Source organism: Pseudoduganella sp. GW821-FHT05F09, from assembly GCF_059419605.1.
Window position 1 is genome coordinate 284,383 of the sequence record NZ_JBWKSD010000002.1, and the last position, 54,546, is coordinate 338,928.

The 54,546-nt window shown below is 65.6% G+C and carries 55 protein-coding genes (2 of these 55 cut by a window edge); 22 read left to right on the forward strand and 33 right to left on the reverse strand.

Features of this window, described 5'->3' with window-relative positions; all coding sequences use genetic code 11:
• From bufB to AC07S4_RS06480, 9 genes are all read right to left on the reverse strand, one after another.
• Positions 1 to 1,119 carry the 5' portion of an MNIO family bufferin maturase gene (gene bufB / locus AC07S4_RS06440; protein ID WP_494985849.1) on the reverse strand. 552 nt of this gene lie to the left of the window's left edge, so 1,119 of the gene's 1,671 nt are visible here — the first part of the coding sequence; its start codon is at positions 1,117 to 1,119; its stop codon lies beyond the left edge, outside the window.
• A gap of 27 nt (positions 1,120 to 1,146) precedes the next feature.
• A complete protein-coding gene (locus AC07S4_RS06445) occupies positions 1,147 to 1,416 on the reverse strand; it encodes a BufA1 family periplasmic bufferin-type metallophore (RefSeq protein ID WP_494985850.1) in 270 nt (89 codons plus the stop codon).
• 174 nt (positions 1,417 to 1,590) lie between these two features.
• The gene (locus AC07S4_RS06450; RefSeq protein WP_228895362.1) at positions 1,591 to 1,773 is read right to left on the reverse strand and encodes a hypothetical protein; all 183 of its coding nucleotides are present in this window, start codon (positions 1,771 to 1,773) and stop codon (positions 1,591 to 1,593) included.
• Positions 1,774 to 1,915: 142 nt separating this feature from the next.
• On the reverse strand, positions 1,916 to 2,116 hold the full coding sequence (locus tag AC07S4_RS06455) for a YjfB family protein (RefSeq protein WP_161072435.1): 201 nt from the start codon (positions 2,114 to 2,116) through the stop codon (positions 1,916 to 1,918).
• Between the two features lie 52 nt (positions 2,117 to 2,168).
• The gene (gene mobB, locus AC07S4_RS06460; RefSeq protein WP_494985851.1) at positions 2,169 to 2,714 is read right to left on the reverse strand and encodes a molybdopterin-guanine dinucleotide biosynthesis protein B; all 546 of its coding nucleotides are present in this window, start codon (positions 2,712 to 2,714) and stop codon (positions 2,169 to 2,171) included.
• A gap of 11 nt (positions 2,715 to 2,725) precedes the next feature.
• Complete coding sequence (locus AC07S4_RS06465; protein WP_494985852.1) at positions 2,726 to 3,514, reverse strand: general secretion pathway protein GspB; 789 nt, start codon at positions 3,512 to 3,514, stop codon at positions 2,726 to 2,728.
• Between the two features lies 1 nt (position 3,515).
• On the reverse strand, positions 3,516 to 5,168 hold the full coding sequence (locus tag AC07S4_RS06470) for an ExeA family protein (protein WP_494985853.1): 1,653 nt from the start codon (positions 5,166 to 5,168) through the stop codon (positions 3,516 to 3,518).
• 40 nt (positions 5,169 to 5,208) lie between these two features.
• A complete protein-coding gene (locus tag AC07S4_RS06475) occupies positions 5,209 to 5,700 on the reverse strand; it encodes a hypothetical protein (protein WP_494985854.1) in 492 nt (163 codons plus the stop codon).
• 2 nt (positions 5,701 to 5,702) lie between these two features.
• Positions 5,703 to 5,888 (reverse strand): hypothetical protein, encoded by a 186-nt coding sequence (locus AC07S4_RS06480; RefSeq protein ID WP_161072440.1) that lies wholly within the window; start codon positions 5,886 to 5,888, stop codon positions 5,703 to 5,705.
• Positions 5,889 to 6,159: 271 nt separating this feature from the next.
• Here AC07S4_RS06480 and AC07S4_RS06485 point away from each other — a divergent pair, with 271 nt between their 5' ends.
• The 14 genes from AC07S4_RS06485 to AC07S4_RS06550 all read left to right on the forward strand — a co-directional run bounded on the left by AC07S4_RS06485 (position 6,160) and on the right by AC07S4_RS06550 (position 21,884).
• Positions 6,160 to 6,441 carry a hypothetical protein gene (locus AC07S4_RS06485; protein ID WP_494985855.1) on the forward strand — a complete coding sequence of 94 codons (282 nt, stop codon included), beginning with the start codon at positions 6,160 to 6,162 and terminating at the stop codon, positions 6,439 to 6,441.
• A gap of 178 nt (positions 6,442 to 6,619) precedes the next feature.
• Positions 6,620 to 7,987, forward strand: a complete 1,368-nt coding sequence (locus tag AC07S4_RS06490) for a GIN domain-containing protein (protein ID WP_494985856.1) — start codon at positions 6,620 to 6,622, stop codon at positions 7,985 to 7,987.
• A gap of 280 nt (positions 7,988 to 8,267) precedes the next feature.
• Positions 8,268 to 9,152 (forward strand): glucosamine kinase nucleotide-binding domain-containing protein, encoded by an 885-nt coding sequence (locus AC07S4_RS06495; protein WP_494985857.1) that lies wholly within the window; start codon positions 8,268 to 8,270, stop codon positions 9,150 to 9,152.
• A gap of 14 nt (positions 9,153 to 9,166) precedes the next feature.
• Positions 9,167 to 9,901, forward strand: coding sequence for a GntR family transcriptional regulator (locus AC07S4_RS06500; protein ID WP_161072444.1), 735 nt, complete (start codon positions 9,167 to 9,169; stop codon positions 9,899 to 9,901).
• A complete protein-coding gene (gene nagA, locus AC07S4_RS06505) occupies positions 9,898 to 11,013 on the forward strand; it encodes an N-acetylglucosamine-6-phosphate deacetylase (RefSeq protein ID WP_161072445.1) in 1,116 nt (371 codons plus the stop codon). Before AC07S4_RS06500 ends, nagA begins: the two co-directional genes overlap by 4 nt.
• A complete protein-coding gene (locus AC07S4_RS06510; RefSeq protein WP_494985858.1) occupies positions 11,003 to 12,016 on the forward strand; it encodes an SIS domain-containing protein in 1,014 nt (337 codons plus the stop codon). Before nagA ends, AC07S4_RS06510 begins: the two co-directional genes overlap by 11 nt.
• A gap of 91 nt (positions 12,017 to 12,107) precedes the next feature.
• Entirely contained in the window at positions 12,108 to 13,514 is a 1,407-nt protein-coding gene (locus AC07S4_RS06515) for an ABC transporter substrate-binding protein (RefSeq protein ID WP_494985859.1), read from the forward strand.
• Positions 13,508 to 14,377 carry a carbohydrate ABC transporter permease gene (locus AC07S4_RS06520; protein WP_494985860.1) on the forward strand — a complete coding sequence of 290 codons (870 nt, stop codon included), beginning with the start codon at positions 13,508 to 13,510 and terminating at the stop codon, positions 14,375 to 14,377. Before AC07S4_RS06515 ends, AC07S4_RS06520 begins: the two co-directional genes overlap by 7 nt.
• Positions 14,374 to 15,183, forward strand: a complete 810-nt coding sequence (locus tag AC07S4_RS06525; RefSeq protein ID WP_494985861.1) for a carbohydrate ABC transporter permease — start codon at positions 14,374 to 14,376, stop codon at positions 15,181 to 15,183. Before AC07S4_RS06520 ends, AC07S4_RS06525 begins: the two co-directional genes overlap by 4 nt.
• Positions 15,180 to 16,667, forward strand: a complete 1,488-nt coding sequence (gene nagZ, locus AC07S4_RS06530; RefSeq protein WP_494985862.1) for a beta-N-acetylhexosaminidase — start codon at positions 15,180 to 15,182, stop codon at positions 16,665 to 16,667. Before AC07S4_RS06525 ends, nagZ begins: the two co-directional genes overlap by 4 nt.
• A gap of 77 nt (positions 16,668 to 16,744) precedes the next feature.
• Positions 16,745 to 18,052: an MFS transporter gene (locus tag AC07S4_RS06535; RefSeq protein ID WP_494985863.1), complete on the forward strand. Its 1,308-nt coding sequence runs from the start codon at positions 16,745 to 16,747 to the stop codon at positions 18,050 to 18,052.
• Positions 18,053 to 18,056: 4 nt separating this feature from the next.
• Positions 18,057 to 19,187, forward strand: a complete 1,131-nt coding sequence (locus tag AC07S4_RS06540; RefSeq protein ID WP_494985864.1) for an ABC transporter ATP-binding protein — start codon at positions 18,057 to 18,059, stop codon at positions 19,185 to 19,187.
• A gap of 94 nt (positions 19,188 to 19,281) precedes the next feature.
• Complete coding sequence (locus AC07S4_RS06545) at positions 19,282 to 20,589, forward strand: tetratricopeptide repeat protein (RefSeq protein ID WP_494985865.1); 1,308 nt, start codon at positions 19,282 to 19,284, stop codon at positions 20,587 to 20,589.
• A gap of 74 nt (positions 20,590 to 20,663) precedes the next feature.
• Positions 20,664 to 21,884, forward strand: coding sequence for a hypothetical protein (locus tag AC07S4_RS06550; protein ID WP_494985866.1), 1,221 nt, complete (start codon positions 20,664 to 20,666; stop codon positions 21,882 to 21,884).
• Between the two features lies 1 nt (position 21,885).
• Here AC07S4_RS06550 and AC07S4_RS06555 read toward each other — a convergent pair whose 3' ends face one another.
• The 3 genes from AC07S4_RS06555 to AC07S4_RS06565 form a co-directional block, all read right to left on the reverse strand.
• A complete protein-coding gene (locus AC07S4_RS06555; RefSeq protein ID WP_494985867.1) occupies positions 21,886 to 23,001 on the reverse strand; it encodes an acyltransferase family protein in 1,116 nt (371 codons plus the stop codon).
• Complete coding sequence (locus AC07S4_RS06560) at positions 22,998 to 23,987, reverse strand: glycoside hydrolase family 18 protein (protein WP_494985868.1); 990 nt, start codon at positions 23,985 to 23,987, stop codon at positions 22,998 to 23,000. The genes AC07S4_RS06555 and AC07S4_RS06560 overlap by 4 nt, the downstream gene beginning before the upstream one ends.
• A 74-nt stretch (positions 23,988 to 24,061) precedes the next feature.
• A complete protein-coding gene (locus AC07S4_RS06565) occupies positions 24,062 to 26,707 on the reverse strand; it encodes a TonB-dependent receptor (protein ID WP_494985869.1) in 2,646 nt (881 codons plus the stop codon).
• A 344-nt stretch (positions 26,708 to 27,051) separates the two neighbouring features.
• Here AC07S4_RS06565 and AC07S4_RS06570 point away from each other — a divergent pair, with 344 nt between their 5' ends.
• A complete protein-coding gene (locus tag AC07S4_RS06570) occupies positions 27,052 to 27,792 on the forward strand; it encodes a GntR family transcriptional regulator (protein WP_494985870.1) in 741 nt (246 codons plus the stop codon).
• A 9-nt stretch (positions 27,793 to 27,801) separates the two neighbouring features.
• Here the strand turns inward: AC07S4_RS06570 and AC07S4_RS06575 are convergent, their stop codons facing one another.
• From AC07S4_RS06575 to rpsP, 8 genes are all read right to left on the reverse strand, one after another.
• Entirely contained in the window at positions 27,802 to 30,516 is a 2,715-nt protein-coding gene (locus AC07S4_RS06575; protein WP_494985871.1) for a M16 family metallopeptidase, read from the reverse strand.
• Positions 30,517 to 30,561: 45 nt separating this feature from the next.
• The gene (locus tag AC07S4_RS06580; protein ID WP_056403193.1) at positions 30,562 to 30,900 is read right to left on the reverse strand and encodes a DUF3579 domain-containing protein; all 339 of its coding nucleotides are present in this window, start codon (positions 30,898 to 30,900) and stop codon (positions 30,562 to 30,564) included.
• Between the two features lie 173 nt (positions 30,901 to 31,073).
• A complete protein-coding gene (locus tag AC07S4_RS06585; protein WP_494985872.1) occupies positions 31,074 to 32,033 on the reverse strand; it encodes a CobD/CbiB family protein in 960 nt (319 codons plus the stop codon).
• 84 nt (positions 32,034 to 32,117) lie between these two features.
• Positions 32,118 to 32,777 (reverse strand): CoA pyrophosphatase, encoded by a 660-nt coding sequence (locus tag AC07S4_RS06590; RefSeq protein WP_494985873.1) that lies wholly within the window; start codon positions 32,775 to 32,777, stop codon positions 32,118 to 32,120.
• A gap of 85 nt (positions 32,778 to 32,862) precedes the next feature.
• Positions 32,863 to 33,249: a 50S ribosomal protein L19 gene (gene rplS, locus AC07S4_RS06595; RefSeq protein ID WP_056403202.1), complete on the reverse strand. Its 387-nt coding sequence runs from the start codon at positions 33,247 to 33,249 to the stop codon at positions 32,863 to 32,865.
• An 89-nt stretch (positions 33,250 to 33,338) separates the two neighbouring features.
• The gene (gene trmD, locus AC07S4_RS06600; RefSeq protein WP_494985874.1) at positions 33,339 to 34,100 is read right to left on the reverse strand and encodes a tRNA (guanosine(37)-N1)-methyltransferase TrmD; all 762 of its coding nucleotides are present in this window, start codon (positions 34,098 to 34,100) and stop codon (positions 33,339 to 33,341) included.
• Positions 34,101 to 34,127: 27 nt separating this feature from the next.
• The gene (rimM, locus tag AC07S4_RS06605) at positions 34,128 to 34,667 is read right to left on the reverse strand and encodes a ribosome maturation factor RimM (RefSeq protein ID WP_494985875.1); all 540 of its coding nucleotides are present in this window, start codon (positions 34,665 to 34,667) and stop codon (positions 34,128 to 34,130) included.
• A gap of 39 nt (positions 34,668 to 34,706) precedes the next feature.
• A complete protein-coding gene (rpsP, locus tag AC07S4_RS06610; RefSeq protein WP_494985876.1) occupies positions 34,707 to 34,955 on the reverse strand; it encodes a 30S ribosomal protein S16 in 249 nt (82 codons plus the stop codon).
• 216 nt (positions 34,956 to 35,171) lie between these two features.
• Here rpsP and AC07S4_RS06615 point away from each other — a divergent pair, with 216 nt between their 5' ends.
• The 4 genes from AC07S4_RS06615 (at position 35,172) to AC07S4_RS06630 (ending at position 38,423) form a co-directional block, all read left to right on the forward strand.
• Entirely contained in the window at positions 35,172 to 35,588 is a 417-nt protein-coding gene (locus AC07S4_RS06615; protein WP_494985877.1) for an NINE protein, read from the forward strand.
• 24 nt (positions 35,589 to 35,612) lie between these two features.
• Positions 35,613 to 36,458 (forward strand): TIGR02285 family protein, encoded by an 846-nt coding sequence (locus tag AC07S4_RS06620; protein ID WP_494985878.1) that lies wholly within the window; start codon positions 35,613 to 35,615, stop codon positions 36,456 to 36,458.
• Positions 36,455 to 37,768: a GGDEF domain-containing protein gene (locus AC07S4_RS06625; protein WP_494985879.1), complete on the forward strand. Its 1,314-nt coding sequence runs from the start codon at positions 36,455 to 36,457 to the stop codon at positions 37,766 to 37,768. Before AC07S4_RS06620 ends, AC07S4_RS06625 begins: the two co-directional genes overlap by 4 nt.
• A 61-nt stretch (positions 37,769 to 37,829) precedes the next feature.
• Entirely contained in the window at positions 37,830 to 38,423 is a 594-nt protein-coding gene (locus tag AC07S4_RS06630) for an outer membrane lipoprotein (RefSeq protein ID WP_494985880.1), read from the forward strand.
• Positions 38,424 to 38,446: 23 nt separating this feature from the next.
• On the opposite strand, the gene AC07S4_RS06635 is transcribed toward AC07S4_RS06630, so the two are convergent.
• The 8 genes from AC07S4_RS06635 to alaS all read right to left on the reverse strand — a co-directional run bounded on the left by AC07S4_RS06635 (position 38,447) and on the right by alaS (position 46,594).
• Positions 38,447 to 39,067 carry a LysE family translocator gene (locus tag AC07S4_RS06635; protein WP_494985881.1) on the reverse strand — a complete coding sequence of 207 codons (621 nt, stop codon included), beginning with the start codon at positions 39,065 to 39,067 and terminating at the stop codon, positions 38,447 to 38,449.
• A gap of 52 nt (positions 39,068 to 39,119) precedes the next feature.
• Entirely contained in the window at positions 39,120 to 39,395 is a 276-nt protein-coding gene (locus AC07S4_RS06640; protein WP_494985882.1) for a hypothetical protein, read from the reverse strand.
• A 32-nt stretch (positions 39,396 to 39,427) separates the two neighbouring features.
• Positions 39,428 to 39,769, reverse strand: a complete 342-nt coding sequence (locus AC07S4_RS06645; RefSeq protein WP_494985883.1) for an Rpn family recombination-promoting nuclease/putative transposase — start codon at positions 39,767 to 39,769, stop codon at positions 39,428 to 39,430.
• 19 nt (positions 39,770 to 39,788) lie between these two features.
• On the reverse strand, positions 39,789 to 41,579 hold the full coding sequence (locus AC07S4_RS06650) for an acyl-CoA dehydrogenase (protein WP_494985884.1): 1,791 nt from the start codon (positions 41,577 to 41,579) through the stop codon (positions 39,789 to 39,791).
• A gap of 74 nt (positions 41,580 to 41,653) precedes the next feature.
• A complete protein-coding gene (locus tag AC07S4_RS06655; RefSeq protein ID WP_494985885.1) occupies positions 41,654 to 42,586 on the reverse strand; it encodes an electron transfer flavoprotein subunit alpha/FixB family protein in 933 nt (310 codons plus the stop codon).
• A 12-nt stretch (positions 42,587 to 42,598) separates the two neighbouring features.
• A complete protein-coding gene (locus AC07S4_RS06660) occupies positions 42,599 to 43,348 on the reverse strand; it encodes an electron transfer flavoprotein subunit beta/FixA family protein (protein WP_494985886.1) in 750 nt (249 codons plus the stop codon).
• A 205-nt stretch (positions 43,349 to 43,553) separates the two neighbouring features.
• Complete coding sequence (locus AC07S4_RS06665) at positions 43,554 to 43,781, reverse strand: sulfurtransferase TusA family protein (protein WP_056403241.1); 228 nt, start codon at positions 43,779 to 43,781, stop codon at positions 43,554 to 43,556.
• Positions 43,782 to 43,981: 200 nt separating this feature from the next.
• Positions 43,982 to 46,594, reverse strand: coding sequence for an alanine--tRNA ligase (alaS, locus tag AC07S4_RS06670; RefSeq protein WP_494985887.1), 2,613 nt, complete (start codon positions 46,592 to 46,594; stop codon positions 43,982 to 43,984).
• A gap of 234 nt (positions 46,595 to 46,828) precedes the next feature.
• Here alaS and AC07S4_RS06675 point away from each other — a divergent pair, with 234 nt between their 5' ends.
• On the forward strand, positions 46,829 to 48,511 hold the full coding sequence (locus AC07S4_RS06675) for a methyl-accepting chemotaxis protein (RefSeq protein ID WP_494985888.1): 1,683 nt from the start codon (positions 46,829 to 46,831) through the stop codon (positions 48,509 to 48,511).
• A 10-nt stretch (positions 48,512 to 48,521) separates the two neighbouring features.
• Here the strand turns inward: AC07S4_RS06675 and AC07S4_RS06680 are convergent, their stop codons facing one another.
• The 3 genes from AC07S4_RS06680 to ugpQ form a co-directional block, all read right to left on the reverse strand.
• Entirely contained in the window at positions 48,522 to 48,974 is a 453-nt protein-coding gene (locus tag AC07S4_RS06680; RefSeq protein WP_494985889.1) for a hypothetical protein, read from the reverse strand.
• Between the two features lie 87 nt (positions 48,975 to 49,061).
• On the reverse strand, positions 49,062 to 49,703 hold the full coding sequence (locus AC07S4_RS06685) for a helix-turn-helix transcriptional regulator (RefSeq protein ID WP_494985890.1): 642 nt from the start codon (positions 49,701 to 49,703) through the stop codon (positions 49,062 to 49,064).
• A gap of 102 nt (positions 49,704 to 49,805) precedes the next feature.
• Positions 49,806 to 50,552, reverse strand: a complete 747-nt coding sequence (gene ugpQ, locus AC07S4_RS06690; protein ID WP_494985891.1) for a glycerophosphodiester phosphodiesterase — start codon at positions 50,550 to 50,552, stop codon at positions 49,806 to 49,808.
• Positions 50,553 to 50,666: 114 nt separating this feature from the next.
• On the opposite strand from ugpQ, the gene AC07S4_RS06695 reads away from it, so the two are divergent.
• A complete protein-coding gene (locus AC07S4_RS06695; protein WP_494985892.1) occupies positions 50,667 to 51,896 on the forward strand; it encodes a CaiB/BaiF CoA transferase family protein in 1,230 nt (409 codons plus the stop codon).
• Positions 51,897 to 51,910: 14 nt separating this feature from the next.
• Here AC07S4_RS06695 and AC07S4_RS06700 read toward each other — a convergent pair whose 3' ends face one another.
• Both AC07S4_RS06700 and AC07S4_RS06705 read right to left on the reverse strand, forming a co-directional pair.
• The gene (locus tag AC07S4_RS06700) at positions 51,911 to 52,237 is read right to left on the reverse strand and encodes a hypothetical protein (protein WP_161072477.1); all 327 of its coding nucleotides are present in this window, start codon (positions 52,235 to 52,237) and stop codon (positions 51,911 to 51,913) included.
• A 126-nt stretch (positions 52,238 to 52,363) separates the two neighbouring features.
• Complete coding sequence (locus AC07S4_RS06705) at positions 52,364 to 53,611, reverse strand: MFS transporter (RefSeq protein ID WP_494985893.1); 1,248 nt, start codon at positions 53,609 to 53,611, stop codon at positions 52,364 to 52,366.
• A 68-nt stretch (positions 53,612 to 53,679) separates the two neighbouring features.
• On the opposite strand from AC07S4_RS06705, the gene AC07S4_RS06710 reads away from it, so the two are divergent.
• Positions 53,680 to 54,546: the 5' portion of a LysR substrate-binding domain-containing protein gene (locus AC07S4_RS06710; protein ID WP_494985894.1), read on the forward strand. The gene runs 30 nt beyond the window's last position; 867 of the gene's 897 nt are visible here — the first part of the coding sequence; the start codon lies at positions 53,680 to 53,682; its stop codon lies beyond the right edge, outside the window.

Genomic DNA, 54,546 nt, shown 5'->3' on the forward strand with positions numbered 1-54,546 from the left:
GTCAAAAAATTCCTCGCCCACCAGTTGCGCGATGACCGGGTAGGCGCTGGCTAAAGTCTTGCGCCAGGTGACGGTAAGGTTGCCCCGGTACAGGGCGTAGCAATGCTGCTTGCCCTCGCCCTGGAAAGCGGCCAGCGCAGGGGCGGACTCGGCGATGTCGAGCAGGCCGGCGGCGAAGGCTTGCTGGGAGGCGGCCAGCGCATCGGCGCCGCCGGGCGTGCTCGCCGGCGCGGTTTTTTGCGGCGCCGCCAGGCTGGCGCCGGCACTGGCACTGGCGCCCCGCCCTGCCGCCACGCGTCCGGCGATGGCGGCCGCCTTGTCCGCCTCGGCCAGCAGCACCTCCAGCGCGGGAATATCGGTATCCCATTCGATCAGCGTGGGCAGCGGGCCGAAGCGGAGCAGGGCCGCTTCGTACAAGGCCCAGACGGGCGCGGCGACTTCGGCGCCGTGGTGGTCGATCACCGCGTCCGGTGTCGCCAGGTGGCCGGCCAGGTGGAACTCGCCCACCGTTCCCGGCGCAATCGCGGCGATGGCGGCCAGCGCGTCTTCGCCGTGGTTGCATTGGTTCACATACAGATTATTGATGTCCAGCAGCAGCCCGCAGCCGGTGCGCTGCGCCAGCGCGGCCAGGAACTCCGCCTCGCTCATGGCGTCGTCGCGGAAGCGCACATAGGTGGACACGTTTTCCAGCAATATCGTGCGTTGCAGCTTGTCCTGTACGCGCTGCACGCGCTCGCTGAGCAAATCCAGCGCGGCGGCGTTCAGCGCCAGCGGCAGCAGGTCGTTCAAATGCCGCCCGAACACCGCGCCCCAGCTCAAATGCTCGGACACCAGCGCGGGCTGCACCGCCCGCACCAGCGCCCGCACACGTTCCAGATGCTGCTCGGAAAAGCCGCGCGCCGAACCCAGCCCCAGTCCCACGCCATGCAGGCTGAGCGGATAGTCGCGCCGCAATTCCTGCAGCACATGCCAGTCCCATCCGCCCTGGTCGAGATAGTTCTCGGTGTGGACTTCGAGCCAGCCGGCGCGCGGCCGCTGCTCCAGGAACTGGCGGTAATGCGGCGCCCTCAGGCCGACGCCGGCGCCCAGGGCATGGGCCGGATGGGCGCTGTGCGGCATGGCGAGGGCTCCGTGGTCCGCAGGCGATTACTTGGCTGGCGCGGTGGTCTTGCCGCCGGCTTTTTCGCAAGTGCCCTTGGCCACATATTTCCACTCGGTCGGCGCGTTGTCGGCCTTGGCTTGTCCGGCGCAGGAATGCGAGCCATTGGACGAGGCGCAATCATTCTGGCCGGCTTTCACCACGCCAAAGCATTTTTCCTTGTCGCCTGCGGGCTCCATGGCGGCCGAGGCGGTAATGGTGGCGGCGCTGCAGACGGTGGCCAGGGCTGCGGCGATCAGGGCTTGACGCTTGTTCATGTGTATCTCCTTGGGTAGGTTATTGTTTCCAGTGCGCAGAAATCTGCGGCTGAAGCATAGTCGCGCACTGTGCCAGCATCCTTACACATTTTTTTAAATTTACAAAAGAAAAAGCCCGGAGTCACCGAGGCAGTGAATCCGGGCTAGCTGGTGCGCGCAGGGCGCGTGTGGACATCAGGCGGCTGGCGCTGCCTTTTTGGCCTTTTTGTGTGCGGCTTTCTTGTGCGTAGCCTTCTTGTGCACGGCTTTCTTGTGCATTGGAGCGGCAGCAGGTTCAGCAGCGGCGACAGGCGCCTGTGCAAAAGCGGTGCCCATGGCGAAGGTGGCGGCGATAGCAGCGGCGATCAGTTTTTTCATTTGGTGTTCCCTCGATGTTGTCCGTAAGAATTCCTACGTAGGGCATTAACGCCGGACATTGCGAATCTGTTGACGCGCTGGGAGAGATTGTTAAACTTTTTTTGAGGCGGAGAAGGCGGCGCGTACAAGCGCCGCCGGCGCATTACGCGGTGGTGTTGATGGTGTTGCCAAGATTCGAAGGCAGATTCGATGCCTTGGGTACGGGCGGGATCGCTTCAATCAGCGCCTGCGCGCTCGAGGCCTGGATGTCCTGGGCTTTTTTCTGCACGGCCACAGCCACGTCCTGCTTGGTGCCGGTATCGGCGATGCTGGTTGCCAGCCGGGCAATTCCTGTAACGTCCATGACTTCCTCCACTATGGGGTATCCCCTGTTTACGGACGTTTTTTTGCAAGCTTTAGGCCGCCGGCGAAATAATTTTTATGCGCTGCGCCAGCCAGGCCAGGATGGCCGGCGGATGGTTCAGGTCCAGCCAGGCCAGGCCGTCGCGCAGCCCGGCGGGCGCGGGCTGGTCGGAGGCGACCGCCACGATGTTCGGGTCGGCCGGATACAGGGGCGCGCGGCCCGTGTCCGGGCGGTAGACTTCCAGCTTGTCGAAAGGATAGGACTTGAAGCCTTCGACCAGGGTCAGGTCGGCCGGCGCCAGGCGCGCCAGCTGCTCGTCCAGCGTCGGTTCGGGCGCGCCGCGCAGCTCCTGGATAATGGCGAAACGGAACGGCGAGGCCACCATCACTTCGGCCGCGCCGGCCATGCGCAGGCGGGCGGAATCCTTGCGCGGCGGCTCGAGCTCCAGGTCATGGTGGCTATGCTTGATGACGTTGACGCGCAGGCCTTGCGCCGCCAGTTGCGCCACCAGCAACTCCAGCAGCGTGGTCTTGCCGCTGCCCGAAGTGCCGACGATGCCGACAACATTGCCGGGAAGCGGTGGATGTTCTGGATGCATCAGGGAGTCTTTCAATATGGCACGCGGTAGCGGTAGCCTTTGAAGGTGAAGATGGCGGCTTTGGGCAGCAGTTTCTCGAGCACCAGGCCGGGAGCCACCTCCTCGCCTTCGTGGCGCAGGATTTTGTCGATCAGCACCAGGCGGTCGGCAGGGTTGCGCGAGTACATATAGCCGCCCATGGTGATCTGGGGAATGCTGCGCTGTATCGGTTCGGGCAAGTCGCGCAGCAGCTGGACGGGCTCCTCGGGGACTTCGGCGGCGGCACGGGCCGGCGGCGCGGAAGCCTGGACCAGCGTGGGCGCCGAAGGCGGCGCTGGCACAGGCGCGGCCTTCAGCGCAGGCGCCGGGGCAATGGCTGCTTGCGCCGGAGCGGCAGCGGGCGGCGCAGACGGCACGGCGGAAGGCGACGGCATCGCGGCAGCCGGCGCGGCGGCGCGCGACGGCATGGCGGCAGGCGAAACGGGGGGCAATACGGGGGGCGCTGCGGCGGGCACATCCAGCGCGGCGGGTGCGGCTGGCGCGGCTGTCTGCGCAACAGATGCAGGGGACGCCGCCACGGGAGCGGTGGCGGCCACCTGCGCAGCAGTGGTCAGAACGGCAGGCGCCGGCTGCTGGCGCCAAAGGAGCACGGCGGCGCCTGCGATCACGGCGGTACCGGCCGCCAGGGCCAGCGGCTTCCAGCGCGCGCCGTCCGCGCTGCGCGGAGCGGCCGCGTCCAGCGTAGGCGCATGGATGGTCGGCGTGGCGCCCAGCTGGCGTTCCGCCTGCGCCTTCTTGAGCGCTTCCAGAATGTACGACATATTATTTCCCCGCCACGGCAACGCCGGGCTTTGCTGGCGCCAGCAGGCGCGGTTCATTCACGCCGCCGAGCTGATTCAGCCTGATGAAAGTTTTCGGTCCCGCCACGCCGTCGGCCTTGAGGTTCTGGCTTAGCTGGAACTCGCGCAACAGGCGCTGGGTCTCCGCGTCCATGGGCCGGTTCTCCTGGGGCGGCTTGGCGCCGCTCAGGGACGCCAGCCGCTTGGCCAGCCAGTCCACGTCCGGCCCGTGATCGCCCGCCGACACCTCGTCGCGCCAGCCGCGCGGCGCGCGCCACAGCGTGATGAAGCTGCCGTCGAAACGGCTGGCCAGCGCTGCCAGCGGCACGGTTTCGCGCCTGCCGCCGATGTCCAGCGTGGCGCCCTGCCCGTCCATCGCCGTCAGCGTCGCGAAGCGCGGCGTGGTGGGATCGTCGATCAGCTTCAGCACCACCGGGCGGTCCAGCAGGCGCACATCATCCAGGCCGCCTTTGCCGAACAGGCAGCGCAAATTCTGCTTCGCCGCCGCCGGACAAAACTCCCCGGCTGGAACTGCCTGCCCCCACAGGGCCGCCATCTGCCGCAAGGCCAAGTCCGACGTTGCCGCAGCCCCCACGGCGGCGCCTGTCTCCGGCATTTTGGCGCTTGCCGCCGCCGGCGCGGTGGCGCCGCCATGCGCTGCGACGCTGGCCTCCGGAATTTTCGCGGTGCCAGCCCCCGCGATGGGCGCGGAATGGGGCATCAGCTGCCAGGCGGCGGTGGCGGTGAGGACGGCGCCGGCAAGGACGCCCGCGGCGATGGGCAGCCATAGCGGACGCGCCGGCGCTGCGCCCGTTTCAGTGGCAAAGACTTCCGCCGCAGCACGCCGCAGGATCTTGCGCGTGACTTGCTGCGCGTTTTCCACGTAGGCGCCCAGCATGGCGCGGTCGCACAGCAGGTTGATGCGGCGCGGAACACCCTTGGTCAGCTGGTGGATCTGCTGCATCAGCCCGCCGGGGAACGGCGCCACGCCCGACGCGCCCGCCACCGCCAGCCGGTGCCCAATATAGCTGCCGGTTTCCTCCACCGACAGCGAGCCCAGGTGGTAGCGCGCGATCACGCGCTGCGCCAGCTGCTCCAGTTCCGGCCGCGCCAGCATGGAGCGCAGCTCGGGCTGGCCGATCAGGATGATTTGCAGCAGCTTGCGCTCGCTGGTCTCGAGGTTGGTCAGCAGGCGCAGCTGCTCGAGCACGTCGGCCGACAGGTTCTGCGCCTCGTCGATAATCAGCACATTGTTGCGGCCTTGCGCGTGGCTGGCCAGCAGATGCTGGTTGATCGCGTCCACATAGCCCTTCACGCTCACCGCCCCCGCGCCCTGCGGCGCCAGTGTGATGCGGAACTCGTCGCAGACCGACAGCAGCAGCTCCTCCACGGTCAGCTTGGGATTGAAGATATAGCCCAGCTGGCAATTCTCGGGAATCTGCTCCATGAAGCAGCGGCACACCGTGGTTTTGCCGGCGCCGATTTCGCCGGTCAGCAGCACGAAGCCGCCGCCGCTGCCCACGCCGTACAGCAAATGCGCCAGCGCTTCGCGGTGGCGTTCGCTCATGTACAGATAGCGCGGGTCGGGCGCGATGGAAAACGGCGATTGTTTCAGATTGAAAAATTGCGTGTACATGTAGTCCCTGGATGAGCACCACCGCAGCGCGGGCCCGCCGTCAGCGCAAGGCGGGCGGCAGCGGCTTGAACTTGGCGCAGTATATCTTCGCCCTGCGGTCGGCATACACGATGCGGCTGCCGGGCTTGGCCTCCCGCACCGGGTAGCGCGAACTGTCAATTTTCGCATACCGCAGCCCATCCTGGGCAATGATGGCTTCCTCCAGCTTTTCCGGCGTGCTTTCAGCCACCGCGCCGACGAAAACCATGGGCCAGCTGTCGTCGCTGACGATCACTTCCACGATCTCGGTGCCCCAAAGCCGGGCGTCCTGGGTGCGGAACCACCAGGCGCCGCCTTCGCGCTTGTAGGGCGGCCCGAAGAACTTGACCATGTAGTCATAGTAAAAGCGGTTGCTGGTTTCGTCGCGGCACAGCAGGCCGCTGCCGATGACCGTGCCAAAGGTGGTGGGCGGCGCGGCCTGCGCGGCTGGGACAGCCAGCAGCAGACTCAACGCCAGTGCGCGCAGTGCGGACGGTGGGGTGCGGGACGGCATTGCTAGATTTTGGACATCCAGGCGCGGTTGGCGCTGATCTTGGCTTTGGCAGCGGCCGGCAGCGCGTCGTAGCAGCCCGGATATTGCTTGAGCGCGCTTTCGCGCACTTCCTTCTGCAAACCGTTAATCAGGAAAACATAGAGGATGCCGCCTTCACTGGTTTTCTTGGTCCCTATGTATTTGATCATGTTATTTCTCCTTCCCGGCTTGGCATTCGCTCGGCCGGCGTCGCTCTGCAGCCATTATGACAGCTATGAGCGTGGCCATCAGCAATTGAGTGGCTATGCCGCTACACAACTTTACGGACTGAAACGGCAAAAGCTGTAGGGTGGCGATTATTGCCCATTGCAAAATTGTGCATTGCGATTATGCGTCTTTTTCTGCGCAATCCCGCTGTATACACTGGCAAGTATCGATGAGGAAACACCCCATCACCCCACTTCCACAAGGAGCAAGACCATGAAATCGCTGAAACTGATCGCCGCCCTGACCGTTCTGGCCACTTCCTCGGCATTCGCATCCGACGCAGCAAAAGCCGACGCCGCCGCTGAAACCGCCGCCCGCCCGGCGCCCGTGCTGATGGCCAGCGCCGCCACCCCGGCCGCCGCCGCCGCCGTGCCTGCCGCGCTGGCGAAAAAGGATGCCGGCCGTTCGCGCGCCGAAGTCCAGCGCGAAGCCGCCGAAGCGATGCGCACCTATGAAAACACGCTGTCCAAGGACCTGAGCTTCTACACCAAATAAGCCGTCCCGGACCCGCCAGGTGGCCCGCTTGCGGGCCGCTTGCATTTCAGCGCCGCTATTTTGCAGTTGATCCCGCGAATTTGCGCTTTCGTCCCTTTCCGCCCACCGTCCAGCGCTTTTTATCTTATTGTTCACACACTTCCCCGCCCCTCCGGGCAACCACCACAGTGAAAACAATATGAATAAGCTGATCAAACAAACAGCCCTGCTTAGCGCCCTCGCCGTGGGCGGCGCCATCGCCCTGCCCGGCCATGCGGACACGCCCGCCGCCAACGCCCACGTGACCGAGGCGCGCCCCGTGGCCGCGTTTACGGCGATCGACCTGGCCGGCCCGTACAACGTGGAAATCAAGGACGACGGCGGCCGCGCGGTGGAAGTGCGCGGCACCCGCAAGCAGCTGGACGGCCTGGAAACCGTGGTGGAGAACGGCACGCTGATCGTGCGCCCAGTCAAGCGCAACGGCTTCTCCTTCCACTTTGGCAAAAGCATGGAGCCAGCCACCGTGCGCATCAGCGCGGCCGGCCTGAAAAGCCTGACCGCCTCCGGCAGCGGCGACGTGCGCGCCGACCAGCTCAAAGGCGCGCAGTTCGCGCTGACCGCCAGCGGCTCCGGCGACGTGGACGCCAGTGGCGCGGTCGGCAGCCTGGTGGTGCGCTCCGGCGGCAGTGGCGACCTGGACATGCGCCACCTGAAAACCGGCAGCATGAAACTGCAGATGAGCGGCTCCGGCGACGTGCAGGCCGGCGCCATCAGCCTGGACCTGAACGCCGAGCTGAGCGGCTCCGGCGACCTGGAAGCGCAGGAACTGCACACCAACACCGTCAACGCGCTGATGCACAGCTCCGGCAGCGTCACGCTGGGCGGCAGCAGCAAGGAAATCCGCGCCGAAATCTCCGGCTCGGGCGACCTGGAAGCGTGTGGCCTGTCGGTGGAAAACGCCAGCGCCATGCTGCGCAGCTCCGGCAACGCCTGCATCGCCGGCAATATCAAGAAATTCGACGCCGAAGTGCACGGCTCCGGCGACCTGAGCGCGCGCGGCTTGGCCAGCAACAATGTGCGGGTGATCCTGGACAGCTCGGGCAATGTGGAACTGTCCGGCAGCAGCAACACGCTGAGCGCGGAAGTGAACGGCTCCGGCGACCTGGACGCCAAGGGCCTGGTGGTGGCGCGCGCCGTCACCCGCAACCGCGGCCCCGGCAATATCTACCTGAAAAAAGTCAGCGACACGCTGGACGCGGAAGTGCGCGGCTCCGGCGAACTGAAAACCACTACCGAATGCCGCGACGTGAAAGTGACCATGAGCGGCCCCGGCCAGGTCCACCTGGACGGCAACACGGCCAACCTGAACGCCCGCCTGACCGGCTCCGGCAACCTGCAGGCGCGCGGCCTGGTGGCCAAGCAGGCCGACGTGGTGGTGCGCGGCCCGGGCAGCGCCTGGGTCAACGTGCAGGGCAAACTGAACGCCGAAGGCAAGCCGTCCAGCGCGGACGGCTCCCGCATGGTGATGATAGACCGCAGCGGGGTACGGCCCAGCCGCGACAATTAACGGTGGTGGCGGGCCTGCGGGTCCGCCCAGCCAGCTTTACCAGAACGCCCGGCCCAGAGCCGGGCGTTCTGCATTTGACCGCCGAAATTGGCATTATTCAAGACCACACTCCCCGCCCGCGCAACAAAATAACTCTGCGTTATAAAACAATAACTTAGGCCGCAATTGTCGCCTTGGAAAGCAAGTCCACTTCACTCAAATACAATACCAGTTAAATACCTGTTGACAAGCTGGTTGGGCAACCATATAGTGCCCCACAGCTCCTCACACAGACATGAACATGATCGAATTCCTAATCGGCGTCGACGGCGGCGGCAGCGGTACCCGGGTGCGTTTAATGCGCAGCAACGGCGCCGCGCTGGGCGAAGGCGACAGCGGCCCTTCCGGCCTGCTGCACGGCATCAAGAACGCCTGGTCCTCGGTGGAGGATGCGGCCGGCAAGGCCTTCAAGGCCAGCGGCCTGGACTACCCGGCGCGCGAACGCATCGCCATCGGCCTCGGCCTGGCGGGCGTGCACAACCGCCAGTGGGCCGCCAACTTCGTGGCCGCCAATCCCGGCTACGCGGCGGTGGCGCTGGAAACCGACGCCTACACCACCGTGCTCGGCGCCCACCAGGGCCAGCCCGGCGCCATCATCGCGCTCGGCACCGGCAGCGTGGGCGAGATCCTGCTGGCCGACGGCAGCCGCAAGGAAGTGGGCGGCTGGGGCTTCCCGGCCGGCGACGAAGCCGGCGGCGCCTGGATAGGACTGCGCGCCATCAACCATATCCAGCAGGTGATAGACGGCCGCGCCGAAGGCGGCGCCTTCGCGGCGTCCGTCATCAACGCCTGCGGCGGCGAACGCAACGCCATCCAGGTGTGGCTGGCCAACGCCACCCAAACCCACTATGCCCACCTGGCCCGCATCGTGCTGCAGCATGCCGACACGGACGAAGTGGCGCGCGCCATCCTGCTCGAAGCGGGCCGCCAGGTGGCCCTGATCGCGCACGCGCTGGACGCCGGCGGCAAGCTGCCGATCGCGCTGTGCGGCGGGCTGGGCGAGCCGCTGCGCAGCTACCTGCCGTCCGAGCTGCTGCGCCGCATCGTCGCGCCGCAGGGCGATTCCGCCGCCGGGGCGCTGCGGCTGATCCAGCAGCATCTGCAGCAAAACCAACCCAAATCCTGAACAGGGGAGCAGCCGTGTTAGACCAGTTGAGCGACTTCAGGCCGGACCACGAAAGCGACACGCCGCTATACATGCAGCTGGCGAACAAGCTGTCCGACGGCATCGCCAGCGGCGACTGGCGCGCCAACGAAGCGCTGCCGTCCGAGCGCGTGCTGTCCGACATGCTGGACATCTCGCGCGTCACGGCGCGCAAGGCCATCGACATGCTGTGCGACCGCGGCATGCTGACCCGCAAGCGCGGCTCCGGCACCTACATCACGCCCAAGCTGGAACAGCCGCTGTCGCGCCTGACCAGCTTCTCCGAGGAGCTGCGCCAGCGCGGCTTCACGGCCGGTTCGCGCTGGCTGCAGCGCGAGATCGGCGTGGCCGCGCCGCTGGAACTGCTGTCGCTGGGGCTGTCGCCCAATATGCCGGTGGCCCGCCTCAAGCGCCTGCGCACGGCGGACGACGTGGTGATGGCGATCGAAACCACCACCATCCCGGCCGCCTACATGCCCAACCCGCACAGCGTGACCGGTTCGCTGTACGGCTTTTTGGAAGCCAACGGCACGGTGCCGATGCGCGCGCTGCAGCACATCCGCGCGGTCAACGCCACCACAGAACAAGCCAAGCTGGCCAATATCCAGCCTGGCGTAGCCATGCTGCACATTACACGCGTGAGTTATTTGGAAAACGGCGCAGCGGTGGAGCTTACGCACTCCTACTGCCGCAGCGATTATTATGAATTTGTAGCGGAGTCGCGCAGATGAGCGATGTAACGATCCAAGGCAATATCCTGACCCCGGCCGGCTGGCTGAGCGGCGCAATCTCGTTCGGCGAACGCATCGCCGGCATACAAGGCGCAGCGGCCGACCCGCAGCTGAACGGCGACGATTACATCATCCCCGGCTTCATCGACCTGCACGTGCACGGCGGCGCCGGCAAGGACGTGATGGAAGGCGGCGACGCGGTGCACGCCATCGCCCGCATCCACGCGCGGCACGGCACCACCAGCATGCTGGCCACCACCATGACCGCGCCGCCGGAAGACATCGACCTGGCGCTCACGGCGATCGGCAAAGCCGTGCGCCAGCGCGGCAAGAACGAAGCGCGCGTGCTGGGCGCCCACCTCGAAGGCCCCTACATCAACTCCGGCAAGCTCGGTGCGCAGCCCAACTTCGCGCGCGCCGCCACCCTGGCCGAAGTACAGCGCCTGGAAACCATGGCGCCGCTGCGCGTGATCACCGTGGCGCCCGAAATCGCCGGCCACCTCGGCCTGGTGCGCGAACTGGCCGACGAAGGCATGCGCGTGCAGATCGGCCACACGCTGGGTTCCTATGAAGACGGCGTGGCCGCCCTCGAGCACGGCGCGGCCGGCTTCACGCACCTGTTCAACGCCATGAGCGGCCTGCACCACCGCGAGCCCGGCATGGTGGGCGCCGCGCTGGCGCACGCCGAATACGCCGAACTGATACCGGACCTGCTGCACGTGCACCCGGGCGCCATCAAGACCGCGCTGCGCGCCATTCCGCGCCTGTACTGCGTGACCGACTCCACCGCCGCCACCGGCATGCCGGACGGCGAATACATGCTGGGCCGGCACACCGTGCACAAGTGCATGGGCGGCGTGCGCCTGCCCGACGGCACGCTGGCCGGCAGCACCCTCACACTGGACCAGGCGCTGCGCAACCTGGTCGGACTCGGACTGGACCTGGCGGACGCCTCGGCCCGCGTCTCAACCCATGCTGCCGACTACCTCGGCCTGCAAGAACGCGGCCGCCTGGTGGCTGGCGCGTATGCCGATCTGGTGGTGCTGGATCGGGATCTCAAACTCAAAGCCGTATATATCGAAGGAGAACGTTGTGACCTCAATGATGCTTAAAGAAGCCCTGTCCGCCGCAGAATGCGTCGCGCTGCAACTGGCGAACGACGCTGACCGCTACGCGGAGCTGGGACGCAAATTGAGGAGCACGCCCTTCTCGACCGCGCTGACCGTGGCGCGCGGCAGCTCCGACCACGCCTGCAACTACATCGCCTACCTGATCATGGCGCGCCTGGGCCGCGTGGTGGCCTCGCTGCCGATGTCGCTGGTCACGCTGCACAAATCGCCGCTGATCACGCGCGACACGCTCACCATCGCCGTATCGCAATCGGGCCAGAGCCCGGACGTGGTCGAACCGATCCGCTACTTCCGCGACGGCGGCGCCACCACCGTGGCGCTGGTGAACGACATCGACTCGCCGCTGGCGCAGGCGGCCGAATGGTCCATGCCGCTGCGCGCAGGCAAAGAGCAAAGCGTGGCCGCCACCAAGAGCTTCATCACCTCGCTGGTGGCCGGTGCGCGCCTGGTGGCGCAATGGCAGAACGACCCCGAGCTGCTGGCCGGCCTGCAGGCGCTGCCCGAATCGCTGCTGAAGGCCACCGAAGCCGACTGGTCGCCCGCGCTGGACGTGCTGGCCCCGGCCAAGAACATCATGGTGGTGGGACGCGGCATCAGCTTCCCGGTTGCGCTGGAGTCCGCGCTGAAGTTCAAGGAAACCTCGGCGCTGCAAGCCGAAGCGTTCAGCGGCGCCGAAATCAAGCATGGCCCGATGGCGCTGATCGAAGAAGGCTACCCGCTGCTGATCTTCGCAACGCGCGGCCCGACGCAAGCAGGCCTGCTGGCCCTGGCCGACGAAATGCGCGGCCGCGGCGCGCGCGTGCTGCTGGCAGCGCCGGACGACGTGGCCCAGCGCGACCTGACGTTGCCGGTCGCCGCCACGCCGGACCTGGACCCCATCGTCGCCATCCAGGCCTTCTACGTGATGGCAGCCAAGCTGTCCGCCGCGCGCGGCCTGGACCCGGACCGTCCGCGACACCTGAGCAAAGTCACCAAGACCAACTAAGCCTAAGTGCCGGCGGGTTACGGCTCCGCCTAACCCGCCCTACGCGGCTCGCGGGACAGGAGCATCGTAACCCGCCATCCCTGGACCATCGATGAAAATCAAATTACTGCTGACAGCATTGATGGCCCTGGGCGCGGCAACGTTGGCGGCCGCTGCGCCGCCGGTCCAGAAGATCGAATTCTGGACCTTCAGCATGAAGCCCAAATTCACGCCCTACTTCGAAGGCCTGGCGCGCAGCTACGAAGCAGCGCACCCCGGCATCAAGATCGAATGGGTGGACTTCCCCTGGGACATCATCCAGACCAAGCTGGTGACGCGCATCGTGGCAGGCACGCCGCCTGCGCTGGTCAACCTGAACGTGCCATGGGCCGACGAATTCGCGCGCGACGGCCTGCTCACGCCGGTGGACGAACTGCTGCAAGGCGCGCGCCAGCGCTACCTCGCCAGCACGCTGGAAGACCTCACCTTCGGCGGCAAGACCTACGGCTTCCCGATGTACAGCAACGTCGCCGTCATCAGCTACAACACCGACATCTTCAAGGCCGCCGGCCTGACGCGCGCGCCGAACAGCCTGGACGAACAGCTGGCCTTTGCGCGCCAGATCGCGCAGCGCACCGGCAAGGCCGGGCTGTGCCCCGCGCTGTCCAAGATCGACGGCCTGATGATGCAGCAAGGCCTGCCCGTCATCAAGGACGGCCGCGCCGCGTTCAACTCGCCGGCGCACGTGGCGCTGGTGGCCAAGCTGGCGGCCACGTACAAGGCGGGCGGCCTGCTGAAAGACAGCCTGTTCGCCGAGGACAATTTCCCCGCCGCGATTGACGCCTACAAAGGCGGCCGCCTCGGCATGCTGCTCGCGCCGCCGACGGCGGTGAAGCGCATCGAGACGGACGCAAAGGACATCTACGCCAAGACCGGCGTGGCGCCCGCGCCGCTTGGACCGACCGGCATCGCAGACGGCGGCTGGCTGGTGCACTTCGCCGTGCCGGCCGGCGTGGACAAAAAACTGCTGCCGCAGATAGGCGAGTTCGCGCGCTACCTGACCAACGACGCGAACCAGCTGGCGTTCGCCAAGCAGGCCAGCGTCTACCCCGCCGCCGCCGAAGCGGCGCGCGACCCGTTCTTCCTGGCCGTACCGCCGGGCGCCGGCGCCGCCGAAAAAGCCGTCAGCGCCGGCGCCGTCTCGATGCCGCACTCCCACACGCTATACGTCTCCGGCGTGACCGACTACGACGAGCTGCGCCGCTCGCTAGTGAAAGCCGTCGAAGCCGGCGTCACCGGCCGCCAGGACATCCAGCAAGCCCTCGACGCCGCCGCCGCCATCTGGAACAAAAAGCTCGCCCGCCAAAGCAAGCTGAGCCGCATTCAGGGTCAGACCCCGATTGCGGCTCAGCTTGCCAGTTCGCAGCCGGCGCTGATGCCACTTAGCGGACCGAGCCGCATTTGGGGTCAGACCCCGAATGCGGCTCAGGCTGGCTGGGGTGCGGGGGGGATATGGTGAGCGGGCGCCGTACTGCGCTGGCGGCGTGGCTGTTCCTGGCGCCGGCGCTGGTTTTGCTGGCAGCGTTTTCGTTCTGGCCCGTGGGCTTCGGCTCTTATCTGGCCTTTACCGATTACAGCCTGATCCGCCCGACCTCGTTGGTTGGGCTGGATAATTTCCGCTATATCTTCGATAACGAGATGTTCGTCACCGGCCTGAAAAACTCGCTGGTGTTCCTGCTCATGGTGCCCTTCGTGCAGATCGGCGCGCTCGGCCTGGCGGTGCTGGTCAACAACCGCCTGCCCGGCATCCGCCTCTTCCGCGCGGCCTTCTATGTGCCCGTCGTGACCACCGTGTCCGTGGTCGGCATCATGTGGGGCTTTATGTTCCACGAGCAGGGCGCGCTCAACTACGTGCTGATGGCGCTGCGCTTCGTGGATGCGCCCGTCGGCTGGCTGTCGAACGATACCCTGGCCCTGTTCTGCATCATGTTCGTCACCCTGTGGCGCGGCCTGGGCTGGTATATGGTGATGTATCTGGCCGCCTTGCAGGCCGTCCCGGCCGAGATGCAGGAGGCCGCCATCCTCGACGGCGCCAGCCGCTGGCAGCGCTTCTGGAAAATCACCGTACCCATGCTGCATCCCACCATCATGGTCTGCACCATCCTGTCCGTGCTGGCCGCGCTAAAGGCCTACCAGGAAGTGGACGTGCTCACGCAAGGCGGCCCGATGAACTCCACCTTCACCGCGCTGTACTACTCCTATGACCAGGGCCTGAAGCACCTGAAGCTGCCGCGCGCGCTGGCCGCCAGCTTCGTGGTGTCCGTGTTCTGCGTCGGCATCGCGATGCTGTGCCTGCGCTACCTGAAGCCGAGGCAGAAATGAAAACGCGCACCGTCCTGCATTACGCCGTGCTGTGCGCCATCGCGCTGGTGTGCGTGTTCCCCTTCTGGTGGACGGTGGTCACGGCGCTGTCCACCGAGGGCAATATCTTCGCCTTCCCGCCCACCTTCTGGCCCAAGTCCCCTTCGCTGGAGAACTTCGAGGAGGCGTTCCGCGTCATCCCCTTCCTGGCCTTCTTCAAGAATTCGGTCCTGATCGCGGCCTTCACCGTGTTCTGGAAACTGGCGCTGTGCTCCATGGCGGCCTATCCGCTGGCGCGCATGCATTTCAGGGGCCGCCGCCTGGTGTTCGGCCTGATCCTCGCCACGCTGGTGCTGCCGTCCGAGGTGAACTTCCTGGTCAACTTCATCACCGTCACGAAACTGAGCCTGGTCGATACCTACGCCGGCGTGATCCTGCCCAACGTCGTGACAGCGGTCGCCATCCTGCTGCTCAAACAGGCCTTCGAGGAGGTGCCGCAGGACCTGATCGACGCCGCCCGCGTCGATGGCGCATCCGAGTGGATCATCTTCACCCGCATCATGCTGCCGCTGATCGCGCCCTGGCTGGCCACGGTCGGCATCCTGACGGCGGTGGAGGCATGGAATGAATACATCTGGCCATCCATCGTGATGAGCAAGCCGGACGAGTTCCCGCTGTCGGTGGGCGTGCTGTATTTGCGCGGCACCTTCGGCAGCAGCACCCGCGTGATCGCCGCTGGCACGGTGCTCACCATCCTGCCCACGCTGGCAGCCTTCCTTTTCACTCAACGATATTTCATGCGCGGCATGGACGGAGCAGTCAAATGAATCACCAGGAATTACGCAAAATCGCCGGTCAACTCATCATGATACGCTTCCCCGGCACCGTGCTGGACGCGGACACCGCCGATTTCATCCGCACCAACAGCATACGCGGCGTGTGCCTGTTCCGCGGGAATATGACGGACTCCGTCCAGCTGGCCAAGCTCACCGCCGACCTGCGCGCCGTCATGGGGCCGGACGCGCTGATCGCCATCGACCAGGAAGGCGGCGCCGTGGTGCGCTCGACCTGGGTGCCGGCGCCGCCTGCGGCCATGGGCCTGGGCGCGGCCGACGACACGGACCTGGCCTACCGCACCGGCGCCGCCGTGGCGCGCGCGGTCAAGTCGCTGGGCTTCAACTGGAACTTCGCGCCGGTGCTGGACCTGAACAACAATCCGCACAACCCGGTGATCGCCGAGCGCTCCTTCGGCGCCGAGCCGCAGCGCGCCGCCGAACTGGCCATGGCCTGGATGGCGGGCAGCCATGCGGAAGGCGTTGCCTGCTGCGTCAAGCACTTCCCCGGCCACGGCGATACCCACGTCGATTCGCACCGCGACCTGCCCACCGTGGACAAGCCCTTGTCCGAGCTGGAGAACTTCGAGTTCAAGCCCTTCCAGCTGGCCGCCCCGCAGGCGCCGGCCATGATGACGGCGCACATCGTCTACCCGGCCATCGATGCCGACAATCCCGCCACCATGTCGCCCGCCATCCTGGACGGCCTGCTGCGCAAGCAGTGGAACTACCGTGGCGTGATCATCACCGACGGCATGGACATGCACGCCATCGCAGGCCGCTACGGCGTGGGCAACGCCGCCGTGCGCGCGCTGGTGGCCGGCGCGGACATGGTGATGGCGCTGGGCACCCCGGAAACGCAGGACGAAACGCTGAACGCCATCGCCGCCGCGCTGGCCGACGGTTCGCTGGCGCAGTCCGCCGTGGACGAGCGCCTGGCGCGCCTGGCCGCGCTGGCGCAAGCCTATCCCTGCGCGCCGCGCGCCTATACGGAAGACGCGGCCGACCGCGTGGTGATGGCCGAAGGGTGGCGCCGCAGCCTGAGCGCGCGCGGCAATCCGCAGCGCCCGGCCGCCGGCGCCAAGGTGCGCCTGGTGGCGCGCCAGGACGTGGTCAGCGACGGCGTGTCCGAAGCGGGCGTGCCGGCCGCCGTGGTGGCAGCCACGCTGGGCAAGCTGTACGACGTGGAGCTGGTCACCTATTCGGACGCCGACGCCTTCGACTGGTCCGCCCTGCCGCAGGATGGCCGCTACACCATGCTGGCCTCCACCTCGCGCCTGCGCTACGGCGCCAAGCCGCGCGCGACCTGGAAGCCGGACCTGCACCTGGCGCTGTGGAATCCCTACCAGGCGCTGGACATCGACGCGGCCGCGCTGATGACCTACGGCTTTGCCGCGCCCGCGCTGGAAGCGGTCAACGCCTGGCTGTCCGGCGAACTCGAAGCGCAGGGCCGCTGCCCGGTGCCCGGCTTCGCTTGACACTGCAACGGCGGGTTGGCGCGAAGCGCGTAACCCGCCAAACCGCTGCAACAAATATAACAACAGGACGACACACCATGGAAAAACCCGCCATCCGCAGCCCGCTAGCCTGGGTCCCCACGCTGTACTTCGCGCAGGGCCTGCCCTTCTTCGCCGTCGCGCTGATCGCCAGCCTGATGCTGAAGTCCATGGGCGTGCCGAACGACGACATCGCGCATTGGACCGCCTACATCGGCTTCGCCTGGGTGTTCAAGCCGCTGTGGAGTCCCTTCCTGGAACTGGCCAGCAGCAAGAAGGTCGTGGTGGTCGGCTTCCAATTGGCCGGCGGCGTGTGCCTGGGCCTGGTGGCGCTGGCGCTGCAGCTGCCGTTCTGGCTGTCCGCCTGCGTGGCGGTGCTGGCCCTGGTGGCGATCTGCTCGGCCACCCACGATATCGCCTGCGACGGCCTGTACATCGCCAGCCTGAGTGAAAAGCAGCAGGCCGGATACGCCGGCTGGCAGGGCGCCTTCTTCAACGCCGGCCGCTTCATCTCGCTGGGCGGCCTGGTGATCCTGGCCGGCTACCTGGAGAAATCGCAGGGCGTGGTGCCCGCCTGGACCATCATCTTCTGCATCCTGGCCGCCACCATGATCGCGCTCGGCCTGTACCACAGCTGGGCGCTGCCGCCGGCCAAGAACGTGCTCGCGCCGGACACCACGGCGGCCGGCATCGCCAGCACGCTGAAGGACGTCATCATCGACTACGTCAACAAGCCCGGCATCTGGGTCTCCATCCTGTTCATCATCCTGTTCCGCGCCGGCGAAGCGCAGATCCAGACCATAGGCCCGCTGTTCCTGCGCGAGGCGCGCAACCTGGGCGGCCTGGGGCTGAGCACCTCCGAAGTGGGCGCCGTGTACGGCACCACCGGCACCATCGCCTTCATCGTCGGCTCCATCGCGGGCGGCTATTTCACCTCCTGGCTCAGCCTCAAGCGCGCCATCCTGTGGCTGATCTTGGCGGTCAACCTGCCGAATATGGCGTTCTACTTCCTGTCCGCCTACCAGCCCACCGACCTCGCCGTGATCGGCGTGGCGCTGAGCGCCGAGATGTTCGGCTACGGCTTCGGCTTCGTCGGCATCATCCTGTACATGATGCAGGTGGTCGCGCCGGGCAAATACCAGACCGCGCACTACGCCTTCTCCACCGGCGTGATGCAGCTCGGCTTCGTGCTGTTCAAGTACGTCAGCGGCACTATCCAGCTGGCGCTCGGCTACCAGAAATTCTTCATCTGGGTACTGCTCTCGGCCATCCCGGCGGCCGTGCTGTCGCAGCTGATACCGATGGCCTCGCGCGCCGGCAAAACCGAAGCAGCGGCGCCGGCGCAAGAGCCGGCCGCCGCGAGCTAAGCCCATGTCCAGTGTCAGCCTGAAAAGCGTCGTCAAGCACTACGACGCCAAGCAGCCCGTCATCCACGGCGTGGACCTGGACATCGCCGACGGCGAGTTCGTGGTCTTCGTCGGGCCGTCCGGCTGCGGCAAGTCCACCCTGCTGCGCATGATAGCGGGCCTGGAAAGCATCAGCGGCGGCGAGCTGCGCATCGGCGAGCGCGTGGCCAACGACGTGGCGCCGGCCGAACGCGGCATCGCCATGGTGTTCCAGTCCTATGCGCTGTATCCGCACATGACGGTGTACGAGAACATGGCCTTCGCCCTCAAGCTGGCGGGCCACAAGCCGGCCGAGGTGCAGCAGATGGTGGAACGCGCCGCCGCCATCCTGCAGCTCACGCCCCTGCTCAAGCGCAAGCCGAAGGAGCTGTCCGGCGGCCAGCGCCAGCGCGTGGCGATAGGCCGCGCCATCGTGCGCAAGCCGCAGGTGTTCCTGTTCGACGAGCCGCTGTCCAATCTGGACGCCAGCCTGCGCGTGCAGATGCGGGTGGAAATCAGCCGCCTGCACCAGGAGCTGAAAACCACCATGATCTACGTGACGCACGACCAGGTGGAAGCGATGACGCTGGGCCAGCGCATCGTGGTGTTCAACGGCGGGCGCATCGAGCAGGTGGGCACGCCGCTGGAGCTGTACAACAACCCGGCCAATCTGTTCGTGGCGGGCTTCCTCGGCTCGCCGAAGATGAATTTCATCCCCGGCGAAGTGCTGGCGGCCGCGCCGCACTACGTGGCGGTGCGGCTGGCCGGCGGCGCCATCGTGGAAGTGGCGGCGCAGGGCGGCGACGCCCTGCGCGGCGATGCCGTCACCATCGGCATCCGCGCCGAGCACGTGGCGCTGCGCCGGGCCGCGGTGCTGGAAGACCAGCTGCTGCCGCCGGAGGACAACCTGGTGGACGCCACCGTGGGCCACGTCGAAAACCTGGGCGACCTGTCGATCGTCTACGCGGCCCTGCCGGGCGTGGCGGACATGGCGGCCGTCAAGCAGCCCGCCGACGGCATGCGGGCCGCCCCCGGCGCTGCGGTGCGCCTGCACCTGCCTGCCGCGCGCTGCATGCTGTTCAACGCGGAAGGCCTGGCCTACCCCCGCGCCGTGTAACAGCGGTTACAATTCACGCACTTTTGAAACCCGGCGCCTATCCCGATTTATGGGAGAATACGCGTTTGTCTCTATTTAGATTGAAGGATTATCCATGTCCAAGTTTCGTTTCGCACGTACCAGCCTGATCGTGGCCGCACTCGGCCTGAACTTCGCACCGGCCCTGATGGCCGGCGTGCACGCCGCTGAAAAAGCCGCGCCCGCACCGGAAGCACCGAAGCCCGACACCGTGCGTCCTGAACTGTTCAAACTGATGGACCCGGCCCAGATCAAGGATCTGATGACCGCCAAGAACTACGCCGAAGTCCAGAACCGCATCACCCAGGCCGAAGCGCTGCCCAACCTGACCCCATACGAAGTGTTCGTGCTGAACCGCATGAAAGTGTCGCTGGGTTCGGTCACCGCCAACAACGCCATGACCATCCAGGGCCTGGAAGCGGTATTGGCCTCGGGCAAGCTGCCGGCAGCCGACCAGGGCGACTTCATCCAGGCGCTGGGCAATCTGTACTACAACGGCAAGGACTATCCGAAAGCCATCACCACCTTCAACAAGTACGCCGAAGTCACCGGCGACAGCGTCAAGCTGCGTCCTTACGTGCTGCGCGCCTACTACTTCAACAACGACTTCGCCACCGCCAAGGCCGAACTGCTGAAGGACCTGGACGCCAACACCAAGGCCGGCAAAGCGCCGTCGCTGGAAGAGCTGCAGCTGCTGGCCAACACCGGCGCCAAGTCCAAGGACACCGCCACCTACCTGGTCGCCGTCGAGAAGCTGGTGCAGTACTACCCGACCGACGACTACTGGATCGACCTGCTGAGCCGCACCCAGGGCAAGGCTACCTACTCGACCCGCTTCGCGCTGGACATCTACCGCCTGGAAAAGGCCGCCGTCTCGAAGATGTCGCAGGAAGACTATATGGAAATGGCTGAACTGGCGCTGCTGGCCGGCCAGCCGATCGAAGCCAAGAAAGCCATGGACGCGGGCTACGCAGCCGGCGTGCTGGGCGTGGGCGGCAATGCGGACAAGCACAAGAAGATCAAGGCGCAGGCCGACAAGCAGGCTGCGGACGACGTGAAAAACATCGCCAGCGGCGAAGCCTCGGCCAAGAAATCGAAAGACGGCACCGGCCTGGTCAACCTGGGCTACGCCTACGTCACGCTGGAACAGTTCGACAAAGGTATCGACCTGATCCAGCAAGGCATCGCCAAGGGCGGCCTGAAGAACGCCGACGACGCCAAGCTGCGCCTGGGCTACTCCTACGCCATGGCCGGTAAGAAAGAAGACGCCGTCAAAGTGCTGGAAACCGTGCAAGGCGCCGACGGCCGCGCCGACCTGGCCCGCTACTGGATCCTGTGGGTCAACCGTCCAGCCGCTGGCGCAGCTGCCGCCGCCGCAAAATAACTAAGTTGCTCCACCGCTAAATGGGGTCAGGGTTAATTATTTAATTAACCCTGACCCCTTTTTTCTTTCTATCAATGCCACGCCTCCTCAGTCTTGACGCTTTCCGCGGCTTCGTCATCCTGGCCATGATCTGGGTGAACTATGTCGCCGGCATGCCGGGCATTCCGTTTTGGCTGGAGCATTCCAGCGCCAGGGCGGACGGCATTACTTTGCCGGACCTGGTGTTTCCCGCTTTCCTGTTTATCGTGGGCATCGCCATTCCGCTGGCGCTGAACCGGGAGCAGGGGCGCTTCAGCGCGGCGCTGGCGGGACGCTTGCTGTGGCGCGCGGGCAGCCTGATGGTGGCGGGCGTGGTGCTGGCCAATGCCTATCGCTACGATGCCTCCGCCGCGCTGCTGCCGCGCGCCGCCTACTTTCTGCTGTTTTACGTGGCCATGATACTGCTGTGGCGCCAGGCCGCGCAGCGCGGCGCGGCCTTCTGGGCCGGGCTGGCGCTGATGCTGTTCCTGCTGGCGTCCTTCCGGGGCGAGCTGAACGCGGAGTTCAGCAGCGTCTACCTGCAGCATACATGGTGGGGCATCCTGGGCATGATAGGCTGGGCTTATCTGCTTTGCAGCGTGGTTTATGTGGCCGTCGACGGCAAGCCGCTGCTGCTGTTGGCGGCCATGGTGCTGCTGGTCGTGCTGTACTTGGCCGGCACTGCAGGCGTGCTGCCGCTGCCGCAGGCGCTGAATGATTTCGTCAATGTGCCGCAGGTACTGGGTTCCACGTCGGCCAATGTGCTGGCGGGGACGCTGGCGGGAACGCTGTTCCTGCGCCGTGCGCCGCAAGGCGATGCCGGCGCTGCCCCGGCCGCCGCCGCGCAGCTGCCGCCGGCTGCGCTGCACCGCCGCCGCATCGTGCTGATGGCCTGCTTTGCCATGGCGCTGTTCGGCGCGGGCATGCTGCTGCGCCCTCTGCACGGCATCAACAAGATCCAGGCAACCGAGTCGTACACGCTGGTGTGTTCCGGGCTGGTGCTGGCGCTGTTCCTGCTGTTCTATGTGCTGATCGACGTGCTGCAGTGGCGCGCATGGAGCGCGCTGCTGATGCCGGCCGGCGCGAATGCGCTGTTCGCCTATATCGCGCCGGACCTGTGGGAACAACTGGCGGCGCTGCTGCACTTGCCGCGCTTCTGGTGGCCTTTCCTCGAATCGGGCGGCGTTCCCGGTCTGCTGAACGCCGCCGCGATGACCATGGCCATGATGGGACTGACGGCGCTGGCCAACCGCTCCGGCTTGCGCCTCAAGTTCTGAGCTAGACCTTGACGTAGATCCTGCGGCGGTCCATCGCGTAGCCCACCGCCCAGCAGGCCAGCATGAAGCTCACAGCAAACAGCAGCGACGCCGCCTTGGGCGGCGCCAGGGACTGGAAGGTGTGCGCATAGAGCCAGTCGTAGCCGTTGCCCTTGCCTGCCTGCGTCTTCACCAAAACCACCACCGCCAGCTCGGACAGCAAATAGATGAACAAGGTGTTCTTGCCGAATACTTCGAAGAAGTAGGTCCAGCCGCGCCGGCCGCGCATCTCGATCACGTAGATCAGCAGCGGCAGCACCAGCAGGTCCAGGCCTATCGTGTACAGCACGTAGGAGCTGGTCCACAGCTTCTTGTTGATGGGGAAAACAAGGTCCCAGCACAGCGCCGCGCCTGCGCACGCCACGCCCGCCATCATCAGCCTGGCCAGCGTTTCGTAGCTGGCGCCCTTGGCCAGTATCAGCCTGCCCGCGAAGTAGCCCGCGATGACGTTGACGGTCGCGGGAATCGTGCCCAGCATGCCTTCCGGGTCGAACGGCAGTCCTTCGCCGTGGTACAGGTGGCGCTCGCCCAGCAGCCACAGGTCGAACTTCGCGGGCGCGTTGCCGGTGAGCGTGTAGTCGCCGCACAGCGCCAGCACCAGCCAGTAGCCGAGCAGCGCCAGCACGCTGTAGGCCAGTGCGCCCTTCTCTTTCCAGAAATGCAGGATCAGCGTGGCCAGGCCGAAGCACAGGGCGATGCGCTGCAGCACGCCGGGAATGCGCGTGCCGGACAGCGGAATCAGGCCCCAGTTGCCCGCGCCGTCCACCGCCACGAAGGGGAACCAGAACAGCAGGAAGCCGAGCAGGAAGATGATGGCGCTGCGCTTGCCCACCTTGGCCAGCACCGCGCCGTTGCCCATCCGCGCGTACTTGGGCAGCGCGAAACTGAGCGCATTGCCGACCACGAACAGGAAAGTGGGGAAGACCCAGTCCGTGGGCGTGAAGCCGTGCCATTGTGCGTGCAGCAGCGGCGCGAACACGGTGTTCCAGTCGCCCGGCGTGTTCACGATGATCATCAGCGCGACGGTCAGGCCGCGCAGCACGTCCAGCGACAGGTAGCGGTTTGCCGTTCCGCTCACTTGCCGGCCTCCAGCGCGCGCGCGTAGGCGCCGGGCGGTATGCCGGGCATGCCGCTGCAGGCGGCGTCCGCGCCCTTCACCTCGGTGCGGCACGGCCTGTCGCGGTCCACCGACCAGAAATGCAGCCCGGCCAGCTTCAGCTTGCGCGCGCCGCGCGCCATCGCCTCCATGTCGGCCATGGTGAAGACGTTTTCCACCACGTCGTTCACGCCTATCATGGCGGTCAGTTCGATCTGGCTGTACGGCAGCTTGTACTTCTCATGCACATTGCGCGCGGCCTGCAGCGCCGAGGCGCCCATGTCGCAGCGGCCCTTGCGCACGACGCACACGTCTTTCGCGGCAGGGCCGTAGTCCATCACCATGATGTTCAGCGCATAGTCTTTCAGGCCGCTGCGGCGCACCGCGTCCAGCACGGTCTCCGCCATCTCGTTCAGGCTGCGGCGGCTGCCGTCCGACGCGGCATGCGTGGCGACGGTAAAGCTGAAGCGCAGCTGCGGGCGCCGCGCCTGCGCCGCCGCGATGCGCTGCACCAGCGAGTCCACCTGCGCCCTGGTCTGCCCCGCTTCGATATCGAAATCAATGCCGATCAGCTGCGGTGATTCGTAGCGCTTGATGAAACGCTCCATGCCTTCGTCACTGCCGCAGGTGAACACATTGCCCTGCCCGCCGGTGGAAATGATGTAGTCCACGCCGGCCGCTGCGAAAGCGGATACGTTCGCGTCCGCCACCGCCTGCGCCGGCTGGCCGCCCCAGTTCTCCTCGCCGCACTCCCCGCTGGCGAAGGCCCAGGTCAGCGTCTGCTTGCTGTGGCCTATGTAGGGCACGCGCTTGCCGTCCGGCGCCACGGTGATGACGTTGCTGGCGGGGTCGTTGTGCATCGCCAGGTGCTTGTAGGGGCTGTAGACCACGCGCGGCGAAGGCTCAGCCGCCTGCGCGGAACCGAGCAGCGCGCCCGCCAGCAGCGCCGTTTTAGTCAGAAAATGCATTCCTGCTCCAATAAGAAAAAAAGCAGGGCCTCCGAAGAAGCCCTGCCCTGTATTGCGTCAGACTTCAGCCGGCATTACATCTTGCCGCGCACGCCCAGGAAGAACTGCTTGCCGTTCTTGTAGAAGGCGCGCGGCTGGTCCTTGGTGGTGGCGTAGGACTTCAGCAGCGGATCGTTCAGGTCCTTGCCTTCGAACGACAGCGTCAGGTTCTCGGTCAGGTTGTAGTTCAGCGCCAGCGATACGGTGCCTACGTCGTCCTGGTAGATCGCGCTGTTACGGTCCAGGCCATTCAGGAAGGCCGAGCGGAAGCTGTAGTTCACGCGTGCGCTGAACTTGTCGTTCTCATAGAACACGCTGGCGTTGTACGAGTTCTTCGAGGTGCCGATCATGCTGCAATCGCCCAGGTCCGCGCAGGCCGATTTAGGCGCCTTGCCGGTTTCCTTGCCGTCCGCGTAGGTGTAGTTCACGCTGGCGCCGAAGCCGTTGCCCAGGTCCTGCGAGTACTGCAGCTCTACGCCTTTCACGCGGGCCTTGGTGTTCAGGGCCGAGCTCATATTGTAGTTGGTGACCGAGTGCGTGGACTGGTTGAAGAACTGCGCCACCGACGAACCGAAGGTCACGTAGGAGCCCAGGTGCATGTCATACACGCTCATGGCGATCAGCGACTTCGGCATGAAGTACCACTCGATGCCCGCATCCACGTTGTTCGAGTAGATCGGCTTCAGGTTGGGATTGCCGCCGGTGCCCGAGAAGGTCAGGTCGTTCAGGCTCAGCGAACCGAGTGCGCCGAAGTCCGGACGCGCCAGCGTGCGGCTGGCAGCGCCGCGCAGCACCACGTTGCTGGCCAGGTCGGTGCGCAGGTTCAGGCTGGGCAGGAAGTCGTTGTAGGTCTTCGAGGTGTAAACCGGATTCCATACCGTGTTCGGCGAGCCGTTGGCCACGTTGATTTCCGTCTTCACGAAACGCACGCCGACGTTACCGGTGACCGCGCCCAGGTTCAGGTCACCCATCGCGTAGGCGGCATGCGCTTTCTCGGCGATGGTGAACTCGTTCTGGTACGAATGGCTGTCGAACTTCACGTACTTGTCGCCCCATTCCTTCATCGAATCGGCGGTGAAGGTCCATGGGTTCTGCAGCACGTTGTCCAGCGGGCTGGTTGGGTAGGTCGTCAGGCCGGTTGGGCGGTTGGCCAGCAGCGAACCCGCAGGCGCCACGGTGCCGGCCAGCCAGGTCAGCTGGCGGTCATGCTTGGCGGTGCGCAGGCCCATGCGGATGGTCGGCACCACGTCCCATGGGGTCTTGTAGGTGCCGTCCACCTGGCCGTAGGTTTCCTTGTCCTTGGCGGTGGTGTCCGATGCCCAGCCGCCGAAGAAATCGGCGCCGGTGCGCGGGTTGAAGGTGCCGGCGTTGTCCACGGTGACGGTGGCCGGTGCGTCCAGGCCGTGCATGGTCAGGCTGGTGCCCGAGTAGGCCAGCCAGGCTTCGTAGCCGTAGTCGCGCGCATAGCCGGTGCCGCGCGTGGTGCCGATCTGGCCGGTGATTTTCAGGTCGTCGCTGACGCGGTATTTCCAGTCCACGTTGACGAACTTCGAATCGCTGAACGAGCCGGGACGGGCGATGATGTCCTGTACCGACGGACCCATATTGGCGCAGCTGGCGACCGGGCAGGTTTTCGGGAAGGTGATCGACGTGATCTGGTTGCCCGAGATGGTGTACGCCGACGGCACCACGCCGCCCACGCCGGACCAGTTGTTCGACAGCGGTTGGTATGGCGCCAGCATGAAGTTGGCGTTGACGTTGTCCGCGTCCAGGCGGGTGTACAGGCCGCTGATGTCGAAGCTGAAGTCGCTGTTGACCTTCACTTCCACGTCCACCATGCCGCCCTTGCGTTCGCGCTTCTGCTGGAACAGCGAGGAGCCGGTCAGCATGGACAGGTATTTGTTTTCGACTTCAGGATTTTTGGCGATCCAGTCCGGTGCGAAGCCCTTGGTCAGCTTGTCCCACCAGAGGAATTCCTGGCCCATGCGGCGCAGCGTGCGCTTCTCGTCGAACACTTGCACCAATACGCCGACGTTGTTGGCGTCGTTCTTCCAGTTGGCCAGCGCGCTGACCTGCAGGTCGGTCTTCTTGGCCGCGTCGCCGTAGGCGCCTTCGATGGAACCCATCAGGGTCAGCGGCTTCTTGAAGCTCAGCGGCTTGCGGGTTTCGATGTCCACGTTACCGGCGGCGCCGCCTTCGGTCAGGTTGGCTTGCGCGCTCTTGTGCACGGTCACGCGGCCGATCAGTTCGGACGGGAACATCGAGTAGCTGACCGAACGGCCGCCACCGGTGATGTTGGAGATGTACCAGTCGCCGCTGGAGACGGTGTGGCCGTTCAGCGTGGTCAGGGTCAGGTTGGACGGCGTGCCCTTCAGGCTGACGCGGTCGTTCTCGCCGAAGCCGCCTTCGGCGCCGCCGGCGGTGGCGACGGACACGCCAGGTACGCGCTGCAGCGAGTCGGCGACGCTCTTGTCCGGCATCTTGCCCACGTCTTCGGCGGTGATCACCTCCACCAGCGAGTCGGCGTTACGCTTCTGGTTGATCGACTGCGCCAATGCGGCACGCACGCCGGTCACGGTCACGACCGCGTCGGGCGACTTGGATGCATCCTGGGCCATGGCGGCGGTGCTGGTGATCAGGATGGCGACCGCAGTGGCGATCGGTGTCAAATTGCGCTTCATGTACTCCCCCTTGATTGGGGCCTTCGTCGAAGGCCCGTCCGTTTTAAGTAGATCCTCTTGCGGACCGCCGCGCTCCCCGCGACACCCCGCAGATCCCTCTATGCAACCACTTACAAAACCAATTCAACGCCAATATACAACCATCCAATACCAGAGTACTACCAATTTTCGTATTTTTTTCACATGTTGTTTAAGCCACACAGACCACTTTGCCAATATTCCACCCGAGATAGCGCTATCTCCCTCTGTACCGGTCGTACCGCGATGCAAACCGCTAGCGTGCCGGTCTTTTTTTGGTATTATCGGATCGCATAAAAAGGCACCAATACACGGGGACGGAAGACATGACATCGCTTGCGCAGATCATGCAGCACCTGGGGCAAACCAGTAGCCAGCCCCTGTACCAGCAGTTGCAGCGCGCGCTGCGCGAAGCGATAGACAAGCGCCTGTTCGGGCCGGACGAAGCCCTGCCGGCGGAACGCCAGCTGGCCAACGACCTGTCGGTTTCCCGCATCACGGTGCGCAAGGCCATCGACGGCCTGGTGGACGAGGGGCTGCTGGTGCGGCGCGCCGGCTCGGGCAATTTCATCAACACGCGGATAGAGAAGAACTTCGCCAAGCTGACCTCTTTTTCGGAGGACATGCGCTCGCGCGGACGCACGCCGCGCAGCGTGTGGCTGAAGCGTTCGGAGGGGACGGTGACGCCGGAGGAAGCGCTGCGGCTGCGGCTCAGTCCGGGCGCGCCCGTGTACCGCTTCAACCGCATCCGCTATGCGGACGATATGCCCATGTGCCTGGAATACGCCACCATCGTGGCGGACGCCCTGCCCTCGCTGGACGCGGTGGACGTATCGATGTACGAGGCGCTGGAGCTGGCCGGCAACCGCCCGGTGCGCGCCTTGCAGCGCCTGAGCGCGCTGCTGCTCACCGGCGAGCAGGCCGCGCTGCTGCAGGCGAAGGAGGGAGATGCCGGGCTGGCGGTGGAGCGGCTCGGCTTCCTGCGCGACGGCCGCGCCGTGGAATTCTGCCGCTCCTATTTCAGGGGCGATATGTACGACTTTGTCGCCGAGCTGAGCACACCTTAAGCCGGCGGCTTACTTGGCCTTGGCCTGGTCGCCCGCGATCACCACGCTCAGCTTGTTCAGGTCCACCGCCTTGCGGAAGGCCGCGTTCACCTGCGCCGGCGTGAGTGCCTTGAGCTTGTCTTCGTAGGCCTGGCTCCACGCATAGGTGCGGTTCAGGTACAGGAAGTTGGCCCAGCCGCCGGCCAGCACATTGTCCTGCGAGCGGTTCTGGATGCGCTGCTGCAGCATGCCGGACTTGGCGCCCGCCACTTCCGCCGCCGTGAAGCCGTCCTTCAGCGCGCGCGCCACTTCCTCGTGGATGGCCTGCTCCAGCTTCTTCAGGTTCTGCGGCGCGGCGATGGCCGAGATGCCCAGGTTGCTGGCGCGGTCCACGTCGCTCACCGTCAGGCTGGAGCCGCCGCCGTAGGACAGGCCGTCCTTCTGCCGGATACGGTCCATCAGGCGCGACTTCAGGCCGCCTTCGCCGAGGATGTAGTTGGCCAGTTCCAGCGCCACGAAGTCCGCATCTTCGGTGTTCATGTCGATGTTCACCTGAGCCGCGTAGAAGCCGTTCTCCTTGTCCGGCGCGTTGATCACCTTGTGCAGGGCCGGGCGCTCGACGTTGACGCTGAGGATGCGCGCGTAATCGGGCTTGCTGGCCCAGTTGCCGAACTCCTCGGCCACCACCGCCTGCAGGGCCGGCGAATCGAAGTCCCCCACCACGGCCAGCTCGCCGTGCGAGGCGCCGTAGAATTCACGGTGGTAGGCCTTCAGCTGGTCCAGCGTGAGCGCCTTGATGGCTTCAATCTGCTCGTCCGTGTTCAGCGCGTAGCGCACGTCGCCCTTGGGATAGTTGTTGTAGTGCCTGGCCAGTTCCGTGGTGGCCAGCACCTGCGGCTCGTTGCGCGACGCTTCCACGCCCACCAGCCATTGCTGGCGCAGCTGCTCGAATTCTCCCGCGTCGAAGGCCGGCTCCTTGAGCACGTGCGCGGCCAGGCGCAGCGCCTCCGCCAGGTGGCTGCGCGTGGTGTCGAAGCGGTACACGCTGCCGGACATCTTCAGCTTTTCCATCGCGTCCGCCAGCTGCGCGCGGCTGTACTTGCTGGTGCCGCGCGTGAGCATGTGGTTGACGGCGGCGGCAACCGTGGCCTTGCCGAACTGGTTCTTCTCGTCGCCCCAGTGCAGGCGCAGGTCGACCGACACGGTCTCGCCCCGGTTCTTCTTCGGCAGCAGCGCCACTTTCAGGCCGCCTATGGTTTTCAGCTCGGTGCGTTTCAGGATGTTGGCCTGGCTGGGGTCGAACACCTCGGACACCAGCGTGTTTTCCTTGCCCTTGAAGTCCTGCATCACTTTCTCGATGGACGGCGCGGCGGTGATTTCGGCGCGCTGCGGCTCGTCCTCGGGCAGGAAGCTGCCGACGGTGCGGTTGTCGCGCCGCAGATAGTGCGCGGCGGCCTTGGCCACCTGCTGCGGCGTCACTTTGGCCAGGCTGTCGCGGCCCAGGAACAGCAGGCGCCAGTCGCCCAGCGCGATCTGTTCGGACAGCGCCACGCCCACCTTCTGCGGGTCGTTCAAGGCCTTCTCTATGCTGTTGCCGACGTTGCGCCGCACACGCTCCATTTCGTCCTCGGTAGGCGGCGTTTTGGCAAAGCCCTCCACCGCCGCGATCAGTTCCTCGCGCACCGGCTCCATGGGCTGGCCGGCTTTCACCACGGCGCCTATCAGTTGCAGGCCCGGCGCATAGCCGGTCTGTCCAAAGCTGAACACCTGCGCGGCCTTGCCGGTTTCCACCAGCGCCTTGTGCAGGCGGCCGTTCGGCGTGTCGTTCAGGATTTCGGACATGAAGGCCAGCGCGTCGCTGTCGTCATGCAGCGCGGCCGGGATCTTGTAGCCCAGCGCCACGATCTGGATATCGCCCTTGCGGCGCACGGTGAAGGCGCGCTCGCCGTCCTGCGTAGGCTCCACGGTCCAGAAAGGCGGCAGCTTGCGCTTCGGTTTCGGTATCGCGCCGAAGGACTTCGAAATCCACGCCAGCGTTTGCGCCGGGTCGAACTTGCCGGCCACCAGCAGCACTGCGTTGTCCGGCTGGTAGTAGGTGCGGTAGAAGGCCTGCAGGTTCTCGATCTTGACGTTCTCGATGTCGCTGCGGTTGCCTATGGTGGAGCGGCCGTAGCTGTGCCAGTCGTAGGCCACGCTCTGCATGCGCTTGAGCAGCACCTCGAAGGGGCTGTTCTCGCCGCTCTCGTACTCGTTGCGCACCACCGTCATTTCCGAGTCCAGGTCCTTTTTGGCGACGAAGGAATTGACCATGCGGTCCGCTTCCATGTCGAGCGCCCATTTCAGGTTGTCGCCGCCGGCCTGGAACACTTCGTAGTAGTTGGTGCGGTCGTAGGACGTGGTACCGTTGTACTCCATGCCGCGGTCGGCGAACTGCTGGGGTATGCTGCGGTTTTTCGGCGCGCCCTTGAACAGCATGTGCTCAAGCAGGTGGGCCATGCCGGTCTCGCCGTAGTTCTCGTGGCGCGAGCCGACCAGGTAGGTGACGTTGACGGTGACGGTGGGCTTGGAGGCGTCCGGGAATAGCAGCACTTTCAGGCCGTTCGGCAGCCGGTATTCGGTGATGCCCTCGACCGAAGGGCCTTTGACCGGGACGGCGGCCGGCGCGGCGGCGGCGCCGGCGGCGGGAAGCAGGGAGGCGCTGCACAGCAGCAGTGTAATGGCGTAACCGGACTTGGAAAAATGCATAAGCGTTCGCAGGGCTGGCAAGTGAATGAGAGCCCTATCCTACGCTTATTTTTCTCCCGGCAGGGGCAGGAAGCAGGCGTCCACCACCTGCAAGCCGTTGTCCTTGGCGAAATTGAGAACGAAATGGTAGGCCATCGGTTCGAAGTCCCGCAGCGCTTCGTTCACCACCACCGCCTTGACGCCATTGATATGGGTCGGGCGCACAAAAGTGGAATAACCGAGATGCGAATCTCGGCCGCTGGTGCCTTCCGGACGGAAGCACGACATGACGCCGCACAGGCGGTCGGCCCAGTCGCTGGGACGGAATTGCCTGCCATCGGCGGTGATGCCAAGGATAAAGAACTCGTTGGCCAGTTCTTTGGGGGATTGAGCTGACTCGGCCATAGATACTCGCGGGACCTGGATGCGTGAAAAATCCTAGGTATTATATCTTATAGAAGACCTAAGGAGGTAAGTACTTGATTTGAAACACGCATTGGCGGCCGCGCTGTATGGTCCGCGACCGCCAATCCCGACATTGTAACCCGTTCCGGCTGTCGGTTTTCTTTCAGCGCCCCTTAGCCCAGCCAGACTGCGCCGGAAAGCAACAGCAGCAGCATCATCCACAGCAGCAGCGCGCGCCAGACCAGGCCCACGGTGCTCTGCAGGGCGCGCACGCCCGGTTCTTCGCCCGGCAGCGCGTCGGATTCCATGTCCGAGCTGTCGACCACGGCCGCGTCGGCGGGCAGCACGCGCGCCGCGTTCTCGTGCGGCGTGCCCAGGCGCACGCCCATGGCGCCGCCGCCGGCGGCCAGGATGATGCCGCGCGCCTCGTCCGCCCAGCGGTGGGCGAAGTTGCGCCAGGCGTAGATGGCGTCCTCGAAATTGCCCACCACGGCGAAGGCCACGGCGGTCAGGCGCACCGGGATCCAGTCTATCCAGTAGAAGGCCTTGGTGGCGAATTCGCCGAAGGCTTCGTTGCGCATGTGCTCCGGTTCGGTCCAGGCGCGCGCCAGGTATTCGGACACGCGGTACAGCACCGCGCCGGCCGGGCCGAGCGGCATCAGGAACCAGAAGAACACGCCGAACACATTGCGGTGCGTGGTGATCAGCGCTTTTTCCACGGCGATGCGCGAGATTTCGCCGGCCTCCATGCCCACCGTGTCGAGCTTGGTCCATTCGGCCAGCAGCGCGCGCGCGGCCGCCTCGTCGCCCGCGTTCAGGGCCAGCTGGATGGAGGTGAAATAGTGGCTGTAGTGGCGGAAGCCCAGCGTCAGGTAGACGATCAGCACATTCCATGCGAAGGCGGCCAGGAACCAGTCGTAGCGCAGCAGCACCCAGTAGATCAGCATGGTCGGCGCCATCAGGCTGAACATCATCAGGAACCAGCCCATGCGGCCATGCTTGGAGTCGCCCGCGTTGAACCACGCTTCCATGCGCACGGCCAGGCTCTTGATCTCGGCGTAGATGGGATTATCCGCCCGCAGGGGCTTCATCTGCTCGATCAGCAGCGCGCAAAGAATGGAAAGAAAAGTCATTAAACGTCCTTAAGATTGGCATTGCCGCAATGCCCGCTACGATAGCGCAGCGGCGCGCCGGAATCAAACTTATTAGCGATTACGTCACGCTCTCAAGAAGTGGAACAGGTTGCGCAGCATGCCGGCGGTGGCGCCCCAGATGTAGTAGCGCTGGTAGGGCATGGCGTAGAAGCTGCGCCGCCCGCTGGCCAGCTCGGCCGACAGGCGCTGGTGGTTACGGCCGTCCATCAGGAAGGCCAGCGGCACTTCGAAGATTTCCGCCACTTCGCCGGGGTCGGCGCGCAGCTCGAACGGCGGGCGCAGCAAGGCCACCACCGGGGTCACGCTGTAGTTGGTGCCGGTGTAATAGACCGGCAAGGCGCCGATCACTTCGGCGTGGCGGCGGTCCAGGCCGATCTCCTCCTCGGCCTCGCGCAAGGCGGTGTCGGCCGGGCTGGCGTCGTACTCTTCGGCGCGGCCGCCGGGAAAGCTGATCTGGCCGGCGTGGCTGCTCAGGTGTTCGGTGCGCTGCGTGAGCAGCAGGCTCAGGCCCTCCGGGCGCTGCACCAGCGGCACCAGCACGGCGGCTGGCTTGGGCGCGGCCTGCGGCGTGAAGCTGGTTTCGGCGTCTTCCGGGGTCCACAGCGGCGGCGCGGCGAAGCGCGCGCGCAGCCAGCCGGCCTCCAGGCGCTCGGCCGGCACGGCGGGCTCGCCGGGTATGGCGTCGATGGGGAGTTGCTGCGGGTCGAACAATAGCTTGGCCATGCCACCTCCAAATAGCGAAAGGGCGCCAGCGGCGCCCTTTTGAAGGGACGCCACCCAGGCGCCCCTGCCCCAAACCCAAACGCGATTAAGCGCTTGCTTTTGCCGCTGCTGGGCGACGGTTTGGCAGTTTTTCTTTGATACGTGCCGATTTGCCCGAACGGTCGCGCAGGTAGTACAGCTTGGCGCGACGTACGTCACCGCGGCGTTTCACTTCGATCGAAGCGATCAGCGGGGAGTACAGCTGGAAGGTACGCTCAACGCCTTCGCCGGACGAGATCTTGCGAACGATGAAGTTCGAGTTCAGGCCACGGTTACGACGGGAGATGACTACGCCTTCGTATGCCTGGGCGCGCTTGCGGGTGCCTTCGACTACGTTGACGTTGACGATCACGGTGTCGCCAGGTGCAAATTCAGGGATGTTTTTGCCCAGGCGAGCAATTTCTTCTTGCTCGAGTTGTTGAATCAGGTTCATTTAATGACTCCAATTACCATCATGCCGGCGCGTACTAAACCCGGTAGAGGATGGGGTTAAACAAAGAGGCGACATGCCTCTCGTCTTTACTACAGTGCCGGTTTTTCTAAACCGGCCAAAAATTTCTCGTCCTGGCGCGTCAGCAAGCCTGCTGCGCGCGCCTTCGGCACTAAATCGGGGCGCTTGCGCGCGGTCGCTTCCAGCATGCGCTGGCGGCGCCATTTTTCGATCTCGGCGTGGTTGCCGCCCATCAGGACCGCAGGCACATCCTCGCCTTCGTAACTCACCGGCCGCGTGTAGTGCGGCGAATCGAGCAGGCCGTTGACAAAGCTGTCTTCGACCGCCGACGCTTCGGTGTTCAGCGCGCCCGGCAGCAGGCGCACCACCGCGTCCATCAATGCCATGGCCGGCAATTCGCCGCCCGACAGCACAAAGTCGCCCAGGCTGATTTCCTCATCGACGCAACGGTCGATCAGGCGCTGGTCCACCGCTTCGTAGCGGCCGCACAGTATCACCAGGCCGGGTTCGGCTTTCAGCTGCATCACGCGTTCGTGGGTCAGCTGCTTGCCTTGCGGCGACATGAACACCACGCGCGGCGCCGGCAGGCCGGCATCCACCTGGCGCTGCTTGGCGGCTGCAATCGCGGCCTCCAGCGGCTTGGCCAGCATCACCATGCCGGGGCCGCCGCCATAGGGGCGGTCATCCACGGTGCGGTGATTGTCGGTGGTGAAGTCGCGCGGATTCCACAGCGACAAATTCCACTTCTGCTGCTCGAACGCACGGCGGGTCACGCCCGATTGCGTCAGCGCGGCAAACATTTCCGGGAACAGCGTTACGACGTCAAATTGCATACAGGCGAATTGTCCTAAGTGCGTGGATCAGTAATCCAGGCCCCAGTCCACCGTGATCTTTTTCGCTTCCTTGTCCACCGTGATGATGAACTGCTCAACAAATGGAATCAGGCGCTCTTGCGCCGCGGACTCGGCGTCGCCGGATTCCGCGCTGACCGGAGCGGTGATGCGCAGTATCGACTGCGGACCATTGCTCATCATGTCGGCGACGACACCCAGGGCTTCACCCTGCAAATTCTCTACTGCCAGTCCGATCAGGTCGGACCAGTAAAACTCGCCGTCGTCCAGCTTGGGGAACTGGCTGCGCGGGATGTACACGCCGGTGCCTTTCAGCGCCTCCGCGAGATCCCGGTCGGTCAGACCGTCCAGCTGGGTCACGACGTCGCCGCCGTGCAGTTTCGCACGGCGCACATTTACTTCGTGCAGGCTGGGTTTATCCAGCCACCAGGTCTGGGCATGCAACAAGGCATCCGCGTCGTCGGAAAAGGGGCGAACCCGGATTCCACCAGCTACGCCATAGGCGCCGGAGACAAAGCCCACTTGCACCAGATCGTCGGGGAGTTGCACCCCGGATGCCTTTATATCTGCCAAAACCTGTACGCCGAATTAGGCGGCTTTCTTGTTCGAAGCAACCAGGCGAGCTACGGCTGGGGACAGCTGAGCGCCGACGCCGATCCAGTGAGCCAGACGGTCTTCGGTAATGCGGAACGGCACTTCTTGACCCGAAGCCATTGGGTTGTAGAAGCCAACGCGCTCGATGAAACGGCCATCGCGGCGATTGCGCGAGTCGGTTGCAACGATGTTGAAGAATGGGCGCTTCTTGGCGCCTCCACGAGCTAAACGAATAACGACCATAATATTTCCAAAAAGTGTGCTGAGACGGAAAAAGCCGCAAATTATAGCGCGCTTTCTCATCCTCCAGCAAGCATTAATAACAATTGGGGTGGGTTTGGGGCAATCGAAGATTATCCCCCAGTCTGTCCAGCAGGGCAAGCATTGTCTTTAAAAAGGGCTGGGCCGCGCGCGCATTTTGACCGATACTGGCCGTTCCGCCGTTTTTGCCGCCACTTCATGACTACTAAGCATAAGAACAAGACTTTTGCCACCCTGCTGGCCTTCCTGCTGGGCGGCCTGGGCGCCCACCGCTTCTACCTGCGTGGCGTAAACGATACATGGGGCTGGGTGCAGGCGTGCAGCCTGCCCGCCGTCGGCCTGGTGATGGCGGCCGCGCCGCAGGCGGACATTTACTACAAGCTGCTGCCCCTGTTCTTGTCCATGCTGGCGGGCTTCCTGCAGGCGCTGGTGCTGGGTTTGATGTCCGACGAGAAGTGGGACGCCACCTTCAACCCCGGCTCCGGCCGCAGCTCGGAAACGCGCTGGCCGCTGGCCGTGATCCTGGTGGCGACCATGCTGGTGGGCTGCGGCAGCCTGATCGCCACGATATCCCGGCTGTTTGACTTGCTGTACACTGGGGGCGCCTACGGCTGACCCCGCCTTCACCGCCTTCGCCACATGACGTTTCGCCTTACCGCCCTGCTGTGCGGCGCACTTTGCGCCACCGCCGCCACCACCCCGGCCCTGGCCGCCGACCGCCTGAACTGGGGCTGGTTCAATGCCGCCCCGTATATGATCGCCGAGGGTCCCGACAAGGGCCAGGGCATCTTCGACCAGATCCGCGTGCTGCTCAAGGAGGAAATGCCCGGCTACGAGCACAAGGACGTGCAAGCGCCCTTCCCGCGCATCTTCCAGGAGATCAAGAACGGCAATCCCTGGTGCTTTATCGGCGGCGTGAAGAACCCGGAGCGCGAGGCGCTGGCGTATTTCTCCGCCCCGGTGGCGCTGTTCCTGCCGTTTAAGGTGGTGGTGCGGCGCGACCGCCTGGCCGAGTTCGCCGGTCCGGGCGGCGCCATCTCGCTGGCCGAGCTGATGGCGCGCGACGGCGTGCGCACCAGCTATCTGCGCGGGCGCTCCTTCTCGCCGCAGATCAACGCGCTGCTGGAGCAGCAGGCCAACCGCCAGTACCATTCCGAGTTCAACGAGGCGCTGCAGATGCTGCTGGCGCGGCGCCTGGACTATCTGCTCGAACTGCCCATCATCAGCACCTACTCGGCGCGCCAGCTGGGCCGCGACGGCGAACTGGCCGCCATTCCCATCCGCGAGCATGGCGAACCGACCGTCAACCGCGTGATGTGCCCGCGCACCGAATGGGGCAAGCAGGTGGTGGCCAAGGTGAACGCGGTGCTGCACGCGCAGCGCGGCACGGCGCGCTACCGCGCCATCGTGGAACGCTGGTCCGACGAGGAGTCGCTGCGCATCATCCGCGCCATCTACCCCACCCAGATCCTGAAATCCGAATGAAAAGCAATCTGGCGGCGCGCCTGCTGCGCATCATCTTCGGCTGCTACTTCATCGTCACGCTGGTGGTCACCTGCGCGCAGCTGGCCGCCGAGTACCGCCACACGCAGCAGCGCCTGTCCGAGGAAATCGGCGCCATGGAGCACACCTTCGGCCCCGGCATCACCGGCGCGCTGTGGCGCTTCAACGGCGAAGTGCTGGCCAGCATCGTCACCGGCGTGAAGGCGCTGCCCATCGTCATCGGCGTCAAGGTCGAGGACGAGCAAGGCAAGCTGATGCGCGCCATCGGCACCGTGGACGACGCGCAGGGGCGCCGCATGGAAGCCGGACCAAACGGCGAGCTGGTGCCGGCCGCCGCGCCGGCGCTGCTGTTCGACCATATCTTCAGCCACAGCTTCCCCGCCGTCTACGTGGACGAAGCCGGCGAACGCCACCAGGTCGGGCGCTGGACCATCTACTCCAGCCAGCAGGTGGTGGTGCGCCAGGTGGCCTACGGCTTCTTCCTGATCCTGGTGAACTCCGTCATCAAGACGCTGGCGCTGTGGTTCATCTTCCTGTACGTGATCAAGCGCACGCTGGGCCAGCCGCTGCGCCAGATGAGCGAATTCGTCGGCCAGCTGAATATCGACAACATCGGCAACCGCCACTTCGTGCTGAAAGACAAGGGTGAGCACGAGCTGCACCAGCTGACCGACAAGCTGAACCAGATGGCCGACACCCTGCGCAAATCCGTGGCCGAGAACGCCGCGCTGTATGCCGAACTCAAGCAAATGAACCACACGCTGGAGTCGCAGGTGGCCGAGCGCACCAGCGAGCTGCAGCGCGTGGCCAGCACCGACATGCTGACCGGCCTGCACAACCGGCGCAAGCTGGACGAGGTGCTGGGCCACGAGGTGGAGCGCGTGCAGCGCTACGGCGGCGGCCTGGCCGTGATCCTGCTCGACATCGACCACTTCAAGCAGACCAACGACAGCTACGGCCACCCGGCCGGCGACCGCGTGCTGGCGGCGGTGGCCGCCATCCTGCGCAGCGGCGCGCGCAGCATCGACAGCGTGGGCCGCTGGGGCGGCGAGGAATTCATGGTGATCTGCCCGCAAACCGAGCTCGACGGCGCACGCGCGCTGGCCGACATGCTGCGCCTGCGCATCGGCGCGGCCGACTTCCCCGAGGTGGGCCGCAAGACCTGTTCCTTCGGCGTGGCCGCGCTGGACGCGGACGAAACCCCGTCCGCGCTGGTGGCGCGCGCCGACGCGGCGCTGTACCGGGCCAAGCAGGCCGGCCGCAATGCGGTAGCGCACGATACGGTCGCATAATTGCTGTAAAGCTATTCTCAACGGTTATACTGGAGAAATAAACCAGTCACCGGAGAATGAAATGAATGTACGCGCCCTCACCCTGTCCTTGATGCTGGCCGGCATGGCAACCGCCGTGTCCGCCCAGCCCTACACCAAGGCACAATACGCGGCCGACACCAAGCAGGCCGCCACGCGCTACGCGGAAGACAAAAAGCTGTGCGCCGAAGAAAGCAGCTCGAGCGCGCGCATGCAGTGCCAGCGCGATGCAAAAACCGAATACGACAAGGCGCTGGCAGGCGCCAAGGCCGAGCTGAAGAACGCCGGCGCCAAGCCGGCCGCCTGCAATGACTGCGGCCGCGTGGTGGCGGTCAATGTGGTCGAGAAAAAAGGCGAAGGCAGCGCGGTCGGCGTGATCGCCGGCGGCGTGGCGGGCGCCCTGCTGGGCAACCAGGTGGGCGGCGGCAGCGGCCGCAAGCTGGCCACCATCGCCGGCGCGGCCGGCGGCGCCTACGCCGGCAACAAGGTGGAAGAACACGTCAAGAGCACCAAGGCCTGGAACGTGAAAGTCCAGTACGACAACGGCACCCAGGGCGAGTTCAGCTTCGACAAGGACCCGGGCTACGCGAACGGCGACCTGGTCCGCAGCGCCAACGGCACCATCGTGCGCCGCTAAGCATGCCTCTGCGCCGTGCCTGGCTAGGCGCGGCGCGACAGCAGCAGGCCGAGGCCAGCGCCGGCCAGCAGGCCGGCGCAGCCCCGGTTGAAGATGCGCTTGCCGCGCGGCTGCGCGAACCAGCGCCGCAAGTGCACACCCATCCACGCATAGACGGCAATCGCCGCCATCTCCAGCACCAGGAACAAGGCGCCCAGCACGGCGAACTGCGCCGCCATGGCTAGTGCCGGATTGACGAACTGCGGCAGGAAGGCCGTGAAAATCAGGATGGCTTTCGGATTGCCCGCCGCGACCAGGAACTCCTGCCGCGCCAGCTGCATCAGCCCCACATCGGGCGCAGCCGATTCCGCCTGCGCGCCCGGCGCCGCGCGCCACAGCTGGAAGGCCAGGTAGAACAGATAGGCCGCGCCCACCGTCTTGATGCCGTAAAACAGCAGCTCCGACGTATGCAGCACCGCCGCCAGCCCGGCCGACGCCAGCGCAATCATGCCGCCGAAGGCCAGCAAGCGCCCCGCCCCGGCGGCGCAGGCGCGCCGGAAGCCGTAACGCGTGGCATTGCTGATGGATAAAAGATTATTCGGCCCGGGCGCCATATTCAGCGCAAAGCAGGCGGGCACAAACAGGGCAAGCGTGGACAGTTCCATGGGACCGCTCCAGAAAGGCGATCCCCATTCTAACCAGTTTCCGTCGCCGGCCTCAAGCTGCCGGCGCGTCAAACAATTTCGCTGGCGGCGCGCCGTCGTACAGGCGCTCCAGCCAGCATTCCAGTTCCGCCTGCCCGGCCTGATCGATACGCTGCGCCCAAGCCTCTGGAATTTGGGGCGCCTGACGCGCCAGCAAACGCAGCAGCAGGGCACGAGCTCCCTCCTCCCTGCCTTCCTCCCTGCCTTCCTTGCGCCCATTTATCAGCTCATTGAACAGGCACTCCTCTGGGGAATCGAATTCCTTATCTTCAGCCTCATGCTTCATCATGTGCTCCTCCGGCGCCGACGGCCGTTTCCGTTTCAGCTTATGCCGCATCCAGCGCGAAATCCAGCTCGACAGGCTGTCCGCTCCGGCTGCAACCATTCCAGTCCCGCAGGCGGAGCGAGCACCAGTCCGGAAACAGACTTGCTGGCGCGCCAGGGACGCTCGCCGGCGTACAGCACAATGGGCAGCACCGGCGGCAGCTTGCCGTTACGCCCAAGCCTGCGCCGTTTGACCAGGTCCTGGTACAGCAAGCCAACGTAGACCTGCATGCGCAGCGCCATCCAGCGGTCGCCGCTGGACTGTGCGACGCGCACTTTGGCGCGGGTCAACGGCAGGCGAAAAAAAAGGCAGCCGGGGCTGCCTTTCCAATGCGCCATCCCGCCGGGGCGGGGACGCTTAGAACTGGTCTTCGCTCAGCGCCAGCACGCCGGCGCTGCCGTCGATGATGGCGGTGCGCATGCCGGACGATTGCGTCAGGAAGTGGTCGGCGAAGAAGCGCGCGGTGACGATCTTGGCGCGGTAGAAGCTGGCGTCGCTGTCGCCGGCGTCCAGCTTCTGCTGCGAGATCACGGCGGCGCGCGCCATCTGCCAGCCGCCCAGCACGATGCCGGCCAGCTTCAGATAGGTCACGCTGCCCGCGAACACGGCCTTGATGTCGGTCTTCATATTGCCGGCCACATACTCGACCACCGCTTCCAGGTCGGCCGCGCCTTGCGCCAGGTGCTTGCGGATGGCCGCGAAGTCAGCGCCGTCCAGCTTGGCCAGCTCGGCTTCCGTGGCGCGCACTTGCGCGATCAGGCCTTTGGCGACTTTGCCGCCGTCGCGCACGGTCTTGCGGCCGACCAGATCGTTGGCCTGGATGGCGGTCGTGCCTTCGTAGATGGTCAGGATCTTGGCGTCGCGGTAGTGCTGCGCCGCGCCGGTTTCCTCGATGAAGCCCATGCCGCCGTGCACCTGCACGCCGTCGCGCGCCACGTCCTGCGACAGCTCGGTGGACCAGCCTTTGATAATCGGCACCAGGTATTCATACACGGCCTGGTTCTCGGCGCGGGTGGCCGCGTCGGCGTGGTGGTGGGCCGCGTCGTACAGCGCGGCGCCGACGTAGGCCAGCGCACGCGCCGCTTCCGTCTGCGAGCGCATATTCATCAGCAGGCGGCGCACGTCCGGATGGTGGATGATGGACACCGGGCCGGCGGAACCGGCCAGGTCGCGCGACTGCACGCGGTCCTTGGCGAAGGCCACCGCCTGCTGGTAGGCGTTCTCGGACAGGCCGATGCCCTGCATGCCGACGCCGAAGCGGGCCGCGTTCATCATGATGAACATGTATTCCAGGCCGCGGTTCTCTTCGCCCACCAGCGTGCCGATGGCGCCGCCGTTGTCGCCGAACTGCAGCACGGCGGTGGGGCTGGCCTTGATGCCCAGCTTGTGTTCGATCGACACGCAGTGCGCGTCGTTGCGCGCGCCCAGCGAGCCGTCGGCGTTGACCATGAACTTGGGCACGATGAACAGCGAGATGCCCTTCACCCCTTCCGGCGCATTCGGCGTGCGCGCCAGCACCAGGTGGATGATGTTCTCGGCCATGTCGTGCTCGCCGTAGGTGATGAAGATCTTGGTGCCGAAAATCTTGTAGGTGCCGTCGTCCTGCGGCACGGCGCGGGTGCGCACGGCGGCCAGGTCGGAACCGGCTTGTGGTTCGGTCAGGTTCATGGTGCCGGTCCATTTTCCGGTCACCAGCGGCTCCAGATAGGTCGCCTTCATTTCGTCGCTGCCCGCGGTCAGCAGCGCTTCGATGGCGCCGTCCGACAGCAGCGCCACCAGCGCGAACGCCAGGTTGGCGCCGTGCAGCATCTCCACGCATGGCGTGCCGACCAGCTTGGGCAGGCCCTGGCCGCCGAAGTCGGCCGGATGCTGCAGGCCTTGCCAGCCCGCCTCGGCGAACTGCTTGAACGCTTCCTTGAAACCCTTGGAGGTGAAGACGTTGCCGTCCTTCCAGTAGCTCGGCTCCTTGTCGCCGGCGTGGTTCAGCGGCGCGATTTCGCCCGCGACGAATTTCGCGCTTTCTTCCAGCACGGCTTCCGCCGTTTCCGGGCTGGCGTCCTCGCAGCCGGGCAGCTGGCTCACGCCTTGCAGGTTGGCCAGTTCGTTCATCACGAACAGCATGTCTTTCAGGGGGGCTTGATAGCTCATCTTCTTCTCTCCAAGAAAAAGGCCACGCGGCGGCGCATTGCCTTGCCAGCGTGGCCTCGGTACTTCCGCTTTGATTAACCCAGTTCTTTGACCAGTTCAGGCACGATGTCGAACAGATCGCCCACGATGCCGTAGTCGGCCACGGAGAAGATCGGCGCTTCAGGATCCTTGTTGATGGCGACGATGGTCTTCGAGTCTTTCATGCCGGCCAGGTGCTGGATCGCGCCGGAGATGCCGACCGCGATGTACAGCGACGGCGCCACGATCTTGCCGGTCTGGCCCACTTGCCAGTCGTTCGGCACGAAGCCCGCGTCCACGGCGGCGCGCGAGGCGCCCATGGCCGCGCCCAGCTTGTCGGCCAGCGGTTCCAGGATCTTGAACGCTTCGCCCGAACCCATGCCACGGCCGCCGGACACGATGATCTTGGCGGCGGTCAGCTCGGGACGGTCGGACTTGGCCAGCTCGCGGCCGACGAAGGCCGACTTGCCCGAATCGCCAACAGCGGCGATGGTTTCGGTGGCGGCCGAACCGCCGGTGGCGGCAGCCGAGTCGAAACCGGTGGTGCGCACGGTGATGACTTTGACTTTGTCCGACGACTGCACGGTGGCGATCGCGTTGCCGGCGTAGATAGGACGCTCGAAGGTATCCGGCGAATCGACCTTGGTGATTTCCGAGATCTGGGCCACGTCCAGCTTGGCGGCCACGCGCGGCAGGATGTTCTTGCCGTAGGCGGTGGCTGGCGCCAGGATGTGCGAGTAGGCGGCGGCAACGGCCAGCACCTGCTCGGCCACGTTCTCGGCCAGGCCGTCGGCGAAGTGGGCGGCGTCGGCCAGCAGCACTTTGGACACGCCGGCGATCTGCGCGGCTTGCGCAGCGGCGGCGGCGGCGTTGGAGCCTGCCACCAGCACGTGCACGTCGCCGCCGCACTGGGCAGCCGCGGTGATGGTGTGGTGGGTGCTGCCCTTCAGGCTAGCGTTGTCGTGTTCAGCAATAACTAATGCGACCATGTTGAATATCCTTTAGATGACTTTGGCTTCGGTGCGCAGTTTTGCGACCAGGGTTGCAACGTCCGGCACTTTGATGCCGGCGGAGCGCTTGGCTGGCTCGGCAACTTTCAGGGTTTTCAGGCGCGGGGTCACGTCGACGCCCAGGTCTTCCGGCTTGACCACGTCCAGCGGCTTCTTCTTCGCCTTCATGATGTTAGGCAGCGTGACATAGCGCGGCTCGTTCAGGCGCAGGTCGGTGGTGATGATGGCCGGCAGCGTCAGCGCCAGCGTTTCCAGGCCGCCGTCCACTTCGCGGGTCACGGTGGCTTTGCCGTCTTCCAGCACCACTTTCGAGGCGAAGGTCGCTTGCGGCCAGCCCAGCAGGGCCGCCAGCATCTGGCCGGTCTGGTTGGAGTCGTCGTCGATGGCCTGCTTGCCCAGGATGACCAGCTGCGGCTGTTCCTTGTCGACCAGCGCTTTGAGCAGCTTGGCCACGGCCAGCGGTTCCAGTTCGGTCGCGGTCTCCACCAGGATGCCGCGGTCCGCGCCGATCGCCATGCCGGTGCGCAGGGTTTCCTGGCACTGGGTCACACCGCAGGACACCGCCACCACTTCGGTGACCTTGCCGGCTTCTTTCAGGCGGGTCGCTTCTTCCAGCGCGATCTCGTCGAACGGGTTCATCGACATTTTGACGTTGGCGATATCGACGCCAGTGCCGTCGGATTTGACGCGCACCTTGACGTTGTAGTCGACCACGCGTTTGACGGGTACCAAGACTTTCATAGCTCTGCCTTTGGGAAAATTAATAAAGTGTGAACTGATATGTGGGCTAGATTATATGAGAAATTCCATCATCAGGCTGAATTAAAGCACGATCGTGCGTTTTTTTGGTAGTAGAAATCGTCTAATTTCCAACCTTCGCATCAAATCGTGGAGTGCCTGCCGACCAGGGAGCCAGCCCGGCTCCCCGCTGTGAAGAACTGCTAGCTTACTTGCGTTGCATCAAAAAGACAAATTCCGTTCCGTACTGCGCGTGCGACAGCAGCGCATTGCCCGTTTGCTTGGCGAACGCCTGGAAGTCGCGCACGGAACCGGGGTCGGTCGCCATGATGCGCAGCACTTCGCCACTCTGCAGTTCAGCCAGGGCCTTTTTCGCCTTCAGAATCGGCAACGGGCAGTTCAGACCCCGTGCATCGAGTTCTTTTTGAAATTCCATGATTTCGGTATCAACTAGGGTGTCGCTCATCAAAATCCCGCAAATTGGTTGACCAGTTCTGCACAGTCTACTCCAATTCGGCGATTGTGACGCGGTGCACCAAAATAGTTCCTCTCTCGTTGCAAGTTCACAACGAGAGAAGTCATTAAATTAACAGTCCGCGCTTGCGCGCGGACCGCATGCTTGCTTGCTTTTCACTCTCAGGCGCGCTGTTCCACCCAGGCGGCAACGCCCGCCAAGGCGCCCGGCAGGGCTGCAGCATCGGTGCCGCCGGCCTGCGCCATATCGGGGCGTCCGCCACCTTTTCCGCCCACTTGCTGTGCAACAAAGTTCACAAGTTCGCCCGCCTTGACCTTGGAAGTTGCATCCGCAGTCACGCCGGCGATCAGGGAAACCTTGCCGTCGGCCACGCTGGCCAGCACGATGGCGGCGGTTTTCAGCTTGTCCTTCAGCTTGTCCATGGTCTCGCGCAGGGTGGCCACGTCGGCGCCTTCCAGCGTTGCCGCCAGCACCTTGATGCCCTTGATTTCCACGGCCTGGGTGGCCAGTTCGTCGCCCTGGCCGGAAGCCAGCTTCGATTTCAGCGCGGCCAGTTCCTTCTCCAGCGCCTTGACGTGGTCCTGCACGGCCGCGATCTTCACGGTCAGCTCGTCCGGATTGGCCTTCAGCACGGCAGCGGCTTCGCCCAGCTTGCGGGTCAGGCCCTGCACCAGCGCCAGCGCGCCCTCGCCCGTCACCGCTTCCACGCGGCGGATGCCGGCTGCTACGCCGCCTTCCGACACGATCTTGAACAGGCCGATGTCGCCGGTGCGGTTCACGTGCACGCCGCCGCACAGCTCTTTGGAGGAGCCGATGTCCATCACGCGCACTTCGTCGCCGTACTTCTCGCCGAACAGCGCCATGGCGCCGTGCTTGACCGCGTCGTCGAAGGACATATTGTGCGACTGGGTGGCCGCGTTGGCCAGGATCTCGGCGTTCACAATGGCTTCCACCTTGGCGATTTCCTCGGCCGTCAGCGATGCGTTGTGGCTGAAGTCGAAACGGGCTTTGTCCGGATCGACCAGCGAGCCCTTCTGCGACACGTGCGAACCCAGCACTTCGCGCAGGGCTTTGTGCATCAGGTGGGTGGCCGAGTGGTTGCGGATGGTGCGGCCGCGGCTGGCGGTGTCCACCTGCGCCGAAACGGCGTCGCCCACTTTCAGCGTGCCCTTGGACAGCACGCCGTGCTGGCCGAACACGTCCGCCTGGATCTTCAGCGTGTCTTCCACGTCGAACTGCGCGGAGGCGGTGGCGATCACGCCCTGGTCGCCCACCTGGCCGCCCGATTCAGCATAGAACGGCGTGGTGTCCAGCACCACGATGCCCTGCTCGCCCGCTTTCAGTTCCTGCACCGGCGCGCCGTTGGCGTACAGGGCGATCACTTTGGCGTCCGCGTGGTTCAGGCTGTCGTAGCCGACGAACTTGGTCTTCTCGCCGCTGTATTCCACGTTGGCGGCCATCTTGAACTTGCCGGCCGCGCGCGCGGTCTTCTTCTGCTGCTCCATGGCGGCGTGGAAGCCGGCCTCGTCCAGCGTCACTTCGCGTTCGCGGCAGATGTCGGCGGTCAGGTCCAGCGGGAAGCCGTAGGTGTCGTACAGCGTGAAGGCGGTGGCGCCGTCCAGGTTTTTCGCGTCCTTGGCCAGCTGCGCTTCCAGGATCTTCATGCCGTGTTCCAGCGTTTCGCCGAAACGCTCTTCCTCGGCTTTCAGCACCTGGGCCACGCGGGCGGCGGCTTCGTTCAGCTCGGGATAGGCGGTGCCCATCTCGGTGTTCAGGTCGGCCACCAGCTTGTAGAAGAAGGGCTTGGTCTGGCCCAGCTTGTGGCCGTGGCGTAGCGCGCGGCGGATGATGCGGCGCAGCACGTAGCCGTGGCCTTCCGAGCCGGGGATGATGCCGTCGACGATCAGGAAGGAGGCGGCGCGGATGTGGTCGGCGATCACGCGCAGCGATTTCGATTCCAGGTCGGTGGCGCCGGTTTCGCGCGCGGCGGCCTTGATCAGGTTCTGGAACAGGTCGATTTCATAGTTGCTGTGCACGTGCTGCAGCACGGCGGCCAGGCGCTCCATGCCCATGCCGGTGTCCACGCACGGCTTCGGCAGCTTGTTCATATTGCCCGCTTCGTCGCGGTTGAACTGCATGAACACCAGGTTCCAGATTTCAATGAAGCGGTCGCCGTCTTCGTCCGGCGAGCCCGGAGGGCCGCCCCAGATGTCGGCGCCGTGGTCGTAGAAGATCTCGGTGCACGGGCCGCATGGGCCGACGTCGGCCATCTGCCAGAAGTTGTCCGACGCGTAGCGCGCGCCCTTGTTGTCGCCGATGCGGATGATGCGCTCTTTCGGCACGCCGATCTCGTTGGCCCAGATGTCGTAGGCTTCGTCGTCCTCGATGTAGACGGTGACGGTCAGCTTGTCGGCCGGCAGCATGTAGACCTTGGTCAGCAGCTCCCAGGCGTAGTTGATGGCGTCGCGCTTGAAGTAGTCGCCGAAGCTGAAGTTGCCCAGCATTTCGAAGAAGGTGTGGTGGCGCGCGGTGTAGCCGACGTTTTCCAGGTCGTTGTGCTTGCCGCCGGCGCGCACGCAGCGCTGCACGGTGGTGGCGCGCGAATACGGGCGGCTGTCCAGACCCAGGAACACGTCCTTGAATTGAACCATGCCGGAGTTGGTCAGCAGCATGGTCGGGTCATTGCCTGGCACCAGCGGGCTGGAACGGACGATCGTGTGACCCTTGGACTCGAAGAATTTAAGGAACTTCTCGCGGATTTCAGATGATTTCATGTCGTATTGGTTAAGTTGCTGGCTGGTGCAAAGGGTTGATTATACGTGAAGTGGCGGCCGGAAAATCAGAGGACGGCGTCGGATCACCGGCTTGAGCGCAGCGCCGGGCGTTGCCGCCTTGCGACAAAGGCAAGAAAGCGCCGGAGCGCCGCGCCAATGGACAGCATAATCCTTATACTGAAACCGCATACGGGTCCGTCGCCCGTCCGTCCCATCACACTGTGAAAGGCTGTCATGCTCAACCATCTTTTGCTGCGGACCAAGTTGATATTGCTGCTGGTGCTGGCCATCCTGGGCGTGGCCCTGGTGGGGGCGGCGGGCCTGGCCGGGCTGCGCAGCGCCAGCGCCGGCTTCGCCGAGGTGGCCGATGTGCGCCTGCCCTCGCTGGTGGGCCTGTACCAGATGAAACTGGGCAACCGCGAAGTGCGCATCGGCGCGCTGACCGTGTTCCGCCTGCTGGAGGACCCCAAAACCGTGGGCAAGATCGCGGCCCAGGCCGACGTGATGCGGGCCGGCTTCGCCGAAGTGGCGGCCGGGCGCAAGATCTACGATCCCCTGCCCCAGACCGCCGAGGAGGCCGTGCTGTACAAGGACTTCCTGGCGGCGTGGGAGCTGCGCCAGAAAGGCGGCGAGCGCGTGATCGCGGCGGCCGAGCGGCTGGCGCGCGGCGGCGACTCGGCCGCCATGAAGCTGGCCACCGAAGACTACGGCCAGGCCGTCGCCGACGTGGCGCCCCATGTGGCGTCGGTGCAGGCGGCGCTGGACAAGATCGTGGCGCTCAACGTCAAGGTGGCGGAAACCGCCAACGCCGAGGCCGGCGCGGCCATTGCCGCCTCCCAGCGCAACATGGCCATCATCTTCGGCGTGGCGGCGCTGCTGGTGGCGGCGCTGGGCATCCTTATCCTGCGCAACACGCTGGGCCAGCTGGGCGGCGACCCGGCCTATGCGGCCGGCATCGTCAACCGGGTGGCGGACGGCGACCTGACGGTGCAGATCGAAACCAGCGCCGGCGACCACGGCAGCCTGCTGTACAGCATGAAAAACATGGTCGAGCGCCTGGCCGACGTGGTCGGCCGCGTCAACAGCAGCGCCGACGCGCTGGCCAGCGCCTCGGAACAGGTGAGCGGCACGGCGCAGTCGCTGTCGCAGGCGGCCACCGAGCAAGCCGCCAGCGTGGAGGAAACCAGCGCTTCGGTCGAGCAGATGACGGCCTCGGTGGCGCAGAACACGGAGAACGCCCGCGTGACCGACAGCATGGCCAGCCAGGCCGCCGCCGAGGCGGTGGAAGGCGGCGGCGCGGTGGGCGGCACGGTGGACGCCATGCGCCAGATCGCCCGCAAGATCGGCATCATCGACGATATCGCCTACCAGACCAATCTGCTGGCGCTGAACGCCGCCATCGAAGCGGCGCGCGCGGGCGAACACGGCAAGGGCTTCGCCGTGGTGGCGGCCGAAGTGCGCAAGCTGGCCGAGCGCTCGCAGGTGGCGGCGCAGGAAATCGGCGAAGTGGCGGGCAGCAGCGTGGAGCTGGCGGAACGGGCCGGCAAGCTGCTCAGCCAGATGGTGCCCAATATCCAGCGCACCTCCAGCCTGGTACAGGAGATCAGCGCCGCGTCGGAAGAACAGTCGACCGGGCTGTCGCAGATCAATTCGGCCATCAGCCAGCTCAGCCAGGCGACCCAGCAGAACGCCGCCGGCTCCGAGCAGCTGGCCGCCACCGCCGAGGAAATGAGCTCCCAGGCCGAAGACCTGCAGCGCACCATGGGCTTCTTCAACACCGGCGCCGGCAAGCCTGCGCGGCGCCCGGCGCGCGCCGTGCGCGCCACGGGGCGCCAGCCGGCTACGGGCCGGCACAGCGGCGCGCCGCTGCAGGCGGCCGACTGGGAACCGGACCCGGCCAGCTTCGAGCGCTACTGAGCCGGGCCGGCTAGCGCAGGGCCAGCGCCACGATCTGTTCCACCACCTCGCCGGTGGCGGCAAGGCGGCGCGGCACGGCCATCAGCACCTCGCCTCCCACGCCGCCATCGGGCAGCGAGGTGATGTGCACTTTGAGCTTCAGGTCGGTTGCCACGAAGGAGCTGTAGCCGGAGGCGACCAATGGATGGCGGCCCTGTTCGTCGATTTCCCCGTACAGCGTGTAGCCGCTGCGCGTCAGGTACAGGGTATGGCCGTTGGACAGTTCATAGTTCCCGCGCAGCTCTTCAAACCGCTGCCGCTCCATCCAGTAAGGCTTCGCCGGCAGCTCGATTTTCAGCTGCGATGCCGGCGCAGGCACCGTTACGCGCTCGCTGTCCGGCAGCGTCTGCGCGGTGCCGCCCAAGGCCGCCGCCGCCAGCGCCAGCCCGATAATGCCGTCCGTCTTCCAGTTCATTCTGTTCATGGTGCTACCCTCCCCCGTTGCTGGACCAAACCGCCACCTCAGTCTAGAGCGCGGGAGGGCTGCGGACATCAGCCAAACAAGTGATGCCTAGGCAGGGCGCACCAGCGCCGCCGGCGAGCCGTGCAGCACCGCCACCAGCTCGCCCTGGCGCCGCGTGCCGGTCTTGCGGAACAGGCGCTGCAAATGGCTTTTGACCGTGTGCGTGCTGATACCGAGCGCCACGGCGATATCGTCCAGTGCCGCGCCCTGCGCCAGCGCCTGCGCCACGCCCGCCTCGGCGGCGGTCAGGCCGAACAGCTGGCACAGCACCTCGCGCGACAGCCGGTGCGCGGCCGGGTCGCTGGCGATCACCATGGCGCAGGCGGGCAGCCAGGGCAAGCCGGCCAGCGGCCGGAACGGCGCCACCGTCAGCAGCAGCGGCGGCCCCAGGCGGCGCGCCACGCGCAGCGAGGCCAGCGCGGGGGCCTCCGGGCCGGAAGCTAGCGCGGCCTGCACCACGCGTGCCAGCGACTGCGCGCCGCCCGCGCCGTCCTGCAGCAGCGTGACGCCGTCCAGGCGCAACGCGCTGTCGCGCGCCAGCAGCGCAAGGGCGGCCGCGTTGGCGTGCAGCAGACGCACGCGCACGTCGACCAGGAAGATGGCGGTGTCGATGCAGTCGAGCGCGGCAGCGCTGCACTGCTCCGCCATACCGGCCGGGACCGCTCGCCGCCGCTCCTCCACTATGCCCATGCCAGCCTCCTAAGCTGCAACCAGCTTAGCCGCCACCGATCAATAGATACTCACGAAATGTAACGGACGGTATTGCATTTTTAAATGGCCGCCGCCCCGGGCCTAGCCTGGGCCGATCAGATCGATGCGGTCGGTGCAAAAACCGTCCACGCCCCAGGCCAGGATTTCCTGCGCGCGCTCGGGCGTATTGACGGTGTAGCAGAACAGGCCGTAGCCGGCCGCCTTGACGGCCTGCGCCAGTTCCGGCGTCAGATGCTTCTGGTTGGTGTGGATGGCCACCGCCTCCAGCGCGGCCGCCTGCGCTTGCCAGCCGGCCGGAATGGTGTCGAACAGGCAGGCGCGCGGCACTTCCGGCGCGGCCTCGCGCGCGGCCGCCAGCGCCTCCATGCTGAAGGAGGACAGCAGCGGCACCGCCTTGATATCCCCGGCGCGCAGCTCCTCGCTGAAGCGGGCGCGGGTCTTCTGCGCCACCCAGCGCCCGGTGTCCGTTTCATGGCCCGGCACCGGCTTGATCTCGATATTCATCCAGATGCCCTGCGAGCGGCAATAATCGATGAATTCCGTGAACAGCGGCACCATCTCGCCGGCGAACTGCGGCCCGAACCAGGCGCCGGCGTCCTTGCGCACCAGGTCGGAGGCCGGCGTGCGCGCCACATTGCCCTCGCCCGCCACGGTGCGGCCGAAATCCGGGTCGTGCATGATGACGCCGATGCCGTCCCTGGACAGCATCACGTCGAATTCGACCGCCTTGTAGCCGTAGGCCAGGCCGCAGCGCAGCGCGGCTATCGTGTTTTCCGGCGCCAGCGTGCCGCCGCCCCGGTGCGCGAGTACTTTAGGATAGGGCCACATGGCGTCCTTTGTCTGAGCTCGGTTGATGTTGAAAACGCATGTCGCTTCTCTAGTATTCAAAACATACCACAAGACGTTAAGCTGGCGCTCTTGCCAAATCAAGGAGGTGGAGTAATGACTGTTGCCAAGGCCCTGGGCCACATCCGCGTACTGGACCTGAGCCGCGTGCTGGCCGGCCCGTGGTGCTCGCAGAACCTGGCCGACCTCGGCGCGGACGTGATCAAGATCGAGCGCCCCGGCAGCGGCGACGACACGCGCGCCTGGGGTCCGCCCTACGCGCGCGACGCGGACGGGCGCGACACCAGCGAAGCGGCCTACTACCTGGCCGCCAACCGGGGCAAGCGCTCGGTGACGGTGGACATCGCCAGCGCCGAAGGCCAGCAGCTGATACGCGAACTGGCGGCGCAGTCGGACGTGGTGCTGGAGAACTACAAGGTCGGCCAGCTCAAGCGCTACGGCCTGGACTACGAGTCGCTGAAGGCGGTCAAGCCGGACCTGGTGTACTGCTCCATCACCGGCTTCGGCCAGGACGGCCCGTATGCGCACCGCGCCGGCTACGACTTCCTGATCCAGGGCATGGGCGGGCTGATGTCGGTCACCGGCGAGCGCGACGACCTGCCCGGCGGCGGCCCGCAGAAGGCCGGCGTGGCGCTGGTGGACCTGATGACCGGCATGTATTCCACCATCGCCATCCAGGCCGCGCTGATGCACCGCGACCGCAGCGGCGAAGGCCAGTACATCGACATGGCGCTGCTGGACGTGCAGGTGGCCATGCTGGCGAATATGGGCAGCAACTACCTGAACAGCGGCAAGGCGCCCAAGCGCTGGGGCAATGCGCATCCGAACATCGTGCCCTACCAGACCTTCGCCTGCAGCGACGGCTACATCATCGTCGCCGCCGGCAACGACGGGCAGTACCAGAAGTTCGTGGAAGCGGGCGGCCGCGCGGACCTGGCCACGCACGAGCGCTACGCCAGCAACCCGCTGCGGGTACAGAACCGCGACGAGCTGGTGCCCATCCTGGCCGAAATGGTGAAGGCCAAATCGCGCAGCGAATGGATAGCGCAGCTGGAAGCAGTGGGCGTGCCCTGCGGGCCGATCAACGACATCGGCGACGTCTACCAGAACCCGCAGGTGCAGGCGCGCGGCCTGGTGACGGAAGCGCCGCATCCGGCGGCGGGCAAAGTCAAGCTGGTGCGCAGCCCGATGCGTCTGTCCGCCACCCCGGCGGACGGCGGCAGCGCCCCGCCCATGCTGGGCCAGCACACCGAGGAAGTGCTGCGCGAGCTGCTGGGGCGCAGCGCCGAGGACATCGGCGCGCTCAAGGGCAAAGGCGTGCTGTAGCAGGCCGCGCCGCATCACCGCAAATCGTGCTTCAACTCCGCCAGCTCGTCATGCACATGCTGGACCGCGCTGCGCATCTGCGCGGTCAGCGCCGGCATATTGCGGCATACGCGCTGCGCCCGTTCCCCCAGCACATCCAGCTCATCCACCATCTTGCGCAAGCGCGTCACATCATAAGGCGCCACCACCTGCTGGGCCGCATCCGCCTGCCGGTCCAGCTTGTGGATGCAGTCGCGCAGCTCGCCCGGCAGATTGCGCTCGGCGGAACAGGCTTGCGCCGCCTCCCCGATGGCGCGCCCGACCCGGTTGAATCGTTGCCGTATTTCATACTCTTGCAGCATGATCTCCTCCTTGCGGTGAGCAGGCACGGCGTGCCTGTCCGCTTTGGACAGCGATCTCAGCCCAAAGTTGCCGCAGCCAGTTTGAGCGGCCTCAAGCCCCGGACACGGAAAGAGGTGTAAGCACGTTCAGGCCGCCGCCAGCTGCGCCGGTTCAGGCGCTGCGGCCGGCGCCAGATTGCGCAGGCGCAGGGCGATCAGCAAGGCGCCCGCCAGTCCGCAGCCGAGCACGGCCACCACACCGGTCCAGCCCGCAACGCCCCAGGCCACGCCGGCCAGCCAGCCGATCACGGCCGAGCCGATATAGTAGAAGAACAGGTACAGCGCCGACGCCAGCGCCGAGGCCGACTGCGCGCGCCGCCCCACCCAGCTGCTGGTGACCGAATGCGAAGCGAAGAAGCAGAAGGTGAACAGCGCCAGCCCGCCGAAGATGAGCACCAGATTGCCGCTCAGCGTAAGCAGCATGCCGCCCAGCATGGCCATTAGCAGCCACCATAGCACGCGGCGGCGGCCCAGCTTGTCGGCCAGGCGGCCGGCCCACACCGAGCTGAACATGCCCAGCAGGTAAAGGAAGGAGATCGCGCCCACCAGGCTCTGGCTCAGGTCGAACGGCGCGCCCAGCAGGCGGAAACCGATGAAGTTGTAGGCGCTGACCATGCAGCCCATCAGCAGGAAACCCATGCCGAACAGCCAGGGCATGCCGTCGTCGGTGAACTGGCGGCGCAGGCCGTTACCCAGCTCGCGCAAGCCGCCCTGCGCGGGACGGAAATTGCGCGACGGCGGCAGGCTGCGGTAGAACTCGGCCGCCGCCAGCAGGCCGGCCACGCCCATGGCCGCCATGGCCACGCGCCAGGAGAAATAGTCGCTCATGACGGACACCAGGATGCGCCCGGCCATGCCGCCAAAGGCGTTGCCGCCGATGAGCAAGCCCATCGACAAGCCCAGCGAGCCCGGCTCCACTTCCTCGCTCAGATAGCTCATGGCCACGGCCGGCATGCCGCCCAGCGCAAAGCCCAGCAGCGCGCGCATGACGAGGAACTGGCCGTAATTTTGCGCCACCGCGCACAGCACCGTCATCACGGCGGCGATGGTGAGGGCCGCGCCCATCAGCGGCTTGCGGCCGACGCGGTCGGACAGCAGGCTGGACAACAGCAGCGACACCGCCAGCGCCGCCGTCGAGACCGACAGCGCCAGGCTGCTCTGCGCCGCCGTCAGCGCGAATTCGCGGCCCAGCAGCGGCATCAGCGGCTGCACGCTGTACAGCAAGGCGAAACAGGAAAAACCGCTGAAGAACAGCGCGCGGTTGGTGCGTTTGAATTGCGGCGACCCTGCGGTGATGCCCATGATGACGGCCCGGCTGATGAATGATGGCTTCATCTTAGGATTGCGCTGTATTACTGTCCAATATATATTTAAGGCGTTAGTAATACTTTAAAGCGATAACAATGGAACTGCGCCACCTGCGTTACTTCATCGCCGTAGCTGAAGAGCTCAGCTTTACGCGCGCCGCCGAACGGCTGCACATCGGCCAGCCGCCGCTGAGCCAGCAGATCCAGGCGCTGGAGGCGGAAGTGGGCGCGCAGCTGCTCGAGCGCAGCAAGCGCTGGGTGCGGCTGACCCAGGCCGGCAAACTGTTCCTGGAGGACGCGCGCCGCGTGCTGGCGCTGTCCGAGCAGGCCAAGCTGACGGCGCGGCGGGCGCAGCGCGGCGAGGCGGGCGAATTGCGCATCGGTTTCACTTTTTCCACGCCCTTCACGCCGCTGTTCGCCACCGTCATCAACCGCTACCGTGCCCGCTACCCGGACGTGCTGCTGACCTTGCGCGAGCTGGCCACGCTGCCGCAGATCGCCATGCTGGAAAACCGCGAACTGGACCTGGGCTTCGTGCGCCCGCCCGAGACCGCCATTCCGGACGCGGTGCGGCTGACCGTGCTGCGCCATGACCCGCTGATCGCCGTGCTGCCGGTGGGCTCGCCGCTGGCGCAAAAGGAGAAAGTGGAGATACGCGACCTGCAGGGCCAGCCCTTCATCATGTATCCGAAGACGGCCGGTACCGGCATTTATCCGCAGATTTTCAGGCTGTGCAAGGAGGCCGGCTTTGCGCCGGACGTGGTGATGGAGGCGGGCGAGGCGTCCACCATGATCGGGCTGGTGGCGGCCGGCTGCGGCATCACCGTGCTGCCGGGCTCCTTCGACAGTATCCACATGGAAGGCGCTTGCTACCGGCCGCTGGCCGATCCCAGCGCCAACACCGTGCTCTCGCTGGCGCAGCGCAAGGACGCGCACGGCGCGCTGGTGGAAGGCTTTATCGCA

Excerpts from the sequence above, each read along its gene's own strand:
- alaS (WP_494985887.1), bottom strand. The coding sequence starts at position 46,594 with ATGAAATCATCTGAAATCCGCGAGAAGTTCCTTAAATTCTTCGAGTCC.
- AC07S4_RS06495 (WP_494985857.1), top strand. The coding sequence starts at position 8,268 with ATGATCGAATTCCTAATCGGCGTCGACGGCGGCGGCAGCGGTACCCGG.
- AC07S4_RS06705 (WP_494985893.1), bottom strand. The coding sequence starts at position 53,611 with ATGAAGCCATCATTCATCAGCCGGGCCGTCATCATGGGCATCACCGCA.
- AC07S4_RS06615 (WP_494985877.1), top strand. The coding sequence starts at position 35,172 with ATGACTACTAAGCATAAGAACAAGACTTTTGCCACCCTGCTGGCCTTC.
- AC07S4_RS06490 (WP_494985856.1), top strand. The coding sequence starts at position 6,620 with ATGAATAAGCTGATCAAACAAACAGCCCTGCTTAGCGCCCTCGCCGTG.
- AC07S4_RS06620 (WP_494985878.1), top strand. The coding sequence starts at position 35,613 with ATGACGTTTCGCCTTACCGCCCTGCTGTGCGGCGCACTTTGCGCCACC.
- nagZ (WP_494985862.1), top strand. The coding sequence starts at position 15,180 with ATGAATCACCAGGAATTACGCAAAATCGCCGGTCAACTCATCATGATA.
- AC07S4_RS06515 (WP_494985859.1), top strand. The coding sequence starts at position 12,108 with ATGAAAATCAAATTACTGCTGACAGCATTGATGGCCCTGGGCGCGGCA.
- AC07S4_RS06590 (WP_494985873.1), bottom strand. The coding sequence starts at position 32,777 with ATGGCCAAGCTATTGTTCGACCCGCAGCAACTCCCCATCGACGCCATA.
- AC07S4_RS06525 (WP_494985861.1), top strand. The coding sequence starts at position 14,374 with ATGAAAACGCGCACCGTCCTGCATTACGCCGTGCTGTGCGCCATCGCG.
- AC07S4_RS06575 (WP_494985871.1), bottom strand. The coding sequence starts at position 30,516 with ATGCATTTTTCCAAGTCCGGTTACGCCATTACACTGCTGCTGTGCAGC.
- AC07S4_RS06700 (WP_161072477.1), bottom strand. The coding sequence starts at position 52,237 with ATGCTGCAAGAGTATGAAATACGGCAACGATTCAACCGGGTCGGGCGC.
- AC07S4_RS06445 (WP_494985850.1), bottom strand. The coding sequence starts at position 1,416 with ATGAACAAGCGTCAAGCCCTGATCGCCGCAGCCCTGGCCACCGTCTGC.
- mobB (WP_494985851.1), bottom strand. The coding sequence starts at position 2,714 with ATGCATCCAGAACATCCACCGCTTCCCGGCAATGTTGTCGGCATCGTC.
- AC07S4_RS06540 (WP_494985864.1), top strand. The coding sequence starts at position 18,057 with ATGTCCAGTGTCAGCCTGAAAAGCGTCGTCAAGCACTACGACGCCAAG.
- AC07S4_RS06655 (WP_494985885.1), bottom strand. The coding sequence starts at position 42,586 with ATGGTCGCATTAGTTATTGCTGAACACGACAACGCTAGCCTGAAGGGC.
- nagA (WP_161072445.1), top strand. The coding sequence starts at position 9,898 with ATGAGCGATGTAACGATCCAAGGCAATATCCTGACCCCGGCCGGCTGG.
- AC07S4_RS06640 (WP_494985882.1), bottom strand. The coding sequence starts at position 39,395 with ATGATGAAGCATGAGGCTGAAGATAAGGAATTCGATTCCCCAGAGGAG.
- AC07S4_RS06520 (WP_494985860.1), top strand. The coding sequence starts at position 13,508 with ATGGTGAGCGGGCGCCGTACTGCGCTGGCGGCGTGGCTGTTCCTGGCG.
- AC07S4_RS06450 (WP_228895362.1), bottom strand. The coding sequence starts at position 1,773 with ATGAAAAAACTGATCGCCGCTGCTATCGCCGCCACCTTCGCCATGGGC.
- AC07S4_RS06685 (WP_494985890.1), bottom strand. The coding sequence starts at position 49,703 with ATGGGCATAGTGGAGGAGCGGCGGCGAGCGGTCCCGGCCGGTATGGCG.
- AC07S4_RS06680 (WP_494985889.1), bottom strand. The coding sequence starts at position 48,974 with ATGAACAGAATGAACTGGAAGACGGACGGCATTATCGGGCTGGCGCTG.
- AC07S4_RS06645 (WP_494985883.1), bottom strand. The coding sequence starts at position 39,769 with ATGGCGCATTGGAAAGGCAGCCCCGGCTGCCTTTTTTTTCGCCTGCCG.
- AC07S4_RS06465 (WP_494985852.1), bottom strand. The coding sequence starts at position 3,514 with ATGTCGTACATTCTGGAAGCGCTCAAGAAGGCGCAGGCGGAACGCCAG.
- AC07S4_RS06695 (WP_494985892.1), top strand. The coding sequence starts at position 50,667 with ATGACTGTTGCCAAGGCCCTGGGCCACATCCGCGTACTGGACCTGAGC.
- AC07S4_RS06665 (WP_056403241.1), bottom strand. The coding sequence starts at position 43,781 with ATGGAATTTCAAAAAGAACTCGATGCACGGGGTCTGAACTGCCCGTTG.
- AC07S4_RS06570 (WP_494985870.1), top strand. The coding sequence starts at position 27,052 with ATGACATCGCTTGCGCAGATCATGCAGCACCTGGGGCAAACCAGTAGC.
- AC07S4_RS06585 (WP_494985872.1), bottom strand. The coding sequence starts at position 32,033 with ATGACTTTTCTTTCCATTCTTTGCGCGCTGCTGATCGAGCAGATGAAG.
- AC07S4_RS06475 (WP_494985854.1), bottom strand. The coding sequence starts at position 5,700 with ATGCCGTCCCGCACCCCACCGTCCGCACTGCGCGCACTGGCGTTGAGT.
- AC07S4_RS06455 (WP_161072435.1), bottom strand. The coding sequence starts at position 2,116 with ATGGACGTTACAGGAATTGCCCGGCTGGCAACCAGCATCGCCGATACC.
- AC07S4_RS06660 (WP_494985886.1), bottom strand. The coding sequence starts at position 43,348 with ATGAAAGTCTTGGTACCCGTCAAACGCGTGGTCGACTACAACGTCAAG.
- AC07S4_RS06630 (WP_494985880.1), top strand. The coding sequence starts at position 37,830 with ATGAATGTACGCGCCCTCACCCTGTCCTTGATGCTGGCCGGCATGGCA.
- AC07S4_RS06635 (WP_494985881.1), bottom strand. The coding sequence starts at position 39,067 with ATGGAACTGTCCACGCTTGCCCTGTTTGTGCCCGCCTGCTTTGCGCTG.
- AC07S4_RS06650 (WP_494985884.1), bottom strand. The coding sequence starts at position 41,579 with ATGAGCTATCAAGCCCCCCTGAAAGACATGCTGTTCGTGATGAACGAA.
- AC07S4_RS06675 (WP_494985888.1), top strand. The coding sequence starts at position 46,829 with ATGCTCAACCATCTTTTGCTGCGGACCAAGTTGATATTGCTGCTGGTG.
- AC07S4_RS06560 (WP_494985868.1), bottom strand. The coding sequence starts at position 23,987 with ATGCATTTTCTGACTAAAACGGCGCTGCTGGCGGGCGCGCTGCTCGGT.
- AC07S4_RS06485 (WP_494985855.1), top strand. The coding sequence starts at position 6,160 with ATGAAATCGCTGAAACTGATCGCCGCCCTGACCGTTCTGGCCACTTCC.
- AC07S4_RS06580 (WP_056403193.1), bottom strand. The coding sequence starts at position 30,900 with ATGGCCGAGTCAGCTCAATCCCCCAAAGAACTGGCCAACGAGTTCTTT.
- AC07S4_RS06470 (WP_494985853.1), bottom strand. The coding sequence starts at position 5,168 with ATGTACACGCAATTTTTCAATCTGAAACAATCGCCGTTTTCCATCGCG.
- AC07S4_RS06535 (WP_494985863.1), top strand. The coding sequence starts at position 16,745 with ATGGAAAAACCCGCCATCCGCAGCCCGCTAGCCTGGGTCCCCACGCTG.
- rpsP (WP_494985876.1), bottom strand. The coding sequence starts at position 34,955 with ATGGTCGTTATTCGTTTAGCTCGTGGAGGCGCCAAGAAGCGCCCATTC.
- AC07S4_RS06510 (WP_494985858.1), top strand. The coding sequence starts at position 11,003 with ATGATGCTTAAAGAAGCCCTGTCCGCCGCAGAATGCGTCGCGCTGCAA.
- ugpQ (WP_494985891.1), bottom strand. The coding sequence starts at position 50,552 with ATGTGGCCCTATCCTAAAGTACTCGCGCACCGGGGCGGCGGCACGCTG.
- AC07S4_RS06625 (WP_494985879.1), top strand. The coding sequence starts at position 36,455 with ATGAAAAGCAATCTGGCGGCGCGCCTGCTGCGCATCATCTTCGGCTGC.
- AC07S4_RS06480 (WP_161072440.1), bottom strand. The coding sequence starts at position 5,888 with ATGATCAAATACATAGGGACCAAGAAAACCAGTGAAGGCGGCATCCTC.
- AC07S4_RS06550 (WP_494985866.1), top strand. The coding sequence starts at position 20,664 with ATGCCACGCCTCCTCAGTCTTGACGCTTTCCGCGGCTTCGTCATCCTG.
- AC07S4_RS06565 (WP_494985869.1), bottom strand. The coding sequence starts at position 26,707 with ATGAAGCGCAATTTGACACCGATCGCCACTGCGGTCGCCATCCTGATC.
- rplS (WP_056403202.1), bottom strand. The coding sequence starts at position 33,249 with ATGAACCTGATTCAACAACTCGAGCAAGAAGAAATTGCTCGCCTGGGC.
- trmD (WP_494985874.1), bottom strand. The coding sequence starts at position 34,100 with ATGCAATTTGACGTCGTAACGCTGTTCCCGGAAATGTTTGCCGCGCTG.
- AC07S4_RS06545 (WP_494985865.1), top strand. The coding sequence starts at position 19,282 with ATGTCCAAGTTTCGTTTCGCACGTACCAGCCTGATCGTGGCCGCACTC.